This is a genomic window from Rhizobium sp. SVR5-9E, from assembly GCF_056755095.1.
Genome location: NZ_JBNDHS010000058.1, coordinates 1 through 40,589, shown reverse-complemented (window position 1 = coordinate 40,589; position 40,589 = coordinate 1). Strand labels below are relative to the sequence as shown.

Below are 40,589 nucleotides of genomic sequence, written 5' to 3'. Positions count from 1 at the left end.
GTGACATACGCTCACGCCAGCTTCCGTTCGTGATGCACTTCCCGTGCGATCCGATCTCCGGCGTGTCAATGCCCGAGACGAAAGGAACACCTTCCCCAACAGTCGCATATTCTGAGCGTCGCACTGGACGGTATTGCCGTGACAGCCGTCAATGAAGTACAGACGAGTAATTCCGCTATCACTGGCTGTCCTCAATGCAGCTTCTTCGGCGCGTCTTCGATCATTTCGAGGATTTGGACCATGCCCAACACCGCATGCGACATTATCTAGCCTGACTTTTCGGCCGGCTCTCCCGTGCGACGATCGATGATGGTCCAGCTGCCATCGGCTTCCTGCATGGTGGAAATCCGGTTCTGCTTCACGCTTCGCCTCCTTGGTGAAGGGTAAAGTCAAACAAGGAAGGCGGCTGGGGTCTAGTCGCGCCTTCACGTTTAAGCGGTCGTACTTCGGCGACCAGCCACGAACCATCCCGCGGCTAATCGCGCTTTCCGTCAATGCAAGCTGAAGTTTCAGGTGCGGATGTCGGCCAGCAGCGTTGCTATCGACTGACCCATCGGTGCTCCGGAACCCATGTCGTAGGCGCCGGCAACGAAGAGGTGATGCACCTGCTCGATTGCCGCCCCGGCCTTCAACGCAGCAAGCAGACGTGGGTGCGCGTCGCTGATCGTGACTTCACAAGGCGGTGTCCAATAGGTGCCTTGCACCAATTCTTCTTCGTTCGGCTGCCGGGCATATCCGTTCTCCATTCCTAAAAGTGTTTAGCTACCGGCCGGGACGCCGTATGTTCTTATTATGTTCTTGTCTTAGGAGGAGTCAACAAGGCGCGACTATGAAGCGTCGAAGCAGGTTCAGCGCTTTGGGCTATCAGAGCGATGACCGACCCTAGACGCGCAATGTGCCTGACGCTCGCTGTGTCTATTGACATGGTTTCGGCTTCACTGATCGCGTCGCGGCAGCTTATATATGGTTGACGCTGCCGCCAAAGCGCAAAAGTTAAAATACCTGCGATGTCTTGGCGGGTTATCGGATCACCAATAGAAGATGAGCCCCGTCGCGCAAAAGTTCGACGGCCGTAGTAGCTCCGTTGGTGCCGAGAGCACTCCGCAGCTCTGCTACCGACGAGACCGGCACCCTGTTGACCGCTACGATCATGTCACCCGTGCGAAGTCCGGAACGATCGGCCGCGCTTTCTCCAGCAACCCTCTCGATGACCACACCCGAAGTTCCTACGGCATTGGATTCGGCAGCAGTAGCATCCCGCAACGTCGCGCCGGCAAGGGGCGTGCCTGCGAAATCAGCCGACGCGGGAGCATAGCTGGCGATGGTCACGTCGATCTCGTGCTGTTCGTCGCCACGCTTCACGGCCAGCCGGACCTTGGTTCCAGCGGGTGTCAGGCCGATCCTATTCCTGAGATCGGTCGAGCCATGCACGGGACGTCCGTCGATTGCCGTCACCACATCGCCAGTCTTCAATCCCGCCTGCTCGGCCGATGATCCGGCTTCGACATTGGCAATCAGCGCGCCGCGCAGATCGCCGAGCTTGAGGGCCTCTGCAACGTCCGGCGCGAGGTCTTGGATACCGATGCCGAGCCTGCCGCGCTGGACCTCGCCATGGGCGATCAACTGCTTCATCACCGTCACCGCCATGCTGCTGGGGACTGCAAAGCCGATGCCGACGTTGGCGCCGGCGGGGCTGAGGATCGCTGTATTGACCCCGATGAGCTTGCCGTCGAGTGACACCAGCGCGCCCCCGGAATTGCCGGGGTTGATCGAGGCGTCGGTCTGGATGAAGTCCTCATAGCCTTCGATGTTCAATCCGCTCCGCCCGAGCGCGCTGACGATGCCGGAAGTCACCGTCTGGCCGAGACCAAAAGGGTTGCCGATGGCGACGACGTAGTCGCCTACCTTGAGGCCATCGGAATCGCCCATCTGGATCGCAGTAAGGTTTTTCGCGTCGATCCGGAGCAAGGCGATGTCGGTCTCCTTGTCGCTACCGATGAGCTTTGCGGGCAGCTGACGTCCATCCTTCAGCGTCACGGAGATTTTCGTCCCGGCATCGACGACATGATGATTGGTCAGCACATATCCTTTAGCGGCGTCGACGATGACGCCCGAGCCGGCGCTCATCCTGGCTTGCGGTTGCTGCTCCGGCAGATTGAAGAAGCGGCGAAAGTTGGGGTCGCTGTAAAGCGGATTGTTCTCGGCGGGCGAACGCGAGACTACCGCGATGTTGACGACGGCTGGCGTCACATGCTCAAGCATCGGCGCCAAGGTCGGAAGGTGGGCGGAAACCGTGGTGGACTCTGTCGGTTGCCCGAAGATCGGGTTGATTGTGAACAGGACGGCTCCGGCGGCGATGGCTGTGGAAGCGGCAATCGTACGGAGCCTCGGGGCGAGATCGAACATCGGTTGCTCCTTGAATCTGATTGTTTCCTAGGAAGAACGGGTCCGGCGGCCCGGACCCGTTCTGGTTCAGTTAGACACTGGACAGCGGGTGGTTATGGCTGAACCAGATGCTGCCAGCCGCCAGTACTGCGACGACAATGCCGGCAATCACGTGCGCCCACATCGCTGCGGTCACAGCCGTGAAGCCGAGGACCCACGGAGCGACCACGGCCCATAGGCCGAGCACCAGGTTCACCCATTCCTCCGCCTCATAGAAGGCGTAGAGCGCAGCGACGGCGACCAGGGCTATGGCCGCGCCGACAATCCAGGCATTCCATCCTGCATAGGCCTCGGCTGTGAAGCCAAGCAGCCATGGCGAGATAAGAAGACCAAGACCGGCAACGATGTTCACGATATCGAATACCGTCCGGTTTTCCGAAGACAGGGATCTGAACATGATTCATTCCTCCTTTCGGTTGGTTGGCATCATCAATGGACCGTCTCCTGGAGAGAAGAGGCGGGTGAGGCAGCGGCGTCGTTGCCGCCGCCGCGAAGCGGAGTTTTGGAATCGGGGCAGGCAAGCTGCGTCGCTTCTCCCGATCCGGTCAGAACCAGTCCGAGTTCATCCGAGGTGAAGACGCCCTGCGCGATGTCATGCAGCGCAAGGTCGCTCATGCCAGTCGCCGCGGCGTTGAGTCTCGGCTGAGCGCCACGAGCGAGCGCGCGACGGCGTGCGGCTGCCGCAAGCGTTAGCGCAAACCTGTTTGGAAGAACCCTTTCGCAATCGAAGACGACATATGGATCCATGGTTGAACCTCACGCGGCGTTTCGATCGATCGCACCGTGGAAATTCCGCCGCTCGACATCGCGTTCGAGCGCGAGCAGCGCCTGCTCGACCTCGTTTAGCGACGGTCGCTTGTTCTCCGGTATGCCAGCAGACGTCGGCGTGTTGGTTTCGTGGTGTAAATCTCTTGCAATCTCCATCGTTCATCCCTCCCTTTGGCGAAGGTCACTGGCGGCCGCTATCGGGCCGGCCGCCTGGTTGAGTGGTTCGATTAGTTCTTGATGGCGGTGCGCTTGACCTGCGATTGCGCCTTCTCGCTCTTCGGCAAGGTCACCGTCAACACACCGTTCTTGAAGCGGGCATCGACCTGATCGTCCCTGACCTCGACGCCGAGCGAGATGCGGCGCTCGAAGCGGCCGTAATAGCGCTCGGTAAACTGGCGATCCTTGTCTTCGGTCTCGGAGCGCTTCTCGCCCTTCAACGTCAACACACCGTCATTGAGCAGGACCTCGATGTCCTTCTCTTCAAGGCCGGGCACTTCGGCGGTCACCTTGATCTCCTTGTCGGTGTCGGAGATCTCCACGCTCGGCCAGCCGGCACTAAAGCTGGAGCCGCTGCCGAAGGATTGTAGGCCAGAGCCAAAGCCGCGGAAGACGTCGTCGAACAGGCGGTTCACCTCGCGGTGCAACGACAGGAAGGGATCACGGTCGTCGTCGCGCAGGACACTTGGAACCTGGTCACCGTTGTCGCGGCCCCAGGGAATCAAATCACGCATACTCATGATTTTCTCCTTTCTGATGGTTCGCTTGGCAAAGCTTCACTGCTGGGCCGAGCCTAGCCCGGCGCCAGTGCGCTTATTGTGGTGGAAGCCTTAAGCCGCCTGCTTCTCGGCCTCGATCTGCTTCGTCTGAGTCATGGGCAGCGTATCGGTTGCGATCTCGATCTTGCGCGGCTTCATCTCTTCCGGGATTTCGCGCTTGAGGTCGATGGTCAGAAGACCATTGACAAGCCCGGCGCCCACGACCTTGACGTGGTCGGCGAGCTCGAACCGGCGCTGGAACGAGCGGCCGGCGATGCCGCGATGCAGATACTGCACATCTTCAGCATTCGCCTTCTGGCCCGATACGACGAGCATGTTCTGCTCCTGGGTAATCGTCAGTTCGTCCTGCGAGAAGCCCGCCACTGCCATAGCAATGCGGTAATCGTCCTCACCGGACTTGACGATGTCGTAGGGCGGCCAGTTGTCGATCGACTCGACACGGCTTGCAGTTTCGAGCGCATTCAGTATCCGGTCGAAACCGACGCTCGACCGGAACAGGGGAGAAAAATCGAGGTTTGTCCTCATAGCCATATCCTCCTTATAAGCAACATGGACACAAGGAGACGCCAAGAGCACTTGGCCGCTTCCTGGACTTGTCGATTCCCATTGGGCAATCGAACAATATTGATATAATTCAGGGAGTTAGTGTTTCAAGGGGAGTGAATTTCCTCGGTGAAAAAATTGAATTTCTCCGAGACGCCACCATATTTGAGCCGAGGCAAAGAGAGGCGCAAATGGCTACGACAATGACTTCAGACGACGTCATCGCCATTCTTGGGCCTGTCGATGAAATTCTGGTGGCGGAGGTCAGGCGACAGGTGCGACGCAGGCTGAACTCGCTGAGGCATTTGCGTGGGCTAACAACGACGAAGCCTTGATGGGCGAAGGGCGGCGTCTGCCGATCGGCAGGACCGTCGCCCTGGTTGACCTGTTGTTTTCGGACGAGGAGGAGTTGGAATAGCTAAGGCAGGCGCCCCTGCCTCCTTGAGGGGTTGCCTCGCCTATACCGTCGTCAGCACCCGAACGTCGCCTCGGCGATCGATGACGTCGACCACGACATGGCGACCGGATCGGCGGACGGTGACATCAGCGGCGCCATTGCCGATCTGCAGGCGCCGCAGGGTCACCTCGTCAAGAAAAGAAGGCAATTGCGGCTGGTTGAAACTGATGTGCAGGGCATTCGGATCGAAGGCGAGGCCCACGCAGGATTGTAGCAGGAAGAGTGGCGCCGCGGCTGCCCACGCCTGTGGAGAGCATGCAACCGGATAGAAGGTCGGCCCCTGTGCGCGCTGACGCGGCAGTCCGCAGAAGAGTTCCGGAAGGCGGCGCAGGTCGATATAGGTCGAGGCGGCAAACAGGCCCTCGAATATCCGCGCCGCTTCCGTCCGGTAGCCATAGCGGGCAAGGCCGCTGGCGATCAGGGCATTGTCATGCGGCCAGATCGAACCGTTATGATAACTCATGGGATTGTAGCGTATCTCAGTGGAAGGCACGGTGCGGATGCCCCATCCACAGAAAGACGAGGCACTCATCAGCGTGCGGGAGACCTGTGCGGCTCGTTCCGGATAGGCGATGCCGGTAAACAGCGCATGGCCGGCGTTCGAGGATCGGACCTGGCAGGGTCGCTTGTCTCCGTCGAGCGCCAGCACATAGGTGCCGAGGGCCTCGTCAAAGAAGCTCGTATCGAAAGCACGACGTAGGCCCTCAGCCCGCGCAAGGAACTTTGCCGCCCGTTCCAGCCGGCCAAGCCGGAGGAAGATGTCCGCTGCGGCCTTCCAAGCGCCATAGACATAAGCCTGGACTTCAGCGATCGCAATCGGCCCTCGGGCAAGCGTTCCGTTCGCATGGAAGACGGAGTCGTGACTGTCCTTCCACGCTTGATTGATCAGGCCTTCGTCCGTCTGCCGCCCGTATTCGACAAACCCGTCACCATCGCGGTCGCCGTGCTCGTCTATCCATGTCAGCGCCGCGTCGATATGTGGCAGCAGCCGGTCGATGGTCGATAGATCACCGGTCCGGCCGAGGTATTCACCGGCCAGCATCACAAACAGCGGCGTCGAATCGATGCTGCCGTAATAGCGCCGGAAGGGAACCTCGCCAAGCTCGGCCATCTCGCCGTAACGCACCTCGTGCAGGATCTTGCCCGGCTCGGCATCGGAGGCGGGATCGATCTCGGTCGCCTGATTGGCTGCCACATGCCCAAGGACGCCGCGGGCGATGTACGGATCGAACCAAAGGGTTTCAAGCGCGGTGATCAGCGCGTCACGGCCGAACACTGTGCTGAACCAGGGAATACCGGCATAGGGATATGGTCCTTCCGGCTTATCGGTGATCAGCATGTAGAGGTCCGAAACACTGCGACGGGCCATTTCGTTGAAGATCTCGTTGGATGTCGCGATAGACACGACACGCGAGGAAGAGGCGCGCAACGCGCGGCGGGCATCGCGCAGCGCCAAGAAGAAGGAACGATGGCTTGGGTCGCCATCGGTCTGGTCGCAGCCAATTTGCAGGAAGAGCGATCTTGTCTCATGCGGCTCAAGATGCAGATTGTAGGCGACAAGATCGCTGCGGACGTCGTCGGGTTGTGGATCGAAGGACAGGCGGGCGGATCGCTTCCGGTCATCGAGGCCGGTGTAGGAAAGAACGATCGAATCCCGCTCTATGACGGCGGGAAGATGGCGTCCTTTGCGTGCTCTTGCGGTGCCGCGAACCTCGAAGAGATCTGCGAAATCGGCTCCGAAGGAGATTTCGATGCGAACGTGCTGCCGCCGGTCGTCATAGTTCCTGACCGCCAAGCGTTCATGGCAACACTGGTTCCAGAGAAGTCGGGTCCTGCGAATGTGAATGAGATCATGGCCAAGCATGAACTTGCCCTTCTCATCGAAGATATCAGGATTGGTCAGATCGCATGTCAGTGTGGCATTGTCGTCTCGCAGTGTCGACGACAACAACATCGGTCGCTCGCCGTTGATCGTCAGATAGAGATGTGAGAGATATCGGGTATCGCGGTGGAAGAGGCCTTCCGGGCTTCCGGGCCCGGAAAGCGCGTCACCGTTGTGGTCGAAGACAGCGAAGGTATCGCCGTGCTTCAGCGTGCGCGGCCGCCGCTCCTGCAGCGAAGCGGTGGCCGGAATGAAGAACTGAGCAAGCGGCGACTGCGCTGGCGTCCCCGATGTGCCGTTAATGCTTGTTATCGCGCTCGACATGACCTCTCCCTATGCGACGACCTGCAGGCCGGCAGCAGCCCCGTTGGATCGGCGCATGCGTGCCGCATGAGTGCGAACACCTGGCAGGGAGCGGTAGATATCGAGGTAGTCGCGCGCCATGCGTTTTGCAGAAAAGCGCTTTTCGAACGTCTCACGAACCTTGCGACGATCCATACGCAGCGCCCATCCGACGTTTTCCACGGCTTCGCTGACTGTATCGACGATGATACCGGAGGCACCGGCGTCGACCACTTCCGGCACGGAACCGCAGCCGAACGCAATAACGGGGGTGCCGCATGCCATAGCCTCGATCATTACCAGCCCGAACGGTTCTGGCCAGTCGATCGGGAAGAGTAGCGCACCCGCATTGCCGAGAAACTCCGCCTTCTGATGTTCATTGATCTCGCCGACGAATTCCACGTTTGGATGGCTCTTCACCAGGGGCTCGATCACCGTTTCCCAGTATGCCCTGTCGGCATTGTCAATCTTCGCAGCGATCTTCAGCGGCATCCCTGCTTTAGCAGCAATCTGAATGGCGCGATCCGGCCGCTTTTCCGGCGATATCCGTCCGAGGAAGGCGAGATATTTGCCCTTGGGTTTTTCAGTGAATGGCAGCAGGTCGACCGGTAGGCCATGGTAGACCGTTCCCGACCAGTTGACCGGCGGCATCGGGCGGCGCTGGTCGTTGGAGATCGAGACAAGCGGAATATCGGGAAAAGCCTTGTAGAAGGGCTTGAGGTCCGGCAGGTCGAGCCGGCCGTGCAGCGTCGTGACCGTGCGATCGGCAAAGTCTCCGATCAGCGGGAAATGCAGGAGATCGATATGGAAGTGCAGCACATCAAATTCGTGCGCCCGCCGGCGGATCTCCTCCAGCATCACGACCTGATGCGGCAGGTGATCCCTGACAGCCGGGTTGAGCCTGAGCGCGACGTCCGAGCACGCCACCAGCTTGGCGTTGGTGACGGAGTCGCCGCTGGCAAAAAGAGTGACCTCATGGCCTTGGGCGACAAGTTCTTCGGTGAGATAGCAAACAATGCGCTCCGTTCCCCCATAAAGCTTGGGCGGAACGCTTTCGGCGAGTGGTGCGATCTGAGCGATCTTCATCGGCAAAACCTCCTCAATCGAGCAAAGAGTCGTCGAAAATCATGCCCGCGTCCTCAATAGGCACGCGGTAGGTTAGCCGCAGTTATGTCTCGAACGGCAGGCGGCGGCGATCTCCTTTCCGGTAGTTGCACAGGCCAAAGCCGCCAAACCGGCGCATTTCTGGTCTACGGCGATGGGCTCTGCGGACATTGAAAGAACTGGCAGAGCCTTGCTCTCCAGATTGCTGATAGTGCTTGTCCAAGGTTTTCAGCGCTTCAATGATCTCATCATAGGAGACGGCTTTATCCGTACCAGGATAAAGACGAAGAGCCGGAATGGACTCGATGGCGAAGATGTCGGACGCCCAGGATGCGAGAATAGCTCGCTTCTCGTCATCGCCAATGTGGTCGGCCGCAAGCACGTCACGAGGGTGACCGAAATGTTCGGCCGGCTGAAGCAGATGCCCGGCGCTCAGCGCTGCTGCGGCGCCGTAGTTGGTTTTACGGTTATTGATGTCCTCTCTCATCTTCTGGCTCCATAGATAAATCGATGGTACCTGGGTTCATTTTCCGCAGCTCGCCAAAGGAGCGCGCCACGCTCTTCACGAGCCACCGGTATGGCGGCGATTTCTCATCGCCTCTGACAAAAGCAGGTCGCGGTCTCGCACGCCCCTGTTAAACAGTCTGGCGACCGTTGTCGTCAGCGCTCCGATAGAGGTTGGGTCGCCCGTAATCCTTGTTGCTCCGGCAATCCCTTTAACGACGCTGGCGCACAGGCGGGCCTCTTCTTTCGACGGTAAGCTCATATATACTCCGCAAGTGGCTCGCCCCAGGCGGTGAGGCGAGCCTGTCTCGATAGCTTGGTAGTCCATGCCGGCGCCAGCGGGCAGGGCCGGATCGGCATGATGATGCCGCCTTTGGTCTTTTCTTCGGAATCGACCCGGCGGACGAGAATGCGATCATGAAGCGGTCGGAACGACATGTTTTCCTCCAATGGACAAGAAAATGACGCTGATCCCCGAGCCGGACCGGATGACCAGTCCGGGCGGGTGCGAACCTCACTCGAGCGTTCGTGCGAAAAATTTATTTTTGTGGTTTTTCGATTTCAAGAGGGCGAACCAAAAAATTAGCACTCACGCTACATGGCTGCTAACCTGCTACAAAGGAACAACAAACTGGTGTTCTGCGTTAAAAAAATCCGTTGATGGCGGCTAAATTTTGCGCCACCTTCGGAGTGTCATGAAACGGAGATGAAGCATGCAATTTTCATCGGATCTGGAGCGTCAGATTTCGAATCCGTTCTGCAGATCTATGTCTGGCAGGACTACGATCTGGCTCCCGATTTTCCCGAGATGCACAAGTTCCTGGATTTCTGGCAGGAAAGCCTCGACGGGCCGCTGCATTCCGTCCGCTATACCCATCAGCGTCTGATGGGACCGAACGAATGGCGCCGTGTCGAGGGCGAGTTCAGGCTTCACTGAGGTCTTGAAACAGAATTTTTCTCTTCCTAGCTCTTTCGCCGCCGAGGCTTGATGAGCTCGGTCAGCATCGCGCGTCTGTTCAGAGTGAGACCGATATGGAAGAGAAGATCAAAATTATCAAAGACCTCAGCATTGAGGAACGGGAAGAGGTTTTTGCCGATATTGCGCGTGCCCTGGAGGGTACCGCACGCGAGGCCTATGTCGAAGGCAACCGCCACTTCGCCGCACTTTCGGCGAACATGGCGCAGGCAATTCGCGTCAATGCCGACGAACTGGCCCGTGACGATGTGCAGAATGCCGAGCGCGTGCTGCTGCAGGCGACGGCCATGATCTCGCAGTTCAACCCGTCCATCCTTTCCGTTTGGTCAGCCATGCCGTGCACTGAGCTTGCCCCGACCGTATGTGATGAAGGAATGACCACCGCGAAGCTTTAATCGAGAACTATCCGCCGAATTCGGCGGCCGGTGTGGCTGTCGAGGATACTCCCGTTCCATCGTCCCGCTTTCTGGCGATGTAACGGGATCGACTTAGGATCCATTGTCACCTCTTGGCTATGCGGAGATGATGACTTTGAAAAATGGGGAGCCGACGATTTGTCCGCTGCATGCAGCATGGAAACCCTTTTGTCTGCGAGAACAAGCAATTTTTTCTCGCAGCAGCTCTTGAATCGGAAATTTCCAAAACCAAATCGATTGCCACCAGCCGCTGAAGACGAAACGGCGGCTTGCTCTTACAATATCATTCCGAGGAGAAGACTCGTGGCATTGGAAGGAGGAAGAAAATGCCGCTCAATGATGTTCCATGGACCCCTCCGGCGACGATCCGACTGCAGTGCGGATTGGAGCGCACGTTCACAGGCGTTTATGACGCGCTCGACTTTTTGGAAAACGAATGGCCTCTGCGCCACGGTGAGCGTCACGAGCGCGCCGTAAAAACTTGCCGTGGAGCGCTGAACGGTATCGTGCCCGCCGTCATTGCCCTGGAGGCGTTCATGGCGGCTTGTCTCGAGGCGGGGATGCCGGCCGTCGTGGCAGCCTGGAAGATGGCAGCCGCCGCGCGCCGCGCGAATAGCGTCCATATAGTCGCTGATAAGCCTTCGGGCTCGCCTCTTTTGGAGGCGGGCCTTCCGCCGCACCGCACAAAACACCAGCGGCCGCACCGTTGCCGGCATCGCGCCGGATAAACTGCAGCAGGCTCTCATCACCGAATATGCACCCGGTGCGCCGATCGGCTGGCACCGAGACAAAAAGGTCTTCGGGCGGATTGTCGGGGTTTCTCTGTTGTCGCCCTGCACCTTCAGGCTTACGCGCGGTGCCGGAGAGCGATGGGAGCGCATCTCGGTGATTGCCGAACCCGGCTCTGCCCACGTGCTCTCGGAACCTGCGCGTAGCGAATGGGAGCATTCCATCCCGCCTGTCGATCAGCTTCGCTATTCGATCACCGGGATATCGGCTGATCGAGAGGTGCCAGCGACGGGCCCCGGTGTCAGCACGGCAATCTAATGATGCGCGTGTTCTGCATTGCGTTTCCGGGTTGCTGCAGCCTTCTTCGCCGATGCCGAGCGATCGGCAGCAGATCGAGATGCAGCGGCCTTTCCACCCTTCTCGCCACCCTTATGGGCGGCGGGGTGACCGGTATGCTTTCCTTGCCCGGATCCGCCGGCCTTCTTGCCGCCGCCGTCGTCCTTGTTGACGGTCGCCCAGGCGCGACGCTCGGCCTCTTTCTCCGAAACGCCGCGGTCCTCATAGCTTTCGGCGATGTGATCTGCCTTACGTTCCTGCTTGTCCGTGTATTTCGATTTGTCACCTCGGGGCATGATGCTTCCTCCTTGGTTGATGATCAAAACGAACGAATCCTTGCGCGGATAGTTCCCCGGCGTTGCGATCCAGGAACAAACATCCCCAAGCCGCGTTCGCGAATTGCCACGATCCAATCAGCCCAAAACAGAACTTGGTGTGATGATGAACGACAAAGCCTCTCTGAACGACCCACGCAACTTATATCCCGCGCCTCCGTTCCCCGACCAGCCGCAAGCCGCTCCCGGGCTTGCCCGCAAGATGGACCCCGCACCGGACCACGGCGAAGAAAGCTATCGGGGCTCCGGCAAGCTCCAAGCTCGGAAGGCGCTCGTCACCGGCGGCGATTCCGGGATCGGCCGCGCCGCGGCGATCGCTTTTGCCCGCGAAGGTGCGGATGTCGCGATCTCTTACCTTCCGGAAGAGGAAGCGGATGCGAAAGAGGTGATCCGGTTGATCGAGGCGGAGGGCCGAAAGGCAGTCGCGCTTCCCGGCGACATCAAGGAAGAGGCGTGGTGCCGTGAGCTGGTCGAAAAGGCCATGTCTGATCTGGGCGGCCTCGACATCCTGGTGATCAATGCCGGCCGTCAACAATACCGCGAGAACATCGAGGAGCTGTCGACGGACGATTTCGACAAGACCATGAAGACCAACCTCTACGCGCTGCATTGGATTGCCCAAGCCGCCGTGCCGCATATGCCGGCAGGATCCGCTGTGATTACGACCGCCTCCATCCAGGCCTATCAGCCGTCGCCGATCCTGCTCGATTACGCGACGACGAAGGCGGGTATCGTGGCCTATACCAAGGCGCTCGCCAAGCAGTTGATCGAGCGCGGCATCCGCGCCAATGTCGTGGCACCCGGCCCCGTCTGGACGGTGCTTCAGCCAAGCGGCGGTCAGCCTGACGAGAAGGTGAAGAACTTCGGCAAGGACAGCGACTTTGGTCGACCCGGCCAGCCTGTCGAACTTGCTCCTGTCTTCGTGCTCCTCGCCTCGCAGGAAGCCAGCTTCATCAACGGCGAGGTGTACGGCGTTACCGGCGGCAAGGGCGTTGCATGATTAATCGGCCTGCAGGATAACCATGTTTAAGGATCCAGATTTGAAGCACGTGCGCGCTGGTGTGCTCGATATTGCATACTTCGAACTCGGCCCGGCAGAAGGTGTCCCGACGATCCTGCTTCATGGATTCTCCTAGGACGCGCATGCGGATGACGAGGTGGCAAGCAATCTCGCCGCCTCAGGGCACCGCTGCATCGTACCGTTCCTTCGCGGCTACGGCGCGACCCGCTTCCTGTCGGCGGAGAAGCACCCACGACGTTGCGGACGCAGTCCGAGAATTGCGCCCGGTGGGACAAGTCCAGCCTTCGTGAAAAGACTACCGAAGTTTTGCCTCGATGGCTCGATCGTCAGCTGCAGCCTTGGCTGACCTCCGATAAAATTCTGTTCCACCAGCTCCATCATTTCCAGGCGCTCAACGACTTTCTCCAAGAGCCGCTTGTCACCCACGAGCCTGCCTATTGCCACCTTTCGATGGCGTCTGAAAAAGGCGATCACTGTCATTGCTTCCCGCTGTGTCCGGGTAAGGCTCTTTATGTTTTTCGTGGGTCAAGACGATTGCTGGCTTGCAGCATGTGCGCTAACCTTCCGATCGCGTCACGGTCGTGTCGGCTAACGGCCAGTCGTTCGATGGCTCCTCGACCTCGTCTTCGGCTGGATCGGGATCGCGGTCATAGGCAAGTCGCCGCTTTGCGATGACCTCCTGAGGTCTCGATCACCGTTACCTTTCCGTTACCTTCACTCGCAAACCGGTTGATGATCTCGACGACAAGATCATCGAGATGCTGAAACAATCGTTCGGCGTTGTCGGGTCTTTCTGTCACGATGAACGCTCCTCAGATATCTGTCCGCCGCTGCTGCCAGTCCTTATATGGCGCCAGAAGCTGGCCGGGGAATCGATCCTCAATGGCGGTCTCGACCATGGCGATCTGAGCGAAGACATCGCTTTCGTTGCGATCTTCGGGACGAATGCTCTCGCTTGTCTCTTCGAGCTTCTCCATCAGGGCGAATACTTCCTCGTCCGTCATCGCTGCCAGACGATCCGCGAAATCTGCGGCGTCGAATTCTTGTTGAGCGGGCATTACGTCACTCCTCTGATTTCGTCCGCAGACACCGTCGCAAGGCCGAGGCGCCTGGTGATGATCGCGGCGCGTCTCGTTTGAGATATGTTATCCGTCATCCAGTTCAATCCACACCGGGGCATGGTCGCTGGTGTGCTCCCATGCACGCGCAAACTTATCGACGCCGCATGCTAACAGCCGTTCGCGCGGTGACGGGCTGAGCAGGAAATGGTCGATGCGAAGGCCGGCGTCTCGGGCGAAGGCGTTGCGGAAATACCTCCAGAACGTGTAGATCCGGTCTTCGGGATGCAGCAGCCGGATGGCATCCGCCCACCCCATGGCAATGAGCTCGGCGTACGCGGCCCGGACCTCCGGGCGGAACAGGGCATCCTCGCGCCAACGCTCGGGCGCGTAGACGTCGAGGTCTGTCGGCATGACGTTGAATCGCCGACCAGGGCGACAGGCACATCGAGTTCGAACAGCTCGGCGGCTAGGAATGCAGGCGCTCGAACCAGCGAAGTTTATAATCGAACTTCGGCCCGGGCGCTGGATTACCCTTTGGCAAATAGAGGCAGCCGATGACGATGCCGTCGATGGCGGCCTCGATATAGCGGCTGTGACTGTTGATCGTCTGGCAGCCCGCGCCGCGTTTCCCGCGGCTCCTGATCGCGGGCGAGGATCGCCACGCCGGTCCAGGACTTCTGACCGTGCCAGATGGCGCCGTACCCGGCGCGCTCGATCTCGCGGTGGGGAAACTTCTCGTCAGGCGCCTTCAGTTCCTGAAGGCAGACATGGGTCTATACCGCCGGACTTGTATTGGTTCGGCAAAAGCCGGGATCGGCAAAAGGTGTCATGTTCATTACGATCGAGGACGAGTCCGGGCCGGCCAATCTCGTCATCTGGCCTTTGAAAAACGCCGGCGAATCGTCCTCGGATCCTGGATGATGGCGATCAATGGCCGGATCCAGCGGGAAGGGGAGGTCGTCCTGCCGAAGTCCTTGCGCAATTCGCCCTTTGCACGGTCAAGTGTCGCCAGACGGGATTTGGACAGCTGCTTGCCGGATCGATTGATGTAGAAGGTCAGCATCGACATCGGCGGAATGTTAAGCGAATCCGCGATCTTGGGGCTGCGTTGTTTGAAGAGGCCGCCCTCGAGGTCTAATCGCTATTGTCGGTCACGTCCTGCGACCACTTCTTTGATTTCTTTTTCGGCATGGGAGGCCTCCTCAAGGAACAGCGCATCGGTGACGACGCTATGTCAGGCTGAATGATGTGCGTGACGTTCGTTGCTCTTCCGTGTCGCAGCCGCCTTTTTTGCCGAAGCAAAACGCTCTTCCTTGGTTCGCGATGCAGCCGCAGCACCTCCGTTGCGTCCACCCTTTTCGAATGAGGCATGGTTTTCGGTATGGCCGCGGCCGGAGCCAGACTTCTTTCCGCCACCGCTTTCCTTGTTGACGGTGGCCCAGGCACGGCGCTCGGCCTCTTTTTCGGAAACGCCACGATCTTCGTAGCCTTCCCTCGATATGTTCCGCCTTGCGCTTTTGCTTGTCGGTATAGGCAGATTTGTCACCTTGGTACATGGAACATCTCCCCAGCTGATGTGGATCAAACTTCCGAGGCCAATTTGAACATCGAGCGGCTGATCCCATGTTCAGCCGCATCGCCGGCTTGCGGCGTTTTGGCCGGCCCTTTCTCGCAAGCGGAACCAAGGCGGGCAGCAGGGGTTTGTTGGCACATACCGTGACTACCTATCGAGAGGCATTTTCCATGACGCAGACCGTCGGTGATTTCATTGTTGCCCGTCTTAACGCCTGGGGCGTCCGCCGCATGTTCGGTTATCCCGGTGACGGCATCAACGGCGTGTTCGGAGCGTTGAACAGGGCCAGCGACAAGATCGAATTCATCCAAGCACGTCACGAGGAGATGGCCGCTTTCATGGCCTCTGCCTACGCAAAGTTCTCTGGCGAACTCGGCGTCTGCATCGCAACGTCAGGGCCTGGCGCCGCACATCTGGTGACCGGCATGTACGATGCCCGGGCAGATCATCAGCCGCTTCTGGCAATCGTCGGGCAGCAGGCGCGCGGTGCACTCGGTGGGCATTACCAGCAGGAAGTCGATCTCGCCGCCTTATTCAAAGATGTCGCCGGTGACTTCGTCCATCAAGCGTCCACACCGGCGCAGGTCCGTCATCTCATCGATCGTGCGGTGCGGATCGCACTGGCTAACCGCACGGTGACCGCGCTCATCCTGCCCAATGACCTGCAGGAGCTGCCCTATGAGGAGCCGGAGCGCGTTCACGGGACCGTTCATTCCGGCTTTGGCTATCGGGCACCCAAGGTCCTCCCATATGAGGAGGATCTACAGGCCGCGGCCGATGTTCTCAACGCCGGCGAGAAGGTTGCCATCCTGGTTGGCGCCGGCGCACTCGGCGCAACCGACGAGGTGATCGCTGTTGCCGATCGGCTTGGCGCAGGGGTCGCGAAAGCGCTGCTTGGCAAGGCCGTTCTTCCAGACGCGCTGCCCTGGGTTACCGGGTCGATCGGCCTGCTCGGAACCGAACCCTCCTGGGATCTGATGCTTGACTGTGACACGCTGTTGATGATCGGCTCCGGGTTTCCCTACTCAGAGTTCCTGCCCGAGGAAGGACAGGCGAAGGCTGTGCAGATCGACATTCAGGCTGGCATGCTGTCGCTTCGATATCCCATGGACGTCAATCTCGTCGGGGATGCTGCGGAAACGCTGAAGGCGCTACTGCCGATGATCGAACAAAAAGACGGCAAGTGGCGTCACACCGTCGAAAAGAACGTTTCTGCGTGGTGGAAGCTCCTCGACAAACGCGCCCATGCCGAAGCCAATCCCGTCAATCCGCAACTGGTCGCATGGGAGCTATCGTCCAGGCTGCCGGACAATGTCATTCTGACCAGCGATTCCGGTTCCTGCGCGAACTGGTATGCCCGCGATATCAAGATAAGGGCCGGGATGATGGCATCGCTCTCGGGCGGACTGGCATCGATGGGTGCCGCGGTTCCCTACGCCATCGCCGCCAAATACGCCCACCCTGACCGCCCCGTCGTCGGGCTCGTCGGCGACGGCGCCATGCAGATGAACAACATGGCTGAGCTGATCACCGTCACCAGATATTGGCGGGATTGGGCCGATCGCCGCTTCATCATCTGCGTCTTCAACAACGAAGACCTCAACCAGGTGACGTGGGAGCAGCGGGTCATGGAGGGGGATCCCAAGTTCGAGGCCTCGCAAAGCATTCCAAATGTGCCTTACCATCGGTTTGCCGAGCTCATCGGTCTCAAGGGCCTGTTTGTCGATCGCCCGGAAAACCTGGGACCCGCCTGGGACGACGCGCTTGCCTCCGACCGCCCCGTTCTGCTCGAGGTCAAAACCGACCCCGAGGTCCCGCCTATACCGCCGCATCTCACGTTCGAGCAGGTCAAGAAACTCACGACGACGCTGATGAAGGGCGATCCCAACGAGAAAGGTGTCATTCGCGGCACAGTGCGGCAGGTGTTGAGTTCAGTCCTGCCAGGGAAGCACGAATAATCGAGCGTCACGGCGGACAGGGTTGGAGGACGACGGTCGTCCGCCCCTCGAAATACATAGACGACTTCGCCCTATAAAAACCGTCCGGAACCAAACGCGCTGCAACCAGGCGCCTACTCCTCGTAATTGGCGGACGATAGCAGAAATCTCCAAAGTGAGAACGCCTCACCTGTGGACAACGGCTTCGGGCATCAGAACATCTCTTGCGTTTTCTCTTCAGACAGGTTTGCTTTCGCTTTGCCGCGGACGGATTCCGGGCGTCCGCAGGCGAGCATTCGGTTGAGAACGGCGACGCCGATGGCCACCTCTGTCAGTTGAGTGGGGCAAGAACGTGCCCGCAGGCGACGCCCGATGATCTCCTTGTATCGACTCATTGCCGTTTCAATCAAAGCCCGTTTGCCATAGCCGGTGGAGGCCTGCCATTTTAGCCGACCATCGGCCTGGATTGATGCGACATGACAATCCCGTTGGTTTACCGGCTCAGCCTCCTGTCTTGCCACGGCCGTTGCGCGCGGTGGAATGACGATCTTTGCTTCAGTACTGTGGCGCAGGACAGCGTTGTAGGTTGGATCCCCATCATAGGCGCCATCGGCGGTGAACCGGCCAATCTCATCGTCGATCTGGTCGAGCAACGGCGCCACCTGCGAGGCATCGCTGGTGTCCTGATCAGTCAACGCATGCGCAATGATTTCGCCACTGTCGGCATCAAGCGCCAGATGCAACTTGCGCCAGCCACGGCGGGACTTGGCACCATGCTTTTCTTCAAGCCATTGGCCTGCGCCATAGATCTTCAGCCCGGTGCTGTCGACCAGCACGTGAAGTGGAGCATCTGGCTCAACCCGTCGTTTGTCAGATGGTTTCCAGGTTCTTGCCCGTCGGCTGAGGGTCGTGTGATCGGGCACGGGCAGATCCAATCCCATCAGCGCAAGCACCGAACTCAAAAGCCCTTCGCTTTGGCGCAGCCGCAGTCCGAACGCTATGCCCAACATCAAGGTCGTCTCGATGGCGAGATCAGAGTAATGCCGCTGACCACCGCGTGTCGTTCGACGCGGTGCAGCTCAACCCGACAGCGCCTCCGGCGTCAACCCCAGGGTTAAGCTGCCGCGACGGCGAAGATCCGCTTCATACTCCCGCCAGTTCGCCACTTTGAATTTCATTTTGCCGATGCGATGTCGGCGGGAGGCGTTGTTTATGCGGCATGCCGGTTCATTCACGCTGGTGTCGGTCGCAGCCGCTTAGATGGAAAATGTTGAAATTTGATCCGTGCACCAAAGTCCAGCGCGCACGAGACGATCCTGATCTGCGCTGAGGGGGGCATCGTAGCGTCGATCGACGGCATACGCACGAACGTACCCGACTGCTCCATCGCTATTCTTCCGGCGGGACGGTACGACCTGATCGCACCCGGCACGGGGCGTGTCTACGCCTTGACCACCGGCCGCGAGCCTTCTGTTTCAGGCGAAGTCTTGAACGCGACGCTCTACAATGAGGCCGACGCCCTTGTCGCAGCACTTGGCGAGCCTATGCGGCCGATCGGCAAGGCGGCCGATGTCATCCGGATTTTCGCCGTGGACGACGTTCCGTTCCCGCCCGGAAATCCTCGGCTGAAATTTTTCCAGAGCGCCACGATGAGCATCAACTGGGTCGAATATTCCGGCCCCCGAGATCGTACAAAGTTCTCACCTCATGCACATGAAGACTTTGAGCAAGGGTCGCTTGCGATAAGGGGAGAGTTTGTTCATCACACCCGAGCGCCCTGGGACGCCGACGCAACAAATTGGCAGGATGATCGGCATATCTCGGCCTCAGCCGACAGCATGCTCATCATACCGCCACGGCTTCTTCACACCAGTGAAGGCGTCGGCGCCGGTGACCACATCCTGATAGACGTGTTTGCGCCGGCCCGCCGCGATTTTATCGAAAAAGGGTGGGTTCACAACGCCGCCGACTATGTCGACACTTCGACAACGATCCCGTGAAGAGGCACAGGAACATCAGTTGAATACGAGGCTGAATGATGAGCAGGGAAGCAGCGATCCGCGACCGAATGTCCGGTATGGATATATGTGACTGTCACGTCCATGTCTTCGACTTGGTCAGCGCGTATCCTTTTGCAAATACCGCGACTTATGAGCCGCCATACGCGCCGCTATCCAGCTTACGGGAGACCGCGCGGGGCGAGGGTATCAGGCGCTTCATATTTGTACAGCCGATACCTTACGGACAAGATCTCTCGCTGCTAACGGCGACGTTGCAGCAGCTTAAAGACCAAGCCAGGGGTATCGCGGTCGCAGATGGCTCCACAAGCATCGAAGACCTCGCGAGCATGAAGGAAGCCGGATACGCGGGCTTCGTTTTGTCGAAACCCGACTTGTCGACCAATCGAGAATACCCGGTACCATCCCGCTGGAGCAGCTATTCGAACGCTTGGCGCCGAAACTTGCACAGCTTGATATGCATGCAGAGATTTGGGCTCCGCTCGCGACCGTTCTCTCCGAATGGTCTCGCATCGAGGCCTGCCGGATTCCGATCGTGCTCGATCATATGGGCGGCTTCGATGTTTCACTCGGCGTCGAACATAGAGACTTTCAGCGTTTGCTGGATTTGGTTTCTGATGGAAAGGTCTGGATCAAGCTCGCGGTATGTCGGCGGCAGTTCGGTGATGCCTCTTTTGCCGAGGTGCGGCCATTCCATGACGCCTTCATCATGGCTGAAAATCGCAGGCTAGTTTGGGCATCGGACTTTCCCTTCGTCCGCTATCCTGCCCGGCAACCTGAAATGAAAGATCTGTTGGGCCTCTTCCGCAGTTGGATCAATGATCGCGGCATCGAACAGCGTATTCTTGTTGAGAACCCAACGACCCTTTATTGGTGCAGTTAGCCGCGAGGCAGTCACAATATCAGTGCCGTTGATAGCTAGCATCCGCACACGGTGAGAGCACAGTGTCCGCAACACGCGCAAGTCACCACTCGCCGAAGCTCTGGCTCAACGCGATTAGCGTCGGATTGGCTAGCTGGACTATTGAAAGCCGCGCTTTATCAAGGCAAGCGTGGGGACGTCGGCTGACGGCGAGAGGTTGTAACCGTTGATGAACGCAGTTATCGGATCTTGCTAGCGGAACGCTATGCGGACGCCCCAAAAAGGGCCGGTGCCGACAATTGTCTTGTTCTGCGAAAGCGCTGTTAATTTACTTCACTCGACGATGGCCCGGCTTCACAATGTCGACGATATCGTCTTCCCCGTCCTTCGCAACGGGCTTAAAGTGCGTGCCTCGGAGGATTCTGATGACTATCATTTCGCATTTCCCGTCACCTGAGAGCATTGGCACATGGCCCCGTGAACGACGACCAGTCCTCGACTGGCTCATGAACGAAACGAGTTCGCAGCGTTTCCTTGATAATCTACTTGTCGAAATGTGTGAACGTTTGGTAGCCGCGGGGATACCAGTAGCCAGGTCATCGCTTCATCTGAGAATACAGCACCCACAATGGCAAGGTGCCCGTATCCTTTGGCTGCCGGGTATCGGAGAAGCGAATATCGACACCTTCGATTACGACGTCGACACTACTGAACTGTTTCTCCGTCGACCAGCTACGGAAATATATGATGGCGCATCAGTGGTCCGACAACACCTTCATGCCGGTGACAGCGATCTCGTCCGATATCCGCTTTTCGAAGAGCTTCAGCGGGACGGCTTCACCGACTATGTGGCCTGGCCGATCGAGCATACATTGGGAAGACGGCATGTTGTGACTTTCGCAACCAAGCAAGAGGGTGGCTTCTCCGAATATGAGATAGCCTATCTCATGGATCTGTTGCCTGCGCTTGCTTTGGCTAGCGAAATCCGGATGAAGAACGCGATGGCCCGCACGCTCCTGGAAACTTATGTAGGACCACACGCGAGCGCGGAAATCCTTGCGGGAGCAACAACGCGTGGTAGTGGCAAGACTGTGAACGCTGCTATTATGATCTGCGACTTGCGCGATTTCACCGCGCTATCCGACCTATGGCCCCGTGACGATGTCATCGACATCCTCAATGGATACTTTGACGCCTTATGCGAACCCGTCGAGGTTCGCGGAGGTGAAATATTGAAATTCATGGGCGACGGTCTCCTGGCCATCTTCCCGCTCAGCAACCCTAACGCGTGTGCAGACCTGCTTCAGGCGATTTACGACGGTAGAGAGCGGATGAGCGTCCTGAATGCTAAACTTGCGGAAAGCGGGAAACCGGAACTGAGGTACGGGATTGGCGTCCATGTAGGCGATGTTATGTACGGTAATATCGGCTCGCGGAAGCGTCTGGATTTCACCGCCATCGGCCCTGCGGTCAATGTGGCGTCGCGGCTGGAGGAACTGACTAAAGTGATCAAACGGCCGGTGCTGCTTTCATCCGAGTTCGTCAAAATAGCATGCGCATCGAAGCAATTTGTTGATCTTGGGTCACATTCTCTCAGGGGCTTGGAGGCGCCGGTAAGCGTTTTCGGAATGCAAGAATAGCAGGGTTGGCCGCTTGCAGCCGGAGATCGACCAGAAGCGTCGCCTTAACGGTTGCGGTGGTAGTTGCTGGCATGACCAAGCTTCCGCTGACCGATCTCATGCCTCGTGGCTATAAACGTCACGCTTTCCTGCCGAGATCATCGCCCATGCGGTGTGGCTGTACTATCGATTTCCGCTGAGCCTGCGCCACGTCGAAGGTCTGCTTGCCGAGCGCGGCATCGAAGTCTCGTTTCAAACAGTATCGGAGTGGGCTTCCAAGTTTGGCCGCGAATATGCTCGTTCCCTCCGACGTCGATCCAGGGGCAGTTTTGCCGACAAGTGGCATCTCGACGAAATGGTCGTTGCCATCAAGGGAAGGAAATACTGGCTCTGGCGCGCCGTTGATGCCGATGGCTCCGTTCTCGATGCTCCGATCCAAAGCCGCCGAAACAGGAAAGCGGCTCTTCGGCTGATGCGCAAGCTGCTGAAGGGCCAGGGCGTCACGCCGCGTGTCATGATCACCGACAAGCTCCGCTCCTATTCTGCAGCAAAGAAGACGTTGATGCCGGGCGTCGAGCATCGTTTGCAAGGGTCTCAACAACCGCGCGGAGAACTCGCATCTGGCTGTGCGACGACGGGAGCGAGGCATGATGCGGTTCAAGTCGGCACGACAATGCCAGCGCTTCGGCTCCATCCACGGCCCGATTTCCAATCTCTTCCATCATCACCGCAACCGGACGAGCACCGCTGAACATCGCAAACTGCGAACCGCCGCCATGGCCACCTGGCGCGAATTAACTTTGTCAATCGCTGCGTAAGCCGGTCCCTCCTGACCATTCTGTACCCTACGCAAGTTAAGGCGACGCTACCCCACCAAGCCATTCGGCGTGCCTCATCAGATTGGCCAGATCGACCACAAGAGGGTGCCAAACACAATGATAAAAGCGACAACAGCTCCAAGGAACCGAGCCATTCCCCTGTTGGCGTCGTGATAGCCGACCCAACGAAAAAACCACTCCGGGCCCTGGTCATCGCTTTGCGCCATAGTTCGTTTCCTCACCTGAAATAACTTTGATCATGGAGCGCAAGAATGACCGAGCTAGACCGCATCCGGGAAGAGCACTCAACGAAAATTGGCGCGGCGGAGCTAATGCTGGCGTACGACCAGGGCCGTCCCAAAGAGTTCAAAGGCGGGCCCTGTCGCACCTAATACCACAGGGCAGCCCCTGTGGTATTAGAACCACGGTCTGTGTGTCCCTGGTAGCAGAATGCCAAGAGACCAAACCACAGCCAACTAGTCCAAAGGTGCTAGGACGCCTTCCGACGCGGTCGAAACTGCTTTTCGATAACTGCGCGCCCCAGCTCCGTCGCCCCGGCGTCGTATTCATCGGTTTCCAGGAAGTCCACCGCGAGTTCATAGATTTCCCGCTGGTCCTCGGCGGACAAAATGCCCTTCTGCTCGAGATGCATCATGAGTGATGCAAAAAGTGCTGAGGTGGAGAGGGATACAGCAGATGCCGAGATGAAAGCCGGATCTCCGGCTAAGTCAAGATCATATGAACGTCGGCGGCGTTTCGGCAGCTTCCAGAAGTAGCGATCGGCTTCACCCATGGCACGTTCCTCCCAGATGTTCTGGCGTAGCAACGCCCGAGAGCCGTAGGGCCAGTTTGGGAAGGGCTATCGGGCGATCTTCTTGTCATTCAGCAGCGCGGCGTCAATCTCCGCGTGGGAGACTTGCAACTGTTGTCGTCTAACGGCAGGTGTTTCGATTGATGGTAGTACGAGATAAGCGGCGACCTTTCTGTAAGCGACAAACGAGGTCCCATCGATCAGCTCTTCATCCATGCTGAGCCGGTACATCCCAGCCGCCAAGGGCGCAACCAGGGATCCGATGACGAACGGATCCGCAAATTTGATCTCGGTTTCGGTTGTTCTCATGGCGGGCTCGGAAAGGCTTGACGCTGGCGCGACAAACGTTCGCGGCGAAGCCGGGAAGTCTTTTCATTCCGGTCAACTTTCTCTTCCGCCGTAGTAGCCTTGGAACGAACAATCGTTTGGTCCGGGCTGGATAAGTTTCTGTGGAATCGATCCATGCTGACAAGGTCGCTGCGCCAAATCATTGGGGCTCTCCGTTGCTTTTTGGAACTTCCACAGCCGCACCGGTTGCTCCTCCTTCATTCTCCCAAGATGCAAGTGCATCCGGATCTGCCCGTTTCTGGCGCGATATTGAGGCGGGGTAGCCCTTCAACGAGATGGTGCCCGCCTCGATACGGCGAATGATCACCACTTCCTCGTGATGTTCTGGCCCTTCTGCGGCTTGCATATCGGATGTGGCGTAGTCGGCGCGCTTGAGAACTCGCCGCAGTGTCGAGCGTTCGCTGCTTATGGTGCGTGCTCCGCCAAGAGAGAAAATCGTCACCGCAGCCAGCCCTCCAGGATCACATAGAGACCGACGGCGAAGCTCAGCACGACCAGCGTTCTTATCGCTGTGTCGTAGCCGTAGTCGCGAAGATGATTGATTATGGAAGACATCACGTCCTCCTTTGATTGGGGCGAAGGGCAGAACCCTCTTGCGGCAGCGCCCGCTTCAAATGCTGCCGATACGACACCATGCGCCCGCAATGGGTTTTAAACAAGGCTCTCGCGCACCATACGGATCTTAAAGTCGCCCGCTGCGGCAGGTTCGCGCACCATTGATCAAGCCGCGCAGCGTGAACGCGCATCAGCCGGCTTAGGAACCAGGCATCTCAAGGGCGAACGGCGATTGCTTCTATTGCACTCGCCATCAGCTTGTCCATCCGGTCTCGAAGCTCGTTCTCGTCCAAAACCTTACCTCCAGATCTAACATCCGCGAGGATTTTTGCTACCACGCCCTCGTCTCCCGCTGCTGTGAAGCGAACGTCGATGATTTCGGCGACTTAGGCTTCGACATCGGTAATGCTATCATTTCGGACACCCATTGGGCCAGAAGCCGGTCTCGACGAGAGTTCACCTTGAACGCCATTTCGGCATCCAGGAAGTACTTTTCCTCCAGCGCTCTTTTTCGCTTTTCCAGTGAGTTCTTTTCCAATGCGTTCATGATGCGTGCTCCCCGTGTGAAGGCGTCGCGCTCAATAAATGTTCGAGAAGAGTAGGATCTATTCTGACGAATTGCCGCATGCGGCTGCCGTCAGAAATCGACGGCAGATGAATGAACGTTGCGACACGCTGATAGGCCAGTTGTGAAAGCCCTTCGATCAATTCCTCATCCCGTACAATCTTGTAATCACCTGCCGGATGGATTCCATCGATATCCGGCAGTTCAAAAGGTTGAGAGAAGTGAACGATGGTATTCGTTGTGCGCGTTGACATGGCGATAATCTCCGAATGAAAGCGGTCTCACTACTGGCTGACGGAAAGCGGGTTAACCGCGTCATCCGGCTAGCAGCACCGGGCGTTGCCCATCGGAATTCGGGAGGATGGCGGGTCAAGGGTCTCTGACACCGCGGAAAGCCATAGCGGCCAAACGACGACCGATTATCATTACGCCCTAATTGGGTCGCGATTAGGACGGGCAAAGCAGCTGGGCATGCGGCCCCCGAAAAGAACTTCAAAACACATCTCAATTGCGGTGGGTCAGGCTATAATTTTGATTTGGCGCGCCGAACCTTAAAACCTAACGAAGACCAATGAGGTCACGATATATTATCTCCTTGAGGAGAAAAAAATAGTATTAGCCAAATTCAACATGTTAGAAGGAATATAATAATATTCGGAATTTCCATCCCTTTCGTGTGTTATTATTGATAATTCCACGCGACAGTGCGTGCTCTTCCAAAGATTGGATATGGTCATGGAACATATGACTTGGATTCGTCCTGCCCTCTGGGGTGCGGCGTGCGGTGCGGCAGCCCTTGCGGTCGTGGGCTTCTCGTGGGGCGGGTGGATGACCACTAACGGTGCCCAAAGAGCAGCCGGAATCGAGCGAACCTCAGCGATTGCCGCGGCGTTAACACCGTATTGCCTCGAACGTGCAAAGGCGGATCCGGCATCGGCAAAGATCATGGCCGAGCTGAAGGCAGCCAGCACATACGGCCGCAGCGATGTTATTAAAAAGGCAGGCTGGGCAACACCGCTTGGGAGCAGCGAGCCCAACTCAGATCTTGCACAGGCGTGTCAGATTGCGCTCGGTAGCGCTGGCTGAGGCCGGAAGCGGAAAGCACACAGCGACGAGCGTCGTAGCGCCCGCTCCGAACTGCCAGCGATAACCGGATCTGCAGGTCGCCGCCAACCCGACGAGCCTGTTGAAGAAATGACACCGCGCGCACCTTTGCGACTTCCTCTTTGCAATCCGATGGGATGCCAACGCTTGGCCAACGTTGCTTAATGCGACCTATTCACTGTTGTGCCTGGCACGGCCGGAAGGAGGAAATCCCCGACGATACTGCCATTGGCTCCGACCGTGGCCGACGGTCATTGGAAGCTCGGATTGCCAGTGGGATTCCGATCGAGAGGCACAGGAAGGATGAAAGTACCCATGCCCAAGGATGACATAACCAAGCCAGCAGTTTTCACTAGAAGCAGGCAAAGCAACGCAATCGAAAAACAGCCGCCAACTGGCCCGACCACGAAAGAGTTGATCGTGCAAGCTCGCGAAGCTCGAACTGCTTTGCGCCGGCAGGAGGCTGACATATCCGACAGAGCGGCCGTCGCCGAACAAGCGTCAACGGAAGACCGAGGCGAGGAAAAAAGCGTGGCCGCCCCTCACGAGCGGCTTCCTACAATGAGGCAGCTCAAGGTGGCGCAGCAAACCCTAAGGAACGAGATCATCGCGAAGGAAGCGCGACGGCAATCGGGCCCGGATCTCGGCCGTAGTCTGAAATAGCTTGATCCGGGACAAACGCAATAACCAGGGGGTTGCATTGCCCGGGCCTACTGTTGAGGGACGTCAGTGCCGAGGACCTGCCCTGTTCGCCCGGAAGGGCGGCATATTTCGATCATTCCGGCAGCGTGGCTTTCGGAAAACGATGGCCTTCCGGTCGCAATGGTGCGCTGCTGTGTTTTGCCGTATATCGGGCAATCCTGTATGGTTTCAGCGAAGCGCCACCATCGTCCTGCCATCTGGCAAGTGAACCGTCTTCCCTGGCTAAGGGAAGCGGGCCTGAGCTCAGCTGCGTTGCGAGATGAATTTTCAGTGCGGATTTCAGTGCGGTCTCGTCAATGATCCCCATCTGGAAGCATTGAATGAGGAAACTGGTCGTGTTGATCTCACGATCGTCGATCGCGTATATTTCGCCTCCGCGAAAGCCGGCTTTTCGCAAAATGCGATCCAGCATTCTTGAGTTGGCGACATCGAAGAACTGATTGGTGGCGGAAGACATCGCGTCCTCCTTTGTTGGGGCTAGGGTTTCACGCCCCCAAGCAGCAGGGCCCGTACAGTGACTGCTGATGTCTTACCTTGCGCTCGTTGCGACCACAGAGCAACCTCATTCGGCAGCAGCCATTGATGACGCCGCGGACGAGCTCACCTGAAGGGAGGCGGTGCTCATCATGCAGTTCGGCGGTGAAGCGACACTGAAGCCCTCAGCATTAGCGGTAGCGGCCGACGGACAGTTGGAACTTGTGCAGCTGCCCGGAAGGCCTTGTGCCGCCGACACCTACTGCCCATATTCATGTCGGAAGCAGTTTGTGAACGGGCGCTGCTTTCAAGGGGGGTCAGAGGCCCCTAGCCCTAACCAAAGGAGGACGTGATGTCTTCCGAAATTTCCACGCAAAATCTGACTGACGACAATATGAACATGCTGCACGGCGTTTTGAGCGATGCCGGCTATACCGACGATATACTTCTTACACAGCCTCGGCGCTTCAATCTCGCAACCAAGCTGATGATCCGCCTCTTTCGAGAGGGAATGACGGCTCCCGCCGACTTTACTATCCAGCTTGATCGACACTTCGGGAAACCCAAGAAAGAGGCCGCTGCTTACGCCGGTCCACTTCGTCGCTATGCGATCCAAGGTCTTCCGACAGAACTCCGTCGTACGGTACTGCGGCCCAAGGAGGCTTCCACAATAATGGCCGAGGAAAGCGAAGCAAGCCACTGGCAAGCCACACACGGGTTCGCTGGCGCCCAAGACCGGCATGTACCTAGGGGACAACCCCTACAATCCCAAGAATGATCCTGTGCACTTCACGCTTTGGAGAAAAGCCTACTTCAAGGCACAGAACCAGATCGGTCGATTCAAGCACGAAGACGGGGGATATCGCAGCTTGTAACCACCTGCGCCGCATCCAGAGGTAACCCAGCTCTATGACATTCCGTCGCCCTCACGGAAAGCCGCGCGGTCCTTTCATCGATAACTGCCCTGCCTCGTCGGAGCTTTTTTTGACCCGCGCTTAGAAACGTGGAACCCTCCGGCACAAGCGATGTTTAAGTAGTGGGTAGTGCGGTTTTTCAGACGCCGCGGCCCTCTGGCCTTGCATTCAGCCCTCGTAAAGCCCTGCAGGGCCAGGCTTCATTCGACATCGTTCGCAAACCGTCTGACGTGGTAGCCCCCTGAGCGAATTGCTTTGGCTGCGAGCGCGGTGCTCGCACGCCACGCCAAATGCCCCATCCACAATGGTGCGGTCGGTCGCCGCAAAGGGAGTTTTAGCAATGTACAATGCCAAACGTGATGGCAGTGGAAACGGTGCGAACTTGGCCATTCCGTCAATGGGCGAGATAGAGGGCCGTATAACGGTATTGGAGGTTGTCGCAATGACCTCGTTGAGCCTGCTCGTGAAAGCCGGTGACAAATATGCAGTCCAACAGGCGCTGTCGGCCATTCGCCGTGCATCGCAAAGGGGCTATAGCTGGGCACATTGACATGCTAAAAGCCTCTCTTCGCATCAAGACTTGGAAACGTCCGGCTGCCCCAAGTTCATGGTCCACCCCCGCGCGTAATTGTGCACGGCACCTTCGCCAAGAAGCTCACTTGGGACTGGGTATAAGCTTAGTCCTCCGTCCGTCGAGTATTCAGGAAGCGCAGGCTGGATGAACAAGACGCCCGGACCAACCTTGTCCAAATGCGTCAGACTTTCCTCAGCAACTGCCGAATAGGCATTGGCAAAAAATTCACCGTCGCGAGAAAGGGCCGTCCGGGTGAGATTGGTCCCATCGTAAGTCAGGCGAGACCAGAGGGGCTCAGCAGGTGGCGGAAGGCCAAGCTCCTGATCCGCCGTCGTTTCGCCGAGAAACCGATCGAAGCCAGAGCCGCCCACGGACTTCATATAGGAAAACTGATAGCTCGTATCTGAGCCGCCAATTCCGAAGTCGACGGCGCGGCTGTTGGCGAAATCCCTGACGACTACCGCCGGCACGCTATAGCTCGAGAGCGGTCCGGAATAAGCGGTCAACATCGTCGCCTGCCACGGTCCGCTCGGTGCGTTCGTTTCGGGAGCCATTGCCGTATTGGCAGGACTGCCCGCCGCGGTAATGGCGAACCCACGGACGGTCGCGGTAATGGCCGCGGTCGTTGGTGGCACCGTTGATGTTTACACCGGCCTGTCTTCTGGGATAGGCGGTTGTTTGGCGCGTAATCTATCACGGGCGACAACCATCGGAATGGAGGCGGGTCAGATCACGCCAACGATCCGCCAGCTCTTAACTTTTCGTTTATTCCTCCATCTAGGCTCGCCCGCTTCGATCTCATCCGACGGCAGGCAGCAATATTCATTAATAGGGTCGGCAGTCATCGGACTGATGAGGCGAGGTGACTGGCCAAACAAGCTGAAACCATCGTCAATAAGTTCGAAATAATCTTGAACGAATATTGACAGCGACTTGATGCCGTCGAACGATTTTACTAACCGCAAGGATTTAACCGATGACTGATGATACGAACCCAACCCCTGCAGTCGAGACCGCGTCCGTAGATGCGTCTTCGAAGACAAAAGAAAAGAAGGCGCGCGCACCGCGGAAGCTCAAGGCCGCCGCTGAAGCGGTTGCCGATACTTCGGTGAAGAAGACCGGCGGTCCGGGGAAAAAAACCGCAGCGTCCAGTGCGCCTGTTACCCCAGCGGCGGTTGCACCAGCCACTAAGGCACCTGTTCCTCCAAAGAAGCCTAAGGTTTCGAAGGCTCAGTCTTCCAAGCCTTCACCGCAGAGAGTCGAGGCAGCCCCGGCAGAAACGGACGGCTTTGCAGATCTTCTGAAGCTCGAAGAAGAGAACCAGAAGCTGCGTAAGGCACTCTCCGACAAGCTCCGCGCCGAGAACGCGGACCTCCGCAAAAAGCTCGGATTGGTTTGATCATCAAGAGCCGCCATCGGCCGCTTTAAAGCCACTTCACGACTAAAGACTGGGCTCGCATTGCAAGCCCAGTCTCCCGCTCGATACTATGGGATTAAGAAAACGAGTCGGGAGATGAGGATGAGATCACCGTGGAAGCTAATCAAGGACTTTGCGTCGCGCCGTAAGGTGGAAGAAGCGAGCGGACCGGCCGATCAAATCGTGGCGATACCTGATTCACGGGCAGAGGAACACCAGCCGGACCTAACTCTGCGGGCCAAATTAGAAGCCGCTGTAGAATCTAAGTCGACCGTTGACGAGAATGAAGCGAGCGGACATCGGGATTCTGCTGGTGCGGCGGCCGAGCTACCCCTGCGGGTGGAGCAGTCCGGTCCTTTGGTTGCCGAGCCGGCAGAAGGCGGCGCTTTAGAAGGTCATGACCAACCTTTGACGGCCCCACCCGTCATTCAGGCTGCCGAAGGTGAAACGGGTGCGGCCGTCTTGGCAGGAGGTCCTAAAAAGCAAAGGGCAAAGGCTGCTCGGGCGCGGAAAAACCGCGGGGAACCACCCGTCGTCAAAAAAGTGGCGGAAGAGCCAGCGGCAGTGGAGAAACCATTCCTCGATGAGGCCACTGAACTGGACCTCGAAATTAAGGACCTCAGATCGCAGCTCTCTGCAAAACTGCTTGAGCAGAACGCGCATTTACGTCGCATGCTCGAGCGCTACAACGACAAGTGAGCCATATTTCGATTGCGAAGAGAATTTACATGGATCACCTCCGCTAGCGTAATACTACTCGGATCAGGATCGTTAGAGGAATTTGACCCATCTTGTCGGACGATAACGCTGTAACGCGTATTCGCGGCCAAACTTGGAAGCCCACTCCGATACTGTTTGAAACGAGACTTCGATGCCCCGCTCGGCAAGCAGTTCCTCGACATGACGCAGGCTCAGCGGAAATCGATAGTACAGCCACACCGCATGGGCGATGATCTCGGCAGGAAAGCGGTGACGTTTATAGCGACGAGGCGTGAGATCGGTCAGCGGAAGCTTGGTCATGCCAGCAACTACCACTGCAACCGTTAAGGCGACGCTTCCGGTTGATGAGATAAAGAGCCAGCACGATCAGAAGTAAGATGATCAGGATGCTGATCAGAACTGGCAAGCCCACTGGCCTCCAGCTCCTTCATCATGGCGCATAATCGTTCTGGTTTAACTATCAACATCGGTGGATAAGGAAGGGCAACGGGCGAAGATGGCACACGCGCTGGCCGCCGCTTTTGCTGGGAATCGCCGTCGTGTGATCCACCTGGTGGAGACCCACACTAGAGGGGCGCGTTGTGCAGGCCTTCTGCCGCCCTCACTGTGAGAACGATCATACAGTATACGCCTGACTGCCGCGAATACTCAGGTAATTGTCAGTGAGTGCCAAGCTTATTTTTTGGCCAAGAGCATAATGTAGTCTTCGGATGCGTCGGCGAGGGCCAGGGCCACGTCGGCTCGCAGGAGGCCTTTTGCGTGCAGCTTTTCGATCATCTCAAGCATGGCAGCTTCGACGATCTGCCGGCAGTTCATGTGGGTTGGGTGCGGTCTACCTAAAAAGTATAGCTCTGCTGTCATGGCACTCCCCTTTGCGGCTTGCAGGATGCCACAATTTCGCAGTTGCACAAGGGAATACTAAATTAATGTGCGGTGCAATATGAAACGATTTGACTACGCCCGCATGCAAGCCACGGCCCAGCAACTCATATCGAAATACGGCCAGACGGGCACCGTAAAGCGCATTACGCCTCCGGACTCGGTCCTTTGGGCGGTGAGGGCACACGAAAACGAGCTACATCGCCAAGCTCGTGCCGATGACGTATGGTGAGCGATAAATCGACGCCACGGTCATCACCACGGCCGATTGGCAGATTTACATTTCATCGATCGGTCTCGCGATCGTGCCCCAAGTCGGTGACATCAGATCGGCCGACGGGGTCGATTATCACGTCATCGCGGCGGACCCGAACAAGTACGACGGCCAAGTCAACGTCGTCTTCATCGTGCAGGAGCGCGGCAGTGCTGCGATTGTCGGCACCGGCACGGCATGGCAGATCGCCAATGTCGCCGGCGGCAGTCGGTCTGGAGGCCGGGACGCTATATCGCTATGAGGCGAACGGGGATCTCGCCGACAAGGCAACCTACGACGATCGACCGAGGGGTTTGCCTTCCTGGTTGACGACGTCAACCCGGCGCGGCTCTACATCAAGGCTTCTCGACCTCCGGCGACTGGCGGGGCCCATTCAGCTACGGCACTGGCCCGCAAGGTCCGGCGCCTGCCGTGACGTTCGAGCCGGTCGTTACCGGCGCACCTGGAACCAACGCCAGCATGGACGTGACCGGAAGCGGTGAGGCGGGCGATCCCTACGAAATCACCTTTACCATCCCGGTCGGCGATCTCGGCATCAACTGGCGCGGCGCCTACTCGGGTGCAACTGTCTATGCCACGCGTGACGCGTGCTGGACAACGGCTCGGCATGGATCGCACTGCAGGCAACGACGGACAACGCCCCGCCTGTGCTGCCGACGATGGCGAATGCATATTGGTCGCTAGTCGCTCAAAAGGGCACTGACGGCATGGGTAGCGGCCGGTTAATATGAACCGGGCGCGTTTCGATCCGAGGCGTTGCGTGTATCTCGGGCGCCGAATTCTAACGGAATGTGAAGTTGCGCCAGTTTGAATGCCGCACCTTGGCAAGCACAATTTGAGCTTCGCGGCCGACAAACAACGTGGCGAAGATCAAAACAATCGTGAAGAAATCCCAGAACATTCGCGCGCCTCGATAAATGAAAAAGAGCGGACCGCAGCTTAACCGCACGATCTCCGCCAATGCGGGGCAGCTTGGCTAAGGTGGAATCGCGGATTTCCGTTTGAGGTAACGGAAGGGACCGGAAGAGATCGACCACGCGATCCCGACGGCCCAATCGTCAAGACAAACTGTGTTCCGGTGCGGTAGCGTACAGACCAAAAGAGGCCCCGCATCAAGTAGCGGGGCAAATCCGTGCCATTTAGGAGTAGTTCCACCACGCGAGTGGCGGCACGATTATTCTAGGCTATCCTGCCCAATGAACTGCCCCCACTTTCGACCAGACGCTCAGCATAAGCAGGAAGGCTCAACTACGGGCTTGAGGATAGGGTTATGTCTAACGAGTTTCGACAGGTTGACCTGATGATCGGTGACGTCCGGCGGCGACGCTGGACAACAGAACGCAAACTGCAGATCATCGAGGAGAGCTATGCTCTAGAGGAAACCGGTTTTTCTGCGGCTCGGCGACATGGTGTCGCCGGTACGTCAACTCGCGCGTCCGTCCGCTTGACGGGGAGGCTGGAGTGAAGCAGGACAATACGACGATTATTCACGTGTGGGGCTCCGGCCAACATTGCCAGTTGCTCCGGCTCTCACACGCCCTGCCGGTAGAGCTCGATAATGATCGCAGCCAGGCGCATCACGGCTTCCTTGTCCCTCTCGATGCCGTGCTCGCGGCAGAGCCTATCCAGCATAGCTTACAGACGACGAGGTCATGGACGCCAGCGGCTGGCTGCCGATGGCGTACGGTCGGAAAGCATCCGTGAACGAAGCATTACCCTGCTTGGTACGGAGCGGACATAAGCTGTGAGGAACCCGAGCTGTGAGGAACCCGCCCTTCTCGCCAAAGTTCGGCGACGAGAGGTTCCCATGATACGCCAATTGACAAAGGGACCAAAAGCCGCGTCCCTACAACTTCGGGCGTCTCAGGCACTGACAACTCAGCTACCAGCACATCCAACACTGCAAAGGACTCCCAGGGCAAGAAAGATTCTTCGGACTGCGTCAAGGTCAAACAACAACCACCAATGCGACCAAGACCGCACCTGGCGTAGCCGCAGATGCTCGGGGTAATTGCCAACAACACAAATCGGCCGGTCCAAGAGAAAGCCCCTGAGAAGGGCCGAACAGTTCCGCCAAGCTGCCGATGGCGGCAAGCGCTATATTTCGCGGTTGCTTTACTCGGGCGAGGGGGCGCCATTCCCGTTCCCACGGCAAGTCGAGCCTCACGTAACCAACGGTCCTCGCGTCCGTTGAAGGCGTTCCGTTTCAAGGATCTCTTTGGCAACTTCGCTTGTCTCTTCGAGTCTTGACCAACGTTCTGATCGCCGTGTCGTAGGGCGGCACAAAGCGTCTACTTATGTTATCTTACTTCAGCGGCGGAAATATTGCCGATCTTTAAAGATCGTTCCGCAGGAGGAAGAGAATGGCCGATTTAAGAGACCGCGAAAAGGCAATGGAAGATCAATACTTCCAGGAGGCCGAGAGGTCCCTCAAGCTCAAATTTCGTCGCGACAGGCTTTTGGCTAAGTGGATCGCAGGCCTCATTGGTTGGGATGACTTTGCAGGTTATGCCGATGAAATCGCTGATGTCCGCCTCAAAGGTGGTGGGGACGCTGGAGTTCTCTCGAAAACTCTATCGGATCTTCAAGGGGCAGGTCACAACATCAGCGAGCAGGACGTTGCAGCAAAGATGCGCGAATTGATGGTCGAGGCCGCTGAGCAGCTTTGAAGTCAAGACGTCTTCTTACGTGAACTTCAAGTGCGAAGGCAAAAAGAAGCCGGCACCAGGCGGGATCCTTCGTAGCATTACTCCTGTGCAGGAGTAGCGGGTGCCGGTGTCGCATTGTCGGTCGGAGTCATCGGCTTGGCCGGTGCCGGTGCTGGCTCGGAATTCGTTGTTGAGGCTGTTGTCGACGGGTCGGTGTCCGGCTCATCCAGCCACACGGTGGCCGCGAACGCAGCCACGGCGATTACCGCGACAACGGCGATCCAGCGAAACAACGAGAGACGGCGCCATTCTTCCGAAGTGGTGAGCACATCTGGATCGCGGGTTGGGATATTGCTGTTCGGGTCGTTGGTCATATGCCCTCTCCTTTTTGGATAAAAGGGAAATGGCGCTGCGGGGTGTTTGTTCCGCTGACCTATGGCGACAGCTTCGTCGGTATCTGGGTGCCGTGTCCAGCACGATGTGCAGGGTCCTGATCATGTCAGCCGCATCAAGCAGGGATTTCGAAATTTCAGACGTATCGCGGCGTTCTATTGAAGCAGATGCCCTTCGCGTCTTCTATTCTCGTGGATGTTCGCGTGAACGGTTGATTGCTTACTGAGAGGAAAGGGCTATTATCATGAGGTCGGGAGTCGACTATACGGGCACTTCCGGTAGAGAGCCAAAAGCTCCCGCCCCAAGCACGGGAGACGGTTATGTCCCTTCCTGCGAATTGTGATCACAACGGACAATTCTCGCCTTACGATCTGGCAAGCCTAAGAAACGAATTCGATTCGTTGGATGAAGTTCGACGCGATGATCTTCAGAGAACTAGGGCTGGGGAAACCCATCGGGTAGCAACCGCTCTAATTCGCGCGGCAAACCATGCCAGAGCCGCCAAGACGTCTTATTTGAAAGATCTACGCCTTGCCAAGGAGGCTGCCGAGACGCAGCCAAGGCCGTAAGACAGGCGGCGTGACCTACATTGTCAGGCTCCCGACGAGCACCTCGCGCTCGAGGGCGTTTTTCTGTTTCTCGATCAGCACTGGATCGATGCCAGCTCGGCTTCGATAGCGCCTGCACCCAGAAAAGGCAGGATGCGGCGACATATCTCATCACGGGTTTCCAGAGTGGCATTCATTCGGAGGCGCCGCCATTGCGTTTAGACATCGCGCAAGCGCAATTTGATCAATCGATCAAGTATATCGCCGACGGCAAAGCAAGAGACCGTATCAAACCGTTGGCAGCCAACCCGTTGTAAAGCGGCGGCGGGAGGGAGCGGCGCGAAGCGATACCGAAACCCTTGGCGAGGATCTGCCGAGCCCGTCCCTTTTCTGAAGCGAAGATCCGTCAATTCAATTCCCTTGGATCGGCTTCGAAGTGATTAGCCGCGGAAGACGGCGCCGATTGCACACGTTCTTCCAGTTCCGCTGCGACCCATTCGAGAAAGAGGTTGTAGGCCACCGCCAATAGGGTTGGTCCCAGAAAGAGGCCGATGAATCCAAAGGCCAGAACGCCGCCGACGAGCCCGAATAGACCGAGCAGCACGGGCAGATTGATGTTCTGGCTGAGCAGATATGGTCGAAGGAAGTTGTCAATACTGCTGACGAGAAGCAGGCCCCACGCAGCGATGAAGATCCCCCACCAAACAGATCCCTGAATGAGAAGCCAGAGCGCAACAGGCCCCCACACGAACGGCGGCCCTGCGGGCACAAACGAGAGCAAAAACGTCAGGCAGCCGAGCAATAGCGATTGCGGCACGCCGGCGATCCAGAAGCCGATGCCGGCCAAGAGACCTTGAGCGAGGGCCGTTCCGATCATTCCGTAAACGACACCTTTCACGGTCATGCCAATGACCGTGAGCAACCTTCTAGCCCGAGTGCCAGCAATCCGCTCACCGATTTGGCGCATGAAGCTGATCATGCGTCGGCCGTGCAGGAACAGGAAAAAGGTAATGAATATACTTAGCGCGAGTTCGATTACGCCAATGCCGAAAGCTGCTCCGCCAGCAAGAGCAATATCCGTCGCAGGGCCTGTCAGTTTTTTGAGCTCGACGATAAAGGCGGGAGCGTCGTGCGAGAAGTTTTCCCAGTAGGCGGCCACACTCTCGCCGACAATCGGCAGGCCTTTCACCCAGTTTGGGGGCGCGGAAGGACCCTGCTCTAGCACGCGCGTTATTCCTTCGGCCAGATTCTTCATATCGTCGGCGAGCGCTGTCACGAGGAAAGCAAGCGGTGCGGCCACAACAGAGACCACCAGCACCGTCATAGCTGCGGCGGCAGCCGCCCGGTTGCCTCCGACAGCACGTTCACATCGGCAGTAGATAGGCCATGTCGAGAAACAAATCACTGCGGCCCACATTATTGCCGACAGGAAGGGCCAAAGGACGAGAGCGCAACCAATCGCCAGCAGCACAAGTGCGCCGACGCCCAGAAGCTGCTCGACCAGTCTACTTAGAGGAATCATGACCCTCTCCGGTTCCTTGCGATAATACTCCATCGACAACCGGGACACCCGTGAGATGCGCCCTCACTCTTAGTTTATGCACGATCGCATCGCAGTCACACAGAAAACGATTGCTTGGAAGCGGCGCGGCGTGCTTGTTTCAACTAATATACGGTCAGTCGTTAGAAATCATAGAATGCCAGTTATCGTAACGCTTTAGCCGTCGATATCGGAGGCTATGGCTCCGTTACGGCACGGCAGCATTGGCGTCGTGGCGATGTTCTGCTCTACGGTAGAATTTAAACAGACGCCACGGTTGAACCTGAAATCGGAATTGAAACGACGCTTGCGCTAAAGGGGCGGCCAAAACAACAGGATCAGAGGCACGCCCAGCAAGACCACAATGAACGAGAGCGGTAGCCCCAGTTTCCAATAGTCGCCGAAGCGATAGCCGCCAGGACCCAGCACCAAAGTGTTGCACTGGTGTCCAACAGGCGTAAGGAAATCGCAGGCCGCCCCCACCGCGACTGCCATCAGAAAAGCGTCGGGATTGTAGCCAAGGCGCTCAGCAAAGGTAACCGCAATGGGCGCGACTACGAGAACCGTGGCGGCATTGTTCAGAAACGGGGTTGCTGCCATTGCGACCACCATAATCATTGCAAGGGCCCCATAGGGGGGCAAGGTGGTAGCGAGTTGAGCGAGGCCGCCGGCGATAAGGTCGGCACCCCCGGTCGAACGGATCGATTCGCTGACCGGAATGAGAGCGCCGAGCATTATCAAGATGGGCCAATCGACAGCCTCGTAAGCTTCCCGAAGCGACAGTGAACCGAGCAGTACCGTCAGAATAGCAGCCGTAAAGAAGGCCGTGGCCACGGGCACCAGGCCGAATGCCGTTAGCAGCATAGCACCAGCCAGGACCACCACCGGAATCAGGCCTTTTCGGGGGGTCCCCAAGCGGATTTCGCGCCCGACCAAAGGAAGAAGACCGAGTTCCATCAGCCTGGCCGGGAGAAGCACGAGATCGCCCTTCAAAACGAGAACGTCGCCTGGTCTTAACATGATGTCGCGCAATCGCTCGGTGAAGCGCTCGCTGCTTCGGCTTACTGCGAGGAGATTAATATTGAAGCGATCATGCAGGGCCAAACGCTTGGCGGTTTGCCCGATCAATACTGATTTCGGGCCGATAACCGCCTCGATTCCGGCGATCTCCTCGTCGACCCCCTTTGCTTCCGTGACGCGGTCGTGCCCCTCCAGTTCCAGACGCGCACGACTGATGCCTCGCTCGAGCGCCTGAGGGTCTCCTTCCAACAAAACGATATCGCCTTGATGGAGTATGACTCCCGGGAGTGGCATCAGCGGTTCGACCCGATTGCGAATGAGGCCAGTGACAAGGACCTCCTCGTCCAACAGGATCGTCAGTTGACCGATCGACTTGCCGATGACGGACGACTTTGCAGTGACGCGAGCCTCTGTCATGTAGTCCTTGATGTTCAGCGCCTTCTCCATTGTCGCGATCGCCTTGCGCTCCTGGGGCAGCAGCCGGTAGCCAACTGCCAGAAAGACGACTCCCGCTGCGGTAAGCCCTATGCCGACAGGAGTAAAATCGAACATGTTGAAAGGGCGGCCCGTCAGTTCCTCACGCATCCGGGAGACGACGATGTTTGGGGATGTGCCGACGAGGGTCACGAGTCCGCCAAGCAAGGAACCGAACGCCATCGGCATGAGAAAAGACGAAGGGGAAGTTTTCGACCGGCGCGCCATCTGGAATGCGACTGGAATCATCATCGCCAGCGCGCCGATGTTCTTGACGAAGACGGAGAGAACCGCGACGGTCGTCACAAGGATAACAACCTGGCCCTGCACAGAGGTCACGCTGGGCGCCACGCGGTGGAGGAATGCCTCTATGACACCACTGCGTTCAATCGCGGCGCTGACGACAAGCGCGCTGGCTACAATGATGACAATGTCGTCCCCGAAGCCGGCGAACGCTGCCTTGTGCGACACGATGCCGGTGAAAACTGCGGCAAGCAGCGCGAGAACTGCAATGAGGTCGTAGCGGAGCCGTCCCCATATGAAAGCGACCATCAGGCCGATCAGAATGGCGAATGCTAAAGCCTGAGATTGTGTCATGGATAAAGTCCCGACCAGGTGCCAGGTCCATTTTACGCGCCTGAAAAAGCTGATGTCGGGTTAATGTAGCGCTTCATTCAACGGCGCGGTACCCCCGACTGTCCGTCCAGCATGTCTCCTGCTTAAGAGCGGACGTACGCATGATCAGACGACTACAGGATGTTTCCGAACAGGACCGAATAGACTATCACAGCAATCGCCAGCGCAAACGCAAGCGATACGAACAGGCGCGCGAAGTCGTAAGTGTAGAACCGAGCGGGGATGAGGTTTTTCATAGCGATCTCCTATTTTCGTTCTGATTGGCCTAGCTATTATGCGGTCTCTGCAGAGCTTCATAGTGAGCGACTGCAACTCACGATGATCCTGCACAGGGCGTCGGCTGGAACTTGGAAATCGGCCATGATTGTTGCTACGAGTTCATTCGCGTCTTCGCACGATTGTCCTTAAGCGTTGCGAGATCCGTGCTGTTGGCAGGAGCAATGCGTCCTGCCGCACCTGAACAAGCGCCGGCAAGTCCGCCCACTCTGGCCGTCTCTGCCGCCAGAGTGCTGTTAATGATAGTGATCCCTCCCGCATTTGAAGCTGATAATCGGGGCGGTGATAAGCCAACGACTAGACTTACCGCGTAGGGCTTTGTCCGTTCAAGAGCTTGATCGAGTGCATGATTTTCCCTCAAATCAGCTTGATTATTGGGATCGTTTTAGGCCCGCGCTCGACCAGGAGCCAATAGCGATCCGCATCCTTTATATTGCGCTTTGAAAGACCTGATGTAAACAGTCAACATAAACGTTCAGTCAGAGATATATTTCAACTAATGGTCGTGTCTGCGTCGTGCCGATCCAGATCCAGAAGGCCCCGGCTGAGATCGCTTCGCGCGAGTTGGGCGTCTCCCTCCTGAACCCGGACTCCCTTGCCTCCGAACAGGATGCGCAAGAAGGTCGGGCAGCTGAAGGTTGAATACCTGTACGTCAATACGTCGCACAGTCCGCGCGGCCGGTCCTCTTGATCGTGCAGGACATCATCGGCCCACTGTCGCGCCGGTGCCGGGAATAGCCTCGTCGGGAGCGCATATCGTGTTTAACTAGAAGACTGCCAGATATCTGAGCAGATAAACGATGCCGATAATGATCACGATGGCTTGGAAAAGCTGCCGCGTGCGGGCGTCGAGCGGAAGACGGTTGATGAGATAAACAGCCAGCACGCTCACGAGGAAGATGATCAGGATGCTGATCAGAACAGACAAGCCCACCGGCCTCAAGCTCCTTCGTCATGGCGCATAATCGTTCTGTTTAATTATGGGCATCGGTGGAGAAGGAAAGCGCTACGGCGAAAATGGCGAATTCCCTCTACTCCCGTATGCAAGGCACGGCGGAGCGTCCGACCGCCAACTTAAGCGTGTCACACCTCCCGATCCTGATGGAGTGGCAAAGGCTCGATCTCCTCGACTGACCGGCATTCCAGTTGTCGCCTGATAGCGCCGCGGCGGTCCAATAGGGGAGCGGTCGCCAGT

The 40,589-nt window shown here is 57.8% G+C and carries 42 protein-coding genes and 15 pseudogenes; 24 read left to right on the top strand and 33 right to left on the bottom strand.

What is annotated here, in order from left to right; translation table 11 throughout:
- Positions 1–509 precede the first annotated feature (509 nt).
- The 7 genes from ACPYOJ_RS23040 to ACPYOJ_RS23010 form a co-directional block, all read right to left on the bottom strand.
- On the bottom strand, positions 510–704 hold the full coding sequence (locus ACPYOJ_RS23040) for a hypothetical protein (RefSeq protein ID WP_481418304.1): 195 nt from the start codon (positions 702–704) through the stop codon (positions 510–512).
- A gap of 316 nt (positions 705–1,020) precedes the next feature.
- On the bottom strand, positions 1,021–2,406 hold the full coding sequence (locus ACPYOJ_RS23035; RefSeq protein WP_481418303.1) for a DegQ family serine endoprotease: 1,386 nt from the start codon (positions 2,404–2,406) through the stop codon (positions 1,021–1,023).
- Between the two features lie 70 nt (positions 2,407–2,476).
- Entirely contained in the window at positions 2,477–2,842 is a 366-nt protein-coding gene (locus ACPYOJ_RS23030) for an SPW repeat protein (protein WP_481418302.1), read from the bottom strand.
- A gap of 32 nt (positions 2,843–2,874) precedes the next feature.
- Positions 2,875–3,060: a hypothetical protein gene (locus ACPYOJ_RS23025; RefSeq protein ID WP_481418301.1), complete on the bottom strand. Its 186-nt coding sequence runs from the start codon at positions 3,058–3,060 to the stop codon at positions 2,875–2,877.
- Positions 3,061–3,201: 141 nt separating this feature from the next.
- Positions 3,202–3,369 carry a hypothetical protein gene (locus tag ACPYOJ_RS23020; RefSeq protein ID WP_481418300.1) on the bottom strand — a complete coding sequence of 56 codons (168 nt, stop codon included), beginning with the start codon at positions 3,367–3,369 and terminating at the stop codon, positions 3,202–3,204.
- A 71-nt stretch (positions 3,370–3,440) separates the two neighbouring features.
- Positions 3,441–3,950 carry an Hsp20/alpha crystallin family protein gene (locus ACPYOJ_RS23015; protein WP_481418299.1) on the bottom strand — a complete coding sequence of 170 codons (510 nt, stop codon included), beginning with the start codon at positions 3,948–3,950 and terminating at the stop codon, positions 3,441–3,443.
- Between the two features lie 90 nt (positions 3,951–4,040).
- Positions 4,041–4,514 (bottom strand): Hsp20 family protein, encoded by a 474-nt coding sequence (locus ACPYOJ_RS23010; protein WP_481418298.1) that lies wholly within the window; start codon positions 4,512–4,514, stop codon positions 4,041–4,043.
- A 209-nt stretch (positions 4,515–4,723) separates the two neighbouring features.
- Between ACPYOJ_RS23010 and ACPYOJ_RS23005 the strand changes: the two are divergent.
- A pseudogene (locus ACPYOJ_RS23005) lies at positions 4,724–4,950 on the top strand (hypothetical protein).
- A 40-nt stretch (positions 4,951–4,990) separates the two neighbouring features.
- On the opposite strand, the gene ACPYOJ_RS23000 reads toward ACPYOJ_RS23005, so the two are convergent.
- The 4 genes and pseudogenes from ACPYOJ_RS23000 to ACPYOJ_RS22985 all read right to left on the bottom strand — a co-directional run.
- Entirely contained in the window at positions 4,991–7,195 is a 2,205-nt protein-coding gene (locus tag ACPYOJ_RS23000) for an amylo-alpha-1,6-glucosidase (protein ID WP_481418297.1), read from the bottom strand.
- A 9-nt stretch (positions 7,196–7,204) separates the two neighbouring features.
- A complete protein-coding gene (locus ACPYOJ_RS22995) occupies positions 7,205–8,299 on the bottom strand; it encodes a glycosyltransferase family 4 protein (RefSeq protein WP_481418296.1) in 1,095 nt (364 codons plus the stop codon).
- 82 nt (positions 8,300–8,381) lie between these two features.
- Positions 8,382–8,804, bottom strand: a complete 423-nt coding sequence (locus ACPYOJ_RS22990) for a hypothetical protein (RefSeq protein WP_481418295.1) — start codon at positions 8,802–8,804, stop codon at positions 8,382–8,384.
- 371 nt (positions 8,805–9,175) lie between these two features.
- A pseudogene (locus ACPYOJ_RS22985) lies at positions 9,176–9,259 on the bottom strand (co-chaperone GroES); the annotation flags it as partial.
- 268 nt (positions 9,260–9,527) lie between these two features.
- Here ACPYOJ_RS22985 and ACPYOJ_RS22980 point away from each other — a divergent pair.
- The 4 genes and pseudogenes from ACPYOJ_RS22980 to ACPYOJ_RS22965 all read left to right on the top strand — a co-directional run.
- Entirely contained in the window at positions 9,528–9,758 is a 231-nt protein-coding gene (locus ACPYOJ_RS22980) for an aspartate-semialdehyde dehydrogenase (protein WP_481418294.1), read from the top strand.
- A 95-nt stretch (positions 9,759–9,853) separates the two neighbouring features.
- Positions 9,854–10,143 (top strand): annotated as a pseudogene (locus ACPYOJ_RS22975) (hypothetical protein).
- A gap of 396 nt (positions 10,144–10,539) precedes the next feature.
- Positions 10,540–10,845: pseudogene (locus tag ACPYOJ_RS22970) on the top strand (DUF982 domain-containing protein); the annotation flags it as partial.
- A 76-nt stretch (positions 10,846–10,921) separates the two neighbouring features.
- A pseudogene (locus ACPYOJ_RS22965) lies at positions 10,922–11,260 on the top strand (alpha-ketoglutarate-dependent dioxygenase AlkB); the annotation flags it as partial.
- Here the strand turns inward: ACPYOJ_RS22965 and ACPYOJ_RS22960 are convergent.
- The gene (locus ACPYOJ_RS22960) at positions 11,257–11,574 is read right to left on the bottom strand and encodes a plasmid stabilization protein (protein ID WP_481418293.1); all 318 of its coding nucleotides are present in this window, start codon (positions 11,572–11,574) and stop codon (positions 11,257–11,259) included. The pseudogene ACPYOJ_RS22965 and the gene ACPYOJ_RS22960 overlap by 4 nt on opposite strands.
- Before the next feature lie 145 nt (positions 11,575–11,719).
- On the opposite strand from ACPYOJ_RS22960, the gene ACPYOJ_RS22955 reads away from it, so the two are divergent.
- Both ACPYOJ_RS22955 and ACPYOJ_RS22950 read left to right on the top strand, forming a co-directional pair.
- Positions 11,720–12,613, top strand: a complete 894-nt coding sequence (locus tag ACPYOJ_RS22955; RefSeq protein WP_481418292.1) for an SDR family oxidoreductase — start codon at positions 11,720–11,722, stop codon at positions 12,611–12,613.
- 40 nt (positions 12,614–12,653) lie between these two features.
- Positions 12,654–12,857 (top strand): annotated as a pseudogene (locus ACPYOJ_RS22950) (alpha/beta fold hydrolase); the annotation flags it as partial.
- A 424-nt stretch (positions 12,858–13,281) separates the two neighbouring features.
- On the opposite strand, the gene ACPYOJ_RS22945 reads toward ACPYOJ_RS22950, so the two are convergent.
- From ACPYOJ_RS22945 to xth, 3 genes and pseudogenes are all read right to left on the bottom strand, one after another.
- Positions 13,282–13,434, bottom strand: coding sequence for a hypothetical protein (locus ACPYOJ_RS22945; protein WP_481418291.1), 153 nt, complete (start codon positions 13,432–13,434; stop codon positions 13,282–13,284).
- Between the two features lie 12 nt (positions 13,435–13,446).
- On the bottom strand, positions 13,447–13,692 hold the full coding sequence (locus ACPYOJ_RS22940; RefSeq protein ID WP_481418290.1) for a hypothetical protein: 246 nt from the start codon (positions 13,690–13,692) through the stop codon (positions 13,447–13,449).
- A gap of 87 nt (positions 13,693–13,779) precedes the next feature.
- Positions 13,780–14,462 (bottom strand): annotated as a pseudogene (gene xth / locus ACPYOJ_RS22935) (exodeoxyribonuclease III); the annotation flags it as partial.
- 1 nt (position 14,463) lies between these two features.
- On the opposite strand from xth, the pseudogene ACPYOJ_RS22930 reads away from it, so the two are divergent.
- A pseudogene (locus ACPYOJ_RS22930) lies at positions 14,464–14,747 on the top strand (OB-fold nucleic acid binding domain-containing protein); the annotation flags it as partial.
- On the opposite strand, the pseudogene ACPYOJ_RS22925 reads toward ACPYOJ_RS22930, so the two are convergent.
- Together ACPYOJ_RS22925 and ACPYOJ_RS22920 are read right to left on the bottom strand one after the other, a co-directional pair.
- Positions 14,657–14,886 (bottom strand): annotated as a pseudogene (locus tag ACPYOJ_RS22925) (DUF3175 domain-containing protein); the annotation flags it as partial. The pseudogenes ACPYOJ_RS22930 and ACPYOJ_RS22925 sit on opposite strands and share 91 nt — an antisense overlap.
- 43 nt (positions 14,887–14,929) lie before the next feature.
- A pseudogene (locus tag ACPYOJ_RS22920) lies at positions 14,930–15,251 on the bottom strand (plasmid stabilization protein).
- A 187-nt stretch (positions 15,252–15,438) separates the two neighbouring features.
- Between ACPYOJ_RS22920 and ACPYOJ_RS22915 the strand changes: the two are divergent.
- On the top strand, positions 15,439–17,226 hold the full coding sequence (locus ACPYOJ_RS22915; RefSeq protein WP_481418289.1) for a thiamine pyrophosphate-requiring protein: 1,788 nt from the start codon (positions 15,439–15,441) through the stop codon (positions 17,224–17,226).
- Positions 17,227–17,417: 191 nt separating this feature from the next.
- On the opposite strand, the pseudogene ACPYOJ_RS22910 reads toward ACPYOJ_RS22915, so the two are convergent.
- Positions 17,418–18,383: pseudogene (locus tag ACPYOJ_RS22910) on the bottom strand (IS5 family transposase).
- A gap of 99 nt (positions 18,384–18,482) precedes the next feature.
- Here ACPYOJ_RS22910 and ACPYOJ_RS22905 point away from each other — a divergent pair.
- The 5 genes and pseudogenes from ACPYOJ_RS22905 (at position 18,483) to ACPYOJ_RS22885 (ending at position 22,522) form a co-directional block, all read left to right on the top strand.
- Complete coding sequence (locus tag ACPYOJ_RS22905; RefSeq protein ID WP_481418288.1) at positions 18,483–19,205, top strand: cupin domain-containing protein; 723 nt, start codon at positions 18,483–18,485, stop codon at positions 19,203–19,205.
- Between the two features lie 35 nt (positions 19,206–19,240).
- Positions 19,241–19,573 (top strand): annotated as a pseudogene (locus ACPYOJ_RS22900) (amidohydrolase family protein); the annotation flags it as partial.
- On the top strand, positions 19,567–20,106 hold the full coding sequence (locus tag ACPYOJ_RS22895) for an amidohydrolase family protein (protein WP_481418307.1): 540 nt from the start codon (positions 19,567–19,569) through the stop codon (positions 20,104–20,106). The pseudogene ACPYOJ_RS22900 and the gene ACPYOJ_RS22895, both read left to right, overlap by 7 nt.
- A gap of 404 nt (positions 20,107–20,510) precedes the next feature.
- On the top strand, positions 20,511–21,725 hold the full coding sequence (locus ACPYOJ_RS22890) for an adenylate/guanylate cyclase domain-containing protein (protein WP_481418287.1): 1,215 nt from the start codon (positions 20,511–20,513) through the stop codon (positions 21,723–21,725).
- A gap of 136 nt (positions 21,726–21,861) precedes the next feature.
- Positions 21,862–22,522 (top strand): annotated as a pseudogene (locus tag ACPYOJ_RS22885) (IS6 family transposase).
- 490 nt (positions 22,523–23,012) lie between these two features.
- Here the strand turns inward: ACPYOJ_RS22885 and ACPYOJ_RS22880 are convergent.
- From ACPYOJ_RS22880 to ACPYOJ_RS22855, 6 genes are all read right to left on the bottom strand, one after another.
- Complete coding sequence (locus tag ACPYOJ_RS22880; RefSeq protein ID WP_481418286.1) at positions 23,013–23,315, bottom strand: hypothetical protein; 303 nt, start codon at positions 23,313–23,315, stop codon at positions 23,013–23,015.
- Positions 23,316–23,381: 66 nt separating this feature from the next.
- Positions 23,382–23,642, bottom strand: coding sequence for a hypothetical protein (locus ACPYOJ_RS22875; protein ID WP_481418285.1), 261 nt, complete (start codon positions 23,640–23,642; stop codon positions 23,382–23,384).
- A gap of 178 nt (positions 23,643–23,820) precedes the next feature.
- Positions 23,821–24,123, bottom strand: a complete 303-nt coding sequence (locus ACPYOJ_RS22870; RefSeq protein WP_481418284.1) for a hypothetical protein — start codon at positions 24,121–24,123, stop codon at positions 23,821–23,823.
- Between the two features lie 328 nt (positions 24,124–24,451).
- Positions 24,452–24,574 carry a hypothetical protein gene (locus ACPYOJ_RS22865; protein WP_481418283.1) on the bottom strand — a complete coding sequence of 41 codons (123 nt, stop codon included), beginning with the start codon at positions 24,572–24,574 and terminating at the stop codon, positions 24,452–24,454.
- Positions 24,568–24,783 (bottom strand): ATPase inhibitor subunit zeta, encoded by a 216-nt coding sequence (locus tag ACPYOJ_RS22860; RefSeq protein ID WP_481418282.1) that lies wholly within the window; start codon positions 24,781–24,783, stop codon positions 24,568–24,570. The genes ACPYOJ_RS22865 and ACPYOJ_RS22860 overlap by 7 nt, the downstream gene beginning before the upstream one ends.
- Positions 24,780–25,055, bottom strand: coding sequence for a hypothetical protein (locus ACPYOJ_RS22855; protein ID WP_481418281.1), 276 nt, complete (start codon positions 25,053–25,055; stop codon positions 24,780–24,782). Before ACPYOJ_RS22855 ends, ACPYOJ_RS22860 begins: the two co-directional genes overlap by 4 nt.
- Positions 25,056–25,536: 481 nt before the next feature.
- Here ACPYOJ_RS22855 and ACPYOJ_RS22850 point away from each other — a divergent pair, with 481 nt between their 5' ends.
- Both ACPYOJ_RS22850 and ACPYOJ_RS22845 read left to right on the top strand, forming a co-directional pair.
- A complete protein-coding gene (locus tag ACPYOJ_RS22850) occupies positions 25,537–25,887 on the top strand; it encodes a hypothetical protein (protein ID WP_481418280.1) in 351 nt (116 codons plus the stop codon).
- Positions 25,888–26,220: 333 nt separating this feature from the next.
- A complete protein-coding gene (locus ACPYOJ_RS22845) occupies positions 26,221–26,568 on the top strand; it encodes a hypothetical protein (RefSeq protein ID WP_481418279.1) in 348 nt (115 codons plus the stop codon).
- A 112-nt stretch (positions 26,569–26,680) separates the two neighbouring features.
- Here the strand turns inward: ACPYOJ_RS22845 and ACPYOJ_RS22840 are convergent, their stop codons facing one another.
- Entirely contained in the window at positions 26,681–27,064 is a 384-nt protein-coding gene (locus tag ACPYOJ_RS22840) for a hypothetical protein (RefSeq protein WP_481418278.1), read from the bottom strand.
- A 369-nt stretch (positions 27,065–27,433) separates the two neighbouring features.
- On the opposite strand from ACPYOJ_RS22840, the gene ACPYOJ_RS22835 reads away from it, so the two are divergent.
- A complete protein-coding gene (locus ACPYOJ_RS22835; protein ID WP_481418277.1) occupies positions 27,434–27,859 on the top strand; it encodes a hypothetical protein in 426 nt (141 codons plus the stop codon).
- 476 nt (positions 27,860–28,335) lie between these two features.
- Positions 28,336–28,545: a hypothetical protein gene (locus ACPYOJ_RS22830; protein WP_481418276.1), complete on the top strand. Its 210-nt coding sequence runs from the start codon at positions 28,336–28,338 to the stop codon at positions 28,543–28,545.
- 23 nt (positions 28,546–28,568) lie between these two features.
- Here ACPYOJ_RS22830 and ACPYOJ_RS22825 read toward each other — a convergent pair whose 3' ends face one another.
- Entirely contained in the window at positions 28,569–29,204 is a 636-nt protein-coding gene (locus ACPYOJ_RS22825; RefSeq protein ID WP_481418275.1) for a hypothetical protein, read from the bottom strand.
- A 341-nt stretch (positions 29,205–29,545) separates the two neighbouring features.
- Here ACPYOJ_RS22825 and ACPYOJ_RS22820 point away from each other — a divergent pair, with 341 nt between their 5' ends.
- Together ACPYOJ_RS22820 and ACPYOJ_RS22815 are read left to right on the top strand one after the other, a co-directional pair.
- Entirely contained in the window at positions 29,546–29,968 is a 423-nt protein-coding gene (locus ACPYOJ_RS22820; protein ID WP_481418274.1) for a hypothetical protein, read from the top strand.
- Between the two features lie 120 nt (positions 29,969–30,088).
- Entirely contained in the window at positions 30,089–30,685 is a 597-nt protein-coding gene (locus tag ACPYOJ_RS22815; protein ID WP_481418273.1) for a hypothetical protein, read from the top strand.
- Between the two features lie 99 nt (positions 30,686–30,784).
- Here ACPYOJ_RS22815 and ACPYOJ_RS22810 read toward each other — a convergent pair.
- Both ACPYOJ_RS22810 and ACPYOJ_RS22805 read right to left on the bottom strand, forming a co-directional pair.
- A pseudogene (locus tag ACPYOJ_RS22810) lies at positions 30,785–31,006 on the bottom strand (IS6 family transposase); the annotation flags it as partial.
- Between the two features lie 375 nt (positions 31,007–31,381).
- Positions 31,382–31,567 carry a hypothetical protein gene (locus ACPYOJ_RS22805; RefSeq protein WP_481418272.1) on the bottom strand — a complete coding sequence of 62 codons (186 nt, stop codon included), beginning with the start codon at positions 31,565–31,567 and terminating at the stop codon, positions 31,382–31,384.
- Between the two features lie 79 nt (positions 31,568–31,646).
- Here ACPYOJ_RS22805 and ACPYOJ_RS22800 point away from each other — a divergent pair.
- The 4 genes and pseudogenes from ACPYOJ_RS22800 to ACPYOJ_RS22785 all read left to right on the top strand — a co-directional run.
- Positions 31,647–32,004: pseudogene (locus ACPYOJ_RS22800) on the top strand (hypothetical protein); the annotation flags it as partial.
- Positions 32,005–32,270: 266 nt separating this feature from the next.
- Positions 32,271–32,543 carry a hypothetical protein gene (locus ACPYOJ_RS22795; RefSeq protein WP_481418271.1) on the top strand — a complete coding sequence of 91 codons (273 nt, stop codon included), beginning with the start codon at positions 32,271–32,273 and terminating at the stop codon, positions 32,541–32,543.
- Between the two features lie 586 nt (positions 32,544–33,129).
- Entirely contained in the window at positions 33,130–33,324 is a 195-nt protein-coding gene (locus ACPYOJ_RS22790) for a transposase (protein WP_481418270.1), read from the top strand.
- An 898-nt stretch (positions 33,325–34,222) separates the two neighbouring features.
- Positions 34,223–34,528, top strand: a complete 306-nt coding sequence (locus tag ACPYOJ_RS22785; RefSeq protein WP_481418269.1) for an ATPase inhibitor subunit zeta — start codon at positions 34,223–34,225, stop codon at positions 34,526–34,528.
- A 77-nt stretch (positions 34,529–34,605) separates the two neighbouring features.
- On the opposite strand, the gene ACPYOJ_RS22780 is transcribed toward ACPYOJ_RS22785, so the two are convergent.
- The 5 genes from ACPYOJ_RS22780 to ACPYOJ_RS22760 all read right to left on the bottom strand — a co-directional run bounded on the left by ACPYOJ_RS22780 (position 34,606) and on the right by ACPYOJ_RS22760 (position 40,322).
- Positions 34,606–34,881, bottom strand: a complete 276-nt coding sequence (locus ACPYOJ_RS22780; RefSeq protein ID WP_481418268.1) for a hypothetical protein — start codon at positions 34,879–34,881, stop codon at positions 34,606–34,608.
- Between the two features lie 973 nt (positions 34,882–35,854).
- Entirely contained in the window at positions 35,855–36,970 is a 1,116-nt protein-coding gene (locus ACPYOJ_RS22775) for an AI-2E family transporter (protein ID WP_481418306.1), read from the bottom strand.
- A 330-nt stretch (positions 36,971–37,300) separates the two neighbouring features.
- On the bottom strand, positions 37,301–39,079 hold the full coding sequence (locus ACPYOJ_RS22770; RefSeq protein ID WP_481418267.1) for an SLC13 family permease: 1,779 nt from the start codon (positions 39,077–39,079) through the stop codon (positions 37,301–37,303).
- A gap of 152 nt (positions 39,080–39,231) precedes the next feature.
- Positions 39,232–39,354, bottom strand: coding sequence for a hypothetical protein (locus ACPYOJ_RS22765; RefSeq protein WP_481418266.1), 123 nt, complete (start codon positions 39,352–39,354; stop codon positions 39,232–39,234).
- 806 nt (positions 39,355–40,160) lie between these two features.
- Entirely contained in the window at positions 40,161–40,322 is a 162-nt protein-coding gene (locus tag ACPYOJ_RS22760) for a Thivi_2564 family membrane protein (RefSeq protein ID WP_481418305.1), read from the bottom strand.
- Positions 40,323–40,589: the final 267 nt, after the last annotated feature.

Coding starts and splice junctions, on each gene's coding strand:
- ACPYOJ_RS22860 (WP_481418282.1), bottom strand. CDS start 24,783: ATGAACGCATTGGAAAAGAACTCACTGGAAAAGCGAAAAAGAGCGCTG.
- ACPYOJ_RS22960 (WP_481418293.1), bottom strand. CDS start 11,574: ATGCCCCGAGGTGACAAATCGAAATACACGGACAAGCAGGAACGTAAG.
- ACPYOJ_RS22780 (WP_481418268.1), bottom strand. CDS start 34,881: ATGACCAACGACCCGAACAGCAATATCCCAACCCGCGATCCAGATGTG.
- ACPYOJ_RS22880 (WP_481418286.1), bottom strand. CDS start 23,315: ATGGGTGAAGCCGATCGCTACTTCTGGAAGCTGCCGAAACGCCGCCGA.
- ACPYOJ_RS22785 (WP_481418269.1), top strand. CDS start 34,223: ATGGCCGATTTAAGAGACCGCGAAAAGGCAATGGAAGATCAATACTTC.
- ACPYOJ_RS22890 (WP_481418287.1), top strand. CDS start 20,511: ATGACTATCATTTCGCATTTCCCGTCACCTGAGAGCATTGGCACATGG.
- ACPYOJ_RS22770 (WP_481418267.1), bottom strand. CDS start 39,079: ATGACACAATCTCAGGCTTTAGCATTCGCCATTCTGATCGGCCTGATG.
- ACPYOJ_RS22845 (WP_481418279.1), top strand. CDS start 26,221: ATGCCCAAGGATGACATAACCAAGCCAGCAGTTTTCACTAGAAGCAGG.
- ACPYOJ_RS22840 (WP_481418278.1), bottom strand. CDS start 27,064: ATGTCTTCCGCCACCAATCAGTTCTTCGATGTCGCCAACTCAAGAATG.
- ACPYOJ_RS22835 (WP_481418277.1), top strand. CDS start 27,434: ATGTCTTCCGAAATTTCCACGCAAAATCTGACTGACGACAATATGAAC.
- ACPYOJ_RS23010 (WP_481418298.1), bottom strand. CDS start 4,514: ATGAGGACAAACCTCGATTTTTCTCCCCTGTTCCGGTCGAGCGTCGGT.
- ACPYOJ_RS22815 (WP_481418273.1), top strand. CDS start 30,089: ATGAGATCACCGTGGAAGCTAATCAAGGACTTTGCGTCGCGCCGTAAG.
- ACPYOJ_RS22875 (WP_481418285.1), bottom strand. CDS start 23,642: ATGAGAACAACCGAAACCGAGATCAAATTTGCGGATCCGTTCGTCATC.
- ACPYOJ_RS22830 (WP_481418276.1), top strand. CDS start 28,336: ATGTACAATGCCAAACGTGATGGCAGTGGAAACGGTGCGAACTTGGCC.
- ACPYOJ_RS23025 (WP_481418301.1), bottom strand. CDS start 3,060: ATGAGCGACCTTGCGCTGCATGACATCGCGCAGGGCGTCTTCACCTCG.
- ACPYOJ_RS23035 (WP_481418303.1), bottom strand. CDS start 2,406: ATGTTCGATCTCGCCCCGAGGCTCCGTACGATTGCCGCTTCCACAGCC.
- ACPYOJ_RS22990 (WP_481418295.1), bottom strand. CDS start 8,804: ATGAGAGAGGACATCAATAACCGTAAAACCAACTACGGCGCCGCAGCA.
- ACPYOJ_RS22995 (WP_481418296.1), bottom strand. CDS start 8,299: ATGAAGATCGCTCAGATCGCACCACTCGCCGAAAGCGTTCCGCCCAAG.
- ACPYOJ_RS22765 (WP_481418266.1), bottom strand. CDS start 39,354: ATGAAAAACCTCATCCCCGCTCGGTTCTACACTTACGACTTCGCGCGC.
- ACPYOJ_RS23000 (WP_481418297.1), bottom strand. CDS start 7,195: ATGTCGAGCGCGATAACAAGCATTAACGGCACATCGGGGACGCCAGCG.
- ACPYOJ_RS22820 (WP_481418274.1), top strand. CDS start 29,546: ATGACTGATGATACGAACCCAACCCCTGCAGTCGAGACCGCGTCCGTA.
- ACPYOJ_RS22775 (WP_481418306.1), bottom strand. CDS start 36,970: ATGATTCCTCTAAGTAGACTGGTCGAGCAGCTTCTGGGCGTCGGCGCA.
- ACPYOJ_RS22915 (WP_481418289.1), top strand. CDS start 15,439: ATGACGCAGACCGTCGGTGATTTCATTGTTGCCCGTCTTAACGCCTGG.
- ACPYOJ_RS23020 (WP_481418300.1), bottom strand. CDS start 3,369: ATGGAGATTGCAAGAGATTTACACCACGAAACCAACACGCCGACGTCT.
- ACPYOJ_RS22790 (WP_481418270.1), top strand. CDS start 33,130: ATGTCTAACGAGTTTCGACAGGTTGACCTGATGATCGGTGACGTCCGG.
- ACPYOJ_RS23030 (WP_481418302.1), bottom strand. CDS start 2,842: ATGTTCAGATCCCTGTCTTCGGAAAACCGGACGGTATTCGATATCGTG.
- ACPYOJ_RS22940 (WP_481418290.1), bottom strand. CDS start 13,692: ATGCCCGCTCAACAAGAATTCGACGCCGCAGATTTCGCGGATCGTCTG.
- ACPYOJ_RS22955 (WP_481418292.1), top strand. CDS start 11,720: ATGAACGACAAAGCCTCTCTGAACGACCCACGCAACTTATATCCCGCG.
- ACPYOJ_RS22805 (WP_481418272.1), bottom strand. CDS start 31,567: ATGACAGCAGAGCTATACTTTTTAGGTAGACCGCACCCAACCCACATG.
- ACPYOJ_RS22855 (WP_481418281.1), bottom strand. CDS start 25,055: ATGTCAACGCGCACAACGAATACCATCGTTCACTTCTCTCAACCTTTT.
- ACPYOJ_RS22980 (WP_481418294.1), top strand. CDS start 9,528: ATGAAGCATGCAATTTTCATCGGATCTGGAGCGTCAGATTTCGAATCC.
- ACPYOJ_RS22850 (WP_481418280.1), top strand. CDS start 25,537: ATGGAACATATGACTTGGATTCGTCCTGCCCTCTGGGGTGCGGCGTGC.
- ACPYOJ_RS23015 (WP_481418299.1), bottom strand. CDS start 3,950: ATGAGTATGCGTGATTTGATTCCCTGGGGCCGCGACAACGGTGACCAG.